Here is a 57,531-nt window from a genome sequence, read left to right as displayed (position 1 = left end):
GGATCACAGGAACCAATTGTTCACTCTGCGCGAGGTTTCGCGTGTTATTCGGAACGCTCGGCGTGGCTCCAGGAACAACCGGCGTTGTGGTGCGCGGCGGTGTCGCGGTCGGTGCGGGCACCGATGTGGGCGCATCGAGCGGCGGCATCGCGCCGGCAGTCGCGGGAGTCGGCGTTCCGACGACCTCGACCGAACCATCCGGATGAACTACCAGACGTGCAGGGTCCTTGGCGGGGACCATGCCGAGAGCGCTCGCCTGATTTGCCAACTCCGGAGCCGAGTTACGCGACTGGAAGTCACGTTCGAGCGCTGCTTTCTGCTCGACCAAAGACTGGTTGTATGCACGTGCATCACTGAGTTGGTACGAATCCTCGGCAGCGCGAGTGGTCAGCAGCAGAGTCACCGCGAGACCGATGGACAGAAGTCCGATAACGGAGGCCACGAACGGTACCCGCCCCTTGAGCATCGCCCGAGGAGAGATCGACGGGCCGACAGCAGCGGCAGTTCCGGTCCGGCCTGCCGCCCGTGCGGTGCGCTTGTCGTATGCGCGTTGCGCTGCACCGGATTTGCCCTGACGACTCATGCCCGCCTCCTGGAAATGCGTTCTGCGGCACGCAAACGCACCGGAGCTGATCGTGGGTTCTCTTCGATTTCCTGCTCAGACGCACGTTCTGCGCCACGGGTGAGAATGCGGAACTCCGGCCCCATACCCGGCAACTCGACCGGTAGACCTTCAGGACTGGTGGACTTCGAGCGGGGAACCAACTCCGCCTTCACAACTCGATCCTCGAGCGACTGGTAGGACATGAACACCACTCGCCCACCGACTGCCAGTGCATCGAGCCCGGCAGGAACGGCCGCACGAAGCGAATCCAACTCGGCATTGACTTCGATCCGCAGCGCTTGGAAGGTGCGCTTGGCCGGGTGTCCACCCGTACGCCGCGTGGCCGCCGGGATTGTTCGGTACAGCAACTCGACCAGAGCTGCACTGGTGGTGAATGGTTCACGCTCACGCTGCCGAAGGATCTCGGACGCAATCTTTCCGGCGAACCGCTCTTCGCCGTACGTGCTCAGAATGCGAGCAAGGTCGCCGTGACTGTAGGTGTTCAGGACCTCTGCCGCGGTCAGCCCGACCGTCTGATCCATCCGCATGTCGAGAGGGGCGTCGATCGAGTACGCAAAACCTCGGTCGGCTTCGTCCAACTGCATCGACGACACACCCAGATCGAAGAGGATCGCGTGAACCGACTCCGTCGACGGCAGACCTGCCTGTTCGAGCGCGTCTTCGATCCCGTCATACGTGGTGTGCACGAACGTGGTTCGGTCCGCGAATGGCGCCAGACGCTCGGAAGCGATGCGGAGTGCGTTGGTGTCGCGATCGAGACCGATGAGGTGAAGGCCCGGGTACTTGCCGAGGAAGAATTCGGAGTGGCCTCCGAGCCCCAACGTCGCATCGATCATGTATGCGCCTTCGCCACCGTCACCGACGGCGGTGATGGCAGGGCCGAGAAGATCGTCGGCACGATGCAGAAGTACGGGGACGTGCGCGAAGCCATCGGCATCCGAGGGTTCGTTCACCTCGTGATCCACCATGATTGCTCCGGCTCCTACTTTCATGATTTCCGATGACTTTTCGAAAAGGTGCTGACTCTCCGAGAAGGCGATGACTGTTCGAGAAGGCGAATGCTTCGAGGTCCCTGCCCGAAGGAGAACCTGGCGCTGGGGAAGTGCGTCAGGGTCTTTCCGGGCAGAGGCCTCGCGGCATTCGCCGGGGGCTCTTCGCCTAGACGATCTCGCTGAGAGATTCGCCTGTTGCCTGCGAATAGTCCTCTTCGTTGTCTCCGAGATACCTCTCCCAGGCTGCTAGATCCCAGATCTCGAGGTAATCGACGGAGCCGGTCACTACGCATTCCTTGGACAGGTTTGCGTAACGCCGATGATCAGCCGAGAGGGTGATTCGCCCCTGGGCATCGGCGTGCTGTTCATCTGTACCGGCGGCCAGGGCACGTACATACGCCCGAGCTGCCGGATCATTGCGTGGAGCTGCCGCTGCCTTTCGAGCAAGCTTGACGAACTCGTCCCGGGGGTAGATGGCGAGGCTGTGATCTTGACTCTTGGTGATCATCAATCCTCCTGCCAGTTCGTCTCGGAACTTTGCCGGCAACGTGAGCCGACCTTTGTCGTCGAGCTTCGGCGTGAAGGTACCGAGGAACACTCGACACCTCCTGCGAGCTTGCGCTGAAACCCTCCCTATCGAGCGGATCGTGCTTCAGCTCTCCGCCCGAACCCACAGTACCCCACTTTCCCCCACAAACAAGGAGCACATGGTCCCTATTCAGCATCATTTGCTGATAAATAGCAGGTCAGCGCAGGTGGGGATACGTGGGGGAAATTTGCAACCGTGTCCCGGCCCACACCGCCGTCATATCGACCCTTCACGCCACGATTTGTCGCTCCCCCAAGCATAATCGCAGTACAAGCGCGGTTTTCGAATAGACGTGAGCGGGACGAGGTCTGGTCGTGCGTTGCAGTTCGACCAGGGTGGAGGAAAGTGGAGGGGCGAGTGGAGCGAAGTGGAGGAAGCCCGCGGGCTTGCCTAGGGGCGACCGTGGGTGGCGAGTGATTCGCTCGCGCGTCACTGATTCACTTCGATGGATTGCCGGCACACATGTACAACACCCACACCAACGACGTGTGGTCGTCCGTGCCCTACAGAGGGCGTCATGTCCGAACTGCACCACTCTCGAAGTACGCCCGAAGAAGGGCGGGAGAGCTAGTCCTGCTCGAACCTGCGTTTGAATCGATCTTCCATCCGCGACGAGAATCCGCCGCCGGACTTGCGGCCGCGTCCCCGCCCGGATCCACCGGCACTACCCCTACCCGGCGGACCGGAGGGATGATTGCCACCTTCGGAAGCGGGTTCGGCTGCTGCTGCGGACTTGCGTCCACCACCCCAGAGGAACAAGACCCCTGCGCCGAACATGAACAAGAAACCGAACAGGCTGATGATCGGAAAACCGCCCGGCTTGAGCGGGAGGGCAACCCCCGCGATCAGCAGGACCAGACCCAGCACGAATAGAGCCGCTGCTTGGAACCGCCGTCTACTCGACGGCGCCCGCATACGGCCGCCCCTCACATTGGAGGCGAACTTGGGGTCTTCGGCATAGAGAGCGCTCTCGATCTGATCGAGCATGCGCTGCTCGTGCTCGGAGAGTGGCACGGTACCTCCCCCGGCACTGGAAGTTTGGCAACCACCCCACGGTGTGGGGCGGCGGGTAATCAAGTTGGACGATTACCTGTTTTCATAATACGAGCAGTTTAGGTCTCGGACCACCAACTCCGGGTACGAGTTCCGCCACAAGCGTACGTATTCGTGCCGAAGGGCCCCGATTCGGCTCCATTTGCCTGTGCGGACCAGGAAATTCCCCGGAAACAACTGCCAACACGGACCATTTGTTCACGACGCTCGCAAATGCTCGGACGCGTCCTGACCGATGAAATCTTCGACCGCCGTGAGAAAACGACCGACCTCGGCGAAGAATGCATCGGAATCGGAGTCCGTGATCACGATCGACACACCGGTTTCCACGGCCGCACGCGCAGCGGACCACCCCGCGAAGAACTTCGACCACGCTCCGAACGCGGGCGCTGCGGCGTCCATCAGAACCCACGCGTTTCCGCTTCGCTTGCGCTTCGATCCGGCACCGGCAGGAGCGGCGGCCAACACTGCCCCGGCACCACGTAGTGCTGCCAGATAGGCACACCGGAACCGGTCGGCAGGATCTCCCGCCCCAATCGCTTCCTCGAGAAGCGCATCCGCCTTCCGGAGGAGCCCCCACGCCACACCGGACTTTCCCACTTGCGCAGTGCGGTGGCTGGCATCCGTCGCACCGAAGGACCGCCTCGCCGATATCGGCAATCGCGAGATTGCGGCATCCGACGGGCTCGACAACTCGGCCGGAAGAGTTCGTTGGCACTTCACACGATCAGGCTTTACATGCTCGGACATCGGGGCACCTCCTGCACCGTAAGGATCCAAGGCCAGGTGGGCCGGAGATGCCCGCTTCCCTTCGGGCATCTCCGGATCACCCACATCGAACATCTGTTCGACCTATTCAATATAACTGCACCCACCGACACGCCGTCAAGAGAAGAGGTGAGACCGGTCGACCCGCAGATCGCCTGGACACCACATACGGTCGACCTCGATCGTGAAGAATTCGCGAGTCGACTCCACGAGGCACTGGCCGTGTACGTCACTGCGATGGACTATCCGCGAGGAACCGAGTTCCATCGCGCACCGATGTGGCAGGAGCACGCGAACCGGCCTGGCTGGAAAGCCGTCGGCGCATTGGCGGTTCCCCAGCAACCGTCACACGAAAATCTGCCGCTGGTGGGGATCGCTTACGGGTATCGCGGGAGCCCGGACCAGTGGTGGCATCAACAGGTACTGCACGGGCTTCGGCGCTCGGGTCGCCCTCAGAGCGAGATCGACGCGATTCTGAGCGACTACTTCGAACTCACCGAACTCCACGTGCATCCGAACGGTCAAGGTCACCGATTGGGCGAATCGCTCTTGCGCCACCTCCTCGTCGATCGAACCGAACGCAGCGTTCTGTTGTCGACACCTGAGGTGTTCGACGAGGACAACCGAGCCTGGCGGCTGTACCGCCGTCTCGGCTTTTGCGACGTGCTCCGCAGATTTCGTTTTGCCGGCGACAACCGGCCATTTGCGGTCCTCGGCCGTGGACTGCCGCTGTGAGCGCATTTTTCGACGCCGTCGTCGTCGGTTCCGGACACAACGCGCTCGTTTCGGCCGCGTATCTCGCACGTGAGGGTTGGTCGGTCGAGGTTCTCGAGAAGGACACGGTTCTCGGCGGTGCCGTCTCGACCGTCGAGCGATTTCCCGGATACAAGGTGGACCGGGGGTCGTCTGCGCACCTCATGATCCGACACAGTGGCATCATCGAGGAACTCGGACTCGGCGCGCACGGCCTTCGCTACATCGACTGTGACCCGTGGGCGTTCGCTCCGCCCGCCCCTGGCACCGACGGGCCGGGCATCGTGTTTCATCGCGACCTCGATGCAACCTGCCGCTCCATCGAACGAGCTTGCGGGACAAAGGACGCCGACGCGTACCGGCAGTTCTTCGCGGTCTGGTCGGAGCGCAGCCGACACGTGATGAAGGCATTTTCCACACCGCCCACCGGATCGAACCTGATCGGTGCGTTCGGAGGACTGGCCACAGCGCGCGGCAACAGCGAACTGTCGCGGCAGTTCCTCGCGCCTGGCGACGCACTGCTGGACGAGTATTTCGACAGTGAGGCGCTCAAGGCAGCGTTGGCGTGGTTCGGCGCCCAGTCCGGGCCTCCGATGTCGGAACCGGGAACCGCTCCGATGGTCGGCTTCGCGGCCCTCATGCACGTCCTACCGCCCGGGCGAGCAGTCGGAGGGAGCGGCGCACTGAGTGCTGCGTTGGCCTCCCGGATGGCTGTCGACGGCGCCACCGTCGCGCTCGGTGACGGCGTGACGTCGATCCGCCGGAACTCGAACCACTGGACCGTCACAACCGAGAGCGGTCGAGAAGTTCACGCTCGCAAGGTAATCGCGGGTTGCCACATCCTCACGACACTCGATCTCCTGGGCACCGGAGGATTCGACCGAACCACGCTCGATCACTGGCGGCGGAAGATCAGGGTCGGCCCCGGCATCGGCGCTGTATTGCGACTGGCAACATCTGCGCTCCCGTCCTACCGCGGCGACGCCACGACACGGGAAAGTACCTCGGGATTGCAATTACTCGTTTCCGATCGCGCCCACTTGCGCACTGCACACGGCGCAGCACTGGCAGGGGAACTGCCTCCTCGCCCTGCGGTTCTCGGCATGAGTTTCAGCGGAATCGATCCCACGATCGCCCCGGCCGGGCGGCATCAGGTGACACTGTGGTCGCAGTGGCAGCCGTATCGTCTCAGCGGACATCGCGATTGGGCGTCGGTCGCCGAGGCCGAGGCCGACCGGATCGTCGGCGAGATGGAGGCTTTTGCACCCGGATTCGCCGATTCCGTCCTCGACCGCTTCATTCAGACTCCCCGCGACATCGAGTCGGAATTGGGGATGATCGGCGGAAATGTCATGCACGTCGAGATGTCACTCGATCAGATGATGTTGTGGCGACCGCTTCCGGAACTGTCCGGCCATCGCGTTCCGGGAGCAGACGGGTTGTATCTGACCGGAGCCTCGACGCATCCCGGTGGTGGTGTGTCCGGAGCCAGTGGTCGCAGTGCCGCTCGAATCGCACTGTCCGACAGCCGCCGGGGTAAAGCGAGTCAGTGGCTGCGTCGTTCGAGCAGGTCGTGAAGGTCACCCGCCGAACTTCACCCGCCGACACGCCCCCGCCTCGATGACTGGCTACGCCACGGCTGGCACGATGACCACTGTGCAACAGTCCACCGATCCCGCCGCCAAGCCGACCAGTCGGAAACGTTTCCTGACGGTTGCCGCGCTCGCCCTCATGCTTGTTCCCTTGCTTGCCGGGTGCATCCGCGTGCAGGTGTCGATGGGAGTGTCCGCGAACGATCGTGTGACCGGACAGGTGGTAGCTGCCGCTATTCCGGCGAACGAGGCGGACAAGGGTCCGCAGCTGACCCCGCCTTCCTCGCTGGAGGACAAGATACGGGTTCAGGAATACAAGAAGGACGGATACGTCGGCAGCCAGGCGTTCTTCAGCGACTTGTCCTTCGGTGACGTCGCCCAACTGGGCTCGATGTATGCCGAGGGATCCGGGTCGTTCCAGATCACCCTCAAGCGATCCGGGGACACCGTCACGCTCGACGGCAAGGCAGACCTGAAGACGGTTCCAACTCAGGGCGCCGACGTCCAGGTCAGCATCGCCTTCCCGGCACGGGTCGGCACGACCAACGGAACACGAGACGGCGATTCCCGGGTGTCGTGGACTTTGCCCGCCGGCGAGGTGTCGACAATGCGCGCCGAGGTCAACTACGCGGACCCCAGCACCCGAAGCTTCGCCGGGTGGGCAGGAATCATGGCCGGACTGGCGCTCGGTGTCGCGATTATCGTCGGTGCAATGGCCTGGATGGCGCGCAATCGAGCACCGATCAAGCGCGCGCCCGCCGCGAAAGCACCGGCCATGAAGACGCCTGTCACGAAATCACCTGTCAGCAAGCAAGCTGACAACAGGAATCCGAAAAACACCACGAAGTAGCGCCTGGCGGTTGCCCCCTCGATTGGTGTCGAGCGGGGCAACCGGGATCAGACGGCTTGTGCTGTCCCGACAGAGGTGTCGGGGGTGAGACCGAGTCGCTCGAGGACCTCACTGGTGGCGCGCGCGAAGTTCAACGTGATGAAGTGCAGGCACGGAGCGCCTTCGGCGATCAACCGCTCTCCCATCTCGGTGGCCAGATCGATGCCGAGTTCGCGGACCGCTGCACGGTTCTCTTCCGGACCGCTTCCGGCCGCGGCGTCGAATCGGCGTTCGAGAGCAGGGGGCAATGAGGAGCCCGAGAGCTCGAGCATGCGCCGCACCGAGCGCAGCGACGTCACCGGCATGATCTCCGGGATGATCGGCTTGGCGCCCTGTTCTGCGTCGTATGCACTCACCCGGTCACGGAGACGCAGGTAGTCCTCCACGTCGAAAAACATCTGCGTGATCGAGTACTCGGCGCCGGCACGCAACTTCGACACCAGGTACTTCGTGTCGTACGCCAAGTCCGGAGCGCGGTAGTGCCCCTCGGGGAACGACGCGACACCGACGTGGAAGTCGCCCAGGTCACGGACCATCCGCACGAGTTCCTCGGCGTACTCGACGCCTTCGGGATGCTTCTTCCACTCGCCGAGCGGATCGCCGGGCGGATCGCCGCGCAACACGAGGATGTTGCTGATGCCACGGTCGGCGTAGGCACCGACCATGGCGCGAAGTTCTTCGGTGCTGTGCGAAACAGCAGTCAGGTGAGCAACCGGCAGCAGGGTCGTCTCCTCGGCCAATTCGCCGGTGACGCGCACCGTACGATCGCGCGTCGAGCCACCTGCGCCGTAAGTCATCGAGACGAACGCCGGTCCGAGCCGCTCGAAGGTACGCACCGCACGCCACAGGCGCGCTTCGGCGTCAGCGTCGCGCGGCGGCGAAAACTCGACCGAGAACGGAATACGGCTACCTGTCGAGGAAGCGATCCGATCGACGATCGACGGTGTTCGGGTGGCCCACCCCTCGCTGGAGCGGCCCCTGACTGGATCGAATGTCACCGGTCAAGCATATGTTTTCCAGCTGCAAACAAGCTCATCGCCCAGGACTGCGTATCCCGAATGTCAGGATCACGCAGTTCACGGCCCGAACCCCCGTTGATTCCAACCCCCACTAAGCTGGGCCCCAAGCTCGCTTCCGTGTAACCCTCCGGCGCGAGAACATACCGATCTTGGAGGCCACCCTGTCCGCAGGAACCGCGCGCGTTGGACAGAGTTCGACCAACACCGCACCGCATCCGACCTCACTCGAACTGCCAGGCATGTTCGAAGGAGCGCTCCGCGACTTCTTCGATTCACGCCGCGAACTCGTCTCGAACATCGGCGGTGGATACGAGAAAGCCGTCAGCACCCTCGAAGCCTTCGTCCTGCGCGGAGGAAAGCGCGTCCGGCCCTCGTTCGCCTGGACGGGATGGCTCGGCGCCGGAGGCGACCCGAACGGGAGCGACGCGGAGGCGGTGATTCGTGCATGCGCGGCCCTCGAACTGGTGCAGGCCTGCGCGCTCGTCCACGACGACATCATCGACGCATCAACGACCAGGCGCGGCTTCCCGACCGTTCACGTCGAATTCGAGGACCAGCACCGAGGCGAGGAGTGGAGCGGCGACTCCGCGCACTTCGGCGAGGCCGTCGCCATTCTTCTCGGCGACCTGGCCTTGGCCTGGGCTGACGACATGATCCGAGAATCCGGGATCAGCCCCGACGCGGCCGCACGAGTGAGCCCGGTCTGGTCGGCAATGCGCACCGAGGTGCTCGGTGGCCAATTCCTCGACATCAGCAACGAAGCCCGCGGAGACGAGACCGTCGAGGCAGCCATGCGGGTCAACCGTTACAAAACCGCCGCGTACACGATCGAACGCCCACTGCACCTCGGCGCCGCATTGTTCGGTGCAGACGCCGAGTTGATCGATGCCTACCGGACGTTCGGCACCGACATCGGGATTGCCTTCCAACTTCGCGACGACCTGCTCGGTGTCTTCGGAGATCCGTCCGTCACGGGCAAACCGTCGGGCGACGATCTCATCGCCGGTAAGCGGACTGTCCTGTTCGCGATGGCGCTTGCCCGCGCCGACGCCGCAGATCCGGCGGCAGCAGAACTGCTCCGCAACGGAATCGGCACCCAGTTGACCGACAACGAAGTCGACACTCTGCGTCAGGTGATCACCGATCTTGGCGCCGTCACCGACGTCGAAACGCAGATCGACACCCTCGTCGAGGCAGCTGCGAACGCCCTCGACTCGAGCACGGCAACGGCAGAGTCCAAGGCTCGCCTGACCGATATGGCGATCGCGGCCACGAAGCGAAGCTACTGACCGTGGCAGACGTGCACCGCACTCGAACCGTCAGCTCGCCGACCGATCGAGTCGTGATCGTCGGCGCGGGACTTGCCGGACTGTCTGCGGGGTTGTATCTGCGTGGCGCCGGCCGCGACGTCACGATCCTCGAGAGCAACGGCTCGGTCGGCGGGCGAGTCGGTGTCTACCAGGGCAGTGACTACAGCATCGACAACGGCGCAACGGTGCTCACGATGCCCGAACTCGTCGAAGACGCTCTTGCGGCCGTAGGCGCCGACCCCGACTCGACAAACCCCAAATTCGTTGTGCACAAGCTCGATCCGACGTACCACGCGCGATTCGCAGACGGCACCGCTCTCGATGTTCACGCCGACCCCGAAGACATGGCTGCCGAAGTCGCCCGTGTCTGCGGGCCGGAAGAAGCGCAGCGATACCGTGCGTTGCGGCGATGGCTGAACCGCATCTTCGACGCGGAATTCGACCGCTTCATGGACGCCGACTTCGATTCTCCCCTCGGACTGGTCAATTCGCGTGAAGCAGTCAAGGATCTGAGCCGACTCGTCGCACTGGGAGGATTCGGGAAACTGGGCGGGCAGGTGGATCGCAAGATCCGCGACCCTCGCCTCCGGCGGATCTTCACTTTCCAAGCGCTGTATGCGGGAGTTGCTCCGTCTCGAGCCCTCGCGGTGTACGGGGCGATCGCTCACATGGACACCTCACTGGGCGTCTACTTTCCCGAGGGCGGGATGCGCACGATCGCCGAGTCGATGGCCGACGCTTTCACCGAAGCCGGCGGAATTCTGCATCTCGGCCGCACGGTCGAACGACTCGAGGCGAGCGACCGTCGCGTGCGTGCCGTACACACACGCGACGGTGAGAGCTACGACTGTGATGTCGCAGTCCTCACCCCCGACATGGCCGTCACGGACTCGCTCTTGCGCCCGCATACGCGATTGCGCCCGCGACCGGTGCGTACATCGCCGTCCGCGGTCGTGATTCACGGCACTGTTTCTTCAGCCGTCGCCGACGGATGGCCCGCGCAGCGACACCACATGATCGACTTCGGCGAGGCGTGGAAGCGCACCTTCGCCGAGATCACGGCACGCCGCGGCCGCGGGCAATTGATGAGTGATCCGTCACTACTCGTCACCCGACCGGCGCAGACCGACCCGAGCCTGGCCTTCTCGCGAGACGGCCGGATCCGTGAACCGCTGTCAGTCCTCGCGCCGTGCCCGAATCTGGACAGTGCGCCGCTCGACTGGGCAGTTCTCGGCCCGGCCTACGTGCGTGAAATCATCCTCACGCTGCAAGAACGTGGCTATACGGGACTGGCCGAGGGGTTCGATATCGATCACGTCGACACCCCGCAGACCTGGCTCGAGAAGGGCATGGCCGCGGGTAGCCCGTTCGCGGCGGCGCACAGCTTCACCCAGACGGGGCCGTTCCGACGCAAGAACCTCGCCCGCGGCTTCGACAACGTCGTTCTCGCCGGATCGGGAACCGTTCCGGGGGTGGGAGTACCGACCGTTCTGCTGTCCGGCCGGCTCGCCGCCGAACGTATTACCGGTACACGCGAGCGAGCCAGCGCGGTGGGCACTCGTGCGAGCAACTAAACTAGCCCCTCGTAACCGACCATTCATCCACGATTCACCGACTCGGGCGCTGCATGCGCCGATCGACACCGATCTCCTCGGGGGAGGAACCTGCACCGATGACGTCCTCTGCCGCAGCCACTGAAAGACCGTGGCACCTAAGGGCCGCCAATTTCCTTCGGACTCCCGAAGGTCACAGTGCACTGCTCGGTTTCTTCGGCGCAGTCATGATCACGTTCGGCGGATTCGGTGCCGGTAGCGTCCGGCGCCAAGATCCGCTGCTCGAGTCGATGCATCTGTCCTGGCTCCGTTTCGGACACGGATCGATTCTGTCGGCGGCCATCGTCTGGATCGGTGTCCTGTGCATGATCGCTGCCTGGGTTCGACTGGGCCGCTCGACTCTGCGCGGTGACGTCTCGTTGCGCGGCCTGCGCTACGTCGTCCCGGTCTGGACGTTTCCGCTGCTGTTCGCGGTGCCCATGTTCAGCCGTGACGCCTACTCCTACCTGGCACAGGGCGCCTTGTTACGCAACGGCTTCGACCCGTATGCCGTCGGCCCCGTCGTCAATCCGGGAATCCTGCTCGACAACGTCTCCAACGTGTGGACGACGACAACTACCCCGTACGGCCCGGTTCACCTTCTCCTTGCCGACGCCATCGTTCGGCTGACCGGCGAGAACGTCATCGCCGGCACGATGCTGTTGCGGATCACGATGCTGCCCGGACTCGCCCTGATGATGTGGGCCGTTCCCCATCTCGCGACGAAGCTCGGCGGAAACACCTCGATCGCCCTGTGGCTCGCAGTACTCAATCCCCTCGTCCTGATCCACCTGATCGGCGGCGTTCACAACGAGATGCTCATGGTCGGCCTCATGGCCGCGGGCATTGCGCTCGCTCTCGAACGCAAGCACCTGTTCGGAATTGGGCTGATCGCACTCGCCGTCGCGATCAAGGCAACCGCGGGCGTCGCACTTCCCTTCATCGTCTGGATCTGGATGATCCACGAGCGGGAGGACGCGGCCGCGGCCGGGCGAGAACCGGCGTCACCGATCCCATCGTTCGTCAAAACGGCCGGTGCAGGTTTCGCGGTATTCGTGGCGGTACTCGGATCCACCTCACTGATCGCCGGAGTCGGCCTCGGCTGGACGACCGCACTCTCGGGTTCGGCAAAGATCATCAACTGGCTCTCGCTGCCCACGATCGTGGCGCACATCGGAACCATGGCCACCTCCTGGTTCGCCGGTGACCATTTCAACGACATCCTCGAAGTCTCCCGGACCATCTCGGCGGTTGTGTTGATCGCGATCATCGCCGTCGTGTGGTGGCGCTACCGCAAGACCGAGCGCGACGCCGTCATGGGCATCGTGATCGTGATGGTCGCCATCGTCGTTCTGTCCCCCGCAGCACTCCCCTGGTACTACTCCTGGCCACTGGCAGTAGCGGCCGGTTTCGCAATGTCGCCGACGACTCTCGCCGTACTGACAGGGTTGTCCACCTGGCTGATGCTGGTGTTCCAGCCTGACGGATCGATCGGCCTCTACACCTTCCCGCATGTGGCTCTGGCCATCGTCGCTGCCGTGATCGCGGCTATGTCCTTGCAGACGGAAGATCCACTCAGACTTCGTGGACGCAAACACGAGAAACCGATCGAAATGACGTCAGCCGCCTCGGCGCCCTCGACGTCAGAATCTGCGTGATCCGCGTGTCATGAACGCATTGTCTGCGTCCTATGAATTCTGCGAGGACGTGACGAGGGAACACGGCCGAACGTACTTTCTGGCCACTCGGTTGCTGCCCGAGCCTCGACGCCGCGCAGTTCACGCTCTCTACGCATTTGCTCGCGTCGTCGACGACGTCGTGGACGAACCCTCGGGTCCGCATGAACGAGGCACGGTGCTTGCCGACGTCGAACGTGCAGCCGTCACCGCACTCGACAACCCCACTGCGACAGGTGGCTTCCCGTCGACGGTTCCCCTCGACCTCACACGGGTACTCCCTGCCTTCGCCGATGCTGTGAAGACGTTCGACATTCCGCGTGCATACTTCGACGCCTTCTTCGAGTCCATGCGGATGGACGCCCCCGACACGGCGAAGTTTCGACCCGTCTACAACACGATGGACGAACTCAGCGAGTACATGTACGGCTCCGCCGTCGTCATCGGTTTGCAGATGCTCCCGATTCTCGGAGTGAGCGTTCCGCAGCAGGAAGCTGTAGTGCCCGCGTCGAATCTCGGTGAGGCGTTTCAGCTGACCAACTTCATCCGCGACGTCGGTGAAGACCTCGACCGGGGACGTCTGTATCTCCCGGCGGGCGAGTTCGCCGCATTCGGGGTCGACATCGAGATGCTCGAGCACGGGCGCAGAACCGGAACGGTGGACGTTCGGGTCAAGCGCGCGCTGGCACACTTCATTGCCGTGACGCGGGGGCGGTATCGGTCTGCTGAATCCGGCATCCCGATGCTCGATCGGCGGGTCCAGCCGTCGATCCGCACGGCTTTCGTGTTGTACGGAGCAATTCTCGACCAGGTCGAGCGCGCCGACTTCCGGATACTGCATCGACGTGTGTCCGTTCCCGGACGCACGCGACTTCGAGTCGCTGCGCCGGGTCTGGTCCGGTCGGCAACCTACGCGGCGAAAAACCGCATGAGGTGAGTTGTCAGAAGGCCGGCATCTCAGAAAGCCATGGCCTGTGCGCGGCGGATGACCTCACGCGCGAGATCACCATGCAGTGCGTCCACCGGGCGCCCCGGCAGGGAATCGTCGGCCAGGAACAACCAGCGGAGGATTTCGATATCGGTGTAGCCGCCGTCGTGCAGCACCGCCAGCAGACCGGGCAACCACTTGACGATCTGGCCGTCCTCGCCGAAGAACACTTCGGGGACACCGAGAACGCCATGCCGCTTGACTGCGATGGTCTTGTGATCGCGAAGCAACTGGTGAACCTTGCTCACCGGCAACCCGACGTTCTTCGCCACATCCACCAGCTGGAACAGGGAAACCGAAGAATCCAGGACATCATCACAATAAGGAATCGCGCTCACCGCGAGAAGTTTATCCGGTCCGGCGAGCCCGCTGTGTACCGCCCGGTGCAGTGCTCGAAACCGCCGCTCCGCTTGGGTCACAGCGCTCTGTGACGTTCTCGAGACTTCCGCGTCGGTATCGCTGGCTACGATGGACGGGATGCGGCGTATCAGTAACCGAGATTTCGCGAACCGGGATTTCGTGAACTGGGATTTCGTGGTGACCGCGAATCGGCGCCCGTACGGCGGGGGCCACTACTTACATGCTGACAGCTACCGCCCAGAGCACAACCACACAGAGCACAACCACACAGATCGCAAGCACGGAGGAATAGTCATTACGGAGGTCGAGGGTTGATCGGCGAAATGCTCGAGCGCCGCTATCGAGTGGACGCACCGATCGCGCGCGGCGGTATGTCGACCGTGTATCGAGGCCTCGATACACGGTTGGATCGACCTGTCGCTATCAAGGTGATGGACCCGCAATTTGCCGGCGATCCAGCGTTCCTGACTCGTTTCGAGTTCGAGGCCCGGGCCGTGGCCAGACTCAAGCATCCGTCCCTTGTGGCCGTCTACGACCAGGGCAGCGATCGCAATCACGTGTTCCTCGTGATGGAACTCGTCGACGGTGGAACTTTGCGCGAACTCCTTCGTGAGCGCGGACCGATGCCGCCTCACGCCGTCGCTGCAGTCGTGGCACCTGTCCTGGACGCGTTGGCGGTGGCGCATCGAGCGGGACTGGTTCACCGTGACGTCAAACCCGAGAACATCTTGATCTCGGACACCGGCGAAGTGAAGATCGCCGACTTCGGATTGGTGCGTGCAGCCGCGGCAGCAACCACCACCTCCAACAGCGTGATCCTCGGCACCGCAGCCTATCTGTCGCCGGAACAGGTGACGTCAGGAATTGCCGACACTCGAAGCGACGTCTACTCGACCGGCGTGTTGATGTTCGAACTTCTCACCGGTACAACACCGTTCACCGGTGATACGTCACTCTCCATCGCCTACCAACGCATCCACGACGATGTCCCGCGCCCCGGTTCACGCATCCCCGGTGTACCGGCGCAGTTCGATCGCCTGGTTGCCGAAGCCACTCACCGCGAGCCGGCACATCGTTTCGCCGACGCTGGTGAGATGGCAGCTGCACTTCGCAGTGTGAGCGAGCAACTGGAACTTCCGTCATACCGCGTTCCGGCTCCGCGTCGAAGCGCCCAGCACCAGAGCGCGCAGGTTGCCCCGGCTCGGCCACAACCGGCGCCTGCGCCCCCGACGGATGTACACCCGAACTCTGCTGCGCGCCCGAACCCTGGTGCCACGACGGTATTGGCGTCCGGCGTGGCCCCGGCTGCGGCAGCCACCACGGCGCTCGGCACGGGCTCTCCTCCCCCCGGCGGCATTCAGCACACTCGCGCGGTCACCGCACAAACTGCTCGTCCGGCGACGGTCGACGGCGACTCGGATTTCGACGACGGTTCCGATTTCGGCGACGACCAACTGGGACCTGACGATCCGCACGCTCATTTTGTCGAAGCACGACGCAAGTCTCGACGAGCCACCCTGATCTGGCTGCTCGTCATCGCGGTCCTCGCGCTTGCGTTGGGCTTCGGCGGATGGTGGATGGGCTCGGGCCGCTATACAGCTGTTCCCTCGATCGACGGGCTGACCAAGGACACTGCGGTCACCGCCCTGCAGGACGCCGGGCTCTCCCCCGACGTCCAGGGTCAGTACTCCGATGCCCAACCCATCGACACGGTGATCGGGACAGACCCGGCCTCCGGCTCCCGGGTTACCAAAGGCTCGACCGTCGCGCTGCTGACTTCGCTCGGGCGTCCGACTGTCCCGCCCATTCCGGCCGGCGGCGACGTCTCGGCCCTGGGCGCACAACTCGCCGACCGTACTCTCGTCGCGGTCGACGGCGGGGACACATTCAGCTCCAAGATCCCGATCGGCGGCGTGGCGGCGCTCGACCCGGCGCCGGGAACCGAGGTTGCCGTGGGCTCCTCGGTCAAGGTCATCACGTCCAAAGGGTCACCGCCCGTTGACATTCCCGATGTGAAGGGCATGTCCGAGAACGCTGCGCGCGCCGCCCTCGACAAGGTAGGTATCTCCGTCAGCACCACCAGAACAACGTTCGACGACGCCGTCGAGGGCGGTAGCGTGATCGGCACAGATCCCGCAGTCGGGTCCTCCGTCAACGCCGGCACCTCCGTTGTTCTCCTCATCTCCGACTCCGTCAAGGTTCCCTCGCTGATCGGCCGCTCCGTCTCCTCAGCACGCGAAGAACTCGGCCGCCTCGGCCTCGAGATCACCGTGCGTCAGCTCACCCAGAACGACAGCTCGGTCATCATCAGCCAGAGCGTCAAGAACGACCTCGTTGCCAAGGGCACCGACATCAGCGTCGTCGCAATTCCCTGACAGTCCGCTTCGGCCTAGTCTGAATTCATGGCCACGTGGGAACCCGAGAGCATAGGGATACTCGACTTGCCGTCGGGGAGATCGATTCGGGGTCGAGGACTCCGAAATCCACTTCCTTCCGGACCTCTCCCCACCTTCGGTGTCTACCTGACCGGTAAAGAACCTCCCGCCACCGAGTGGGATTCGGTGTGGGTCCGCTGGCGAGATTTCTGGTTGCCGAGCGATCCCGACGCGCTGCGCAGCGCCTTGCACGAAGTGTGGGTGCGTTCGGAAACCGAAAGAGTCGAGATCGCGTGCGGTGGCGGATTCGGCCGCACCGGAACAGCTTTGGCCGCTCTTGCCATTATGGACGGAGTGCCGAGTAAGGACGCCACCGCGTACGTTCGCGCACGCTACTCACCTCGCGCCGTCGAAATGCCCTGGCAGCGCCGATTCGTCACACGATTCACGAAATAGCGAACGCCCCCACCGGCGCGAGCGGGTGAGGGCGTTTGCCGAAAATCAGTGCCGGTGCGAATCAGCGTCGGCGAAGCAGGGTTTCAGCCTCGCAGCATCTCGGCCACGAGGAACGCGAGCTCCAACGACTGTTGGGTGTTCAATCGGGGGTCGCACGCCGTCTCGTAGCGACCACCGAGATCGAGATCGGAGATGTCCTGCGCGCCGCCGAGGCACTCGGTGACGTTCTCACCGGTCAGCTCGACATGGATTCCACCCGGATGCGTGCCGAGGCCGTTGTGGACCTCGAAGAAGCCCTGAACCTCGTCGACGATGCGATCGAAGTGGCGTGTCTTGTACCCGGTGGAGGCTTCGTGGGTGTTGCCGTGCATCGGATCGCACTGCCAGATGACCTGGTGGCCGGTGGCCTGGACCTTCTCGATGATCGCCGGCAGCAGGTCGCGGACCTTGCCGTTGCCCATGCGCGAGATCAGAGTCAGTCGACCCGGCTTGTTGGTGGGGTCGAGACGCTCGACATATTCCACCGCCATTTCCGGCGTGGTGCTCGGACCGATCTTGAGGCCGATCGGGTTGGAGACCAACTCGGCGAAGGCGATGTGCGCGCCGTCGAGCTGACGGGTGCGGTCACCGATCCAGAGGAAGTGGGCCGACAGGTCGTAGAGCTTGGGGTGGTCGCTGTCGTTGTCGAGACGCAGCATCGCGCGCTCGTAGTCCAGAACCAGGGCCTCGTGGCTGGCAAAGATCTGTGCCTGGTGCAGGCTCGGATCGGTGACGCCACACGCGTTCATGAACTGCAGGCCGCGGTCGATCTCGGCTGCCAGTTGCTCGTAACGTGCGCCCGCGGGCGAAGCTGCGACGAACTCGCGGTTCCAGTCGTGCACCTTGTGCAAATCGGCCATACCGGCGCCGGTGAGCGCGCGAACCAGGTTCATCGCGGCGCTGGCGTTGGCGTATGCGCGCACCAGACGCGAAGGATCGTGCGCACGGACTGCCTCGTCGGCGACGAGCGAATTGATCATGTCGCCGCGGTACGACTTGAGCCCCAGCGAGTCGATGTCGGCAGAACGCGGCTTGGCGTACTGGCCGGCGATGCGAGCAACCTTGACGACCGGCATCGAGGAACCGTAGGTGAGCACGACGGCCATCTGCAGCAACGTGCGGATGTTTCCCTTGATGTGCGGCTCGGTGTTGTCCGCAAATGTCTCGGCGCAGTCACCGCCCTGGAGCAGGAATGCTTCACCACGCGCGACCTGCGCGAGACGCTCTTGTAGCGCCTCGACCTCGCTGGCCACCGTGATGGGAGGCACGCTCTCGAGCACAGTCCGCATGGCGGCCGCCTGGTCAGCGGGCCACGAGGGCTGCTGAGCAGCGGGCTTCGCGAGCGCCTCGTCGAGCTGCTTACGCAGTCCGGCAGGCAGCGGCGGGAGTTCGGGCAAGCGGTCGATCGGCACGTCGACAGTCCAGTTCACCTCTACAGGATATTCGCTCGCCCGTCGGCGCGTCACACAGGCTCTCGATCGCAGCCCAATCGGGACACTTCTCGCGCACCGAAACCTGAGTCAGCGAAGTGAACGTGCTGCCGAAATCGCGTCGAACTTCACGAGGTTGTGCCTGGCGTCGGCAAGTGCGTCGTGTGCGTCGGCGGGCGCTGACGGGAGGGCAGGACTGCCGTTGTCTTCCCAGAACTGTCGGAGTTCGCGGGTGTACCGCGGCATCGACTGCGGTAGTTCGGTCATATCGCCCCACAACTGGCACAGCGCGACGTGATCGTATGCGGCTACCCACGCCCAGAGCTCCGGAACGACCATCGGCCGCGGAACGAAGAATTTCAGAAGATCGTCGCGGATCTTCTCGCGTGATTTCCACAGCGGCGACGAAGGCTGCGGCAACTTCGGCAGCACGTTCTTGCGCACCCAACTACCGGCACGGGCGCGATCGAACTCCGTCGAGACCGCGTAATACTCTCGGCCGTCCTCGCAGACAACGCCGATGGACACGAGATCGATGGTTCGACCGTCTTCGATGAATTCACAGTCGTAGAAGTAGCGCACGTCCGAAAACTATGCCGCACGCGCAGGCTCTGGAGCCAATGCGCGTGCGGCAGGTGTGGGAAATCTCTAGCTGGCCTGTGCGTCGGGGAGCGAATCCTTGTCGGTCTTCGCGGACTCCTTCGACTCGGCCGAGGCCACGAGATCGACAACCGACTCGCCGCCTTCCGCCGGAACATCGACGGCAGCTTCGGGTTTCGTGGGCGCCTGGTTCTTGAGGCTCGCCGCGTAGATGTCCACGTACTCCTGGCCGGAGAGTTTCATCAGCTTGTACATCACTTCGTCGGTCACAGCCCGCTCGACGAAGCGGTTTCCGCCCATGCCTTCGAAGCGGGAGAAATCGATGGGTTCGCCGACGATCACGGTGACCTTGGCTGGGCGCCACATCCGTGAGCCGATCGGATTCATCTTGTCGGTGCCGACCATCGCAACCGGGATCACCTTGACGCCCGATTCGAGCGCGAGGCGCGCCATTCCGGTCTTGCCCTTGTAGAGGCGACCGTCAGGCGAACGCGTTCCTTCGGGGTAGATACCCAGCAGACTGCCCGAACCGAGAACCTTGAGACCGGCGTTGAGCGCATCCTGCGCCGCATCCGCGCCGGTTCGGTCGATGGGGACCTGTCCGACCGCGGTGAAGAACCACTTCTGGAAAGCGCCCTTCAGGCCGGAACCGGTGAAGTACTCGCTCTTGGCAAGGAAGGTGATACGGCGGTTGACGCGAAGCGGAAGGTAGAACGAGTCCAGAACCGCCTGGTGATTGCTGGCCAGAATGGCCGCTCCGTCAGTCGGAATATTCTCGTGACCTTTGACCGTCGGACGCCCGAGCAGCCAGAGAATCGGCCCCAGCAACACATACTTGAAGAGCCAATACCACACGGCGTCCCTCCCATTCACAGCTGAATTTCGCTGAGTACGACCTTACTGCCGACCGGTAACCCCCGCTACACACGCCCCTGGAGGATCGACCCGATCACAGTCCGGCAGACGTGGTTCCAGCGCCGTCGACCCCACCGAGATCCTGAGGCACTACCGAACGCGCCAATGCGGCGGCGCCCACCATGCCCGCAGCTTCGCCGAGTTGAGCCGAACGGATTCGTGCCAGCGGGCGGTGCTTCGCGCCGGTCAACAATGTCGCGTACTGCTCACGGGCGTCGTCGAGAAACAGTGGGGCAGAACTCGCGACGCCGCCTGCGATCACGACCAGATCGGGATCGTAGACGTCCCCGACCATCGCCAATCCGACGGCCAGCCAACGGGTGAACTCGGCAATGGTTGCCAGAGCGAGTGGGTCACCGTCCTGCGCGGCGTTGGCGATCCGGCGACCGGTGAGGGAACCCGGATCCACCGCTACTTCGCGCGCCAGAACCGTCGACGCAGCCGGGTCGGCGGCCAGCAGTTCGATTGCCGTGTCCACGAGCGCCGTTCCGCTGCAATAGCGCTCCCAACACCCACGCTTGCCACACGCACACTGACGCCCGCCTGGCACGACCTGGATGTGGCCGAGTTCGGGGGCGACGCCGTGACTGCCCCGGTACAGCTCACCGTTGATCAGCAGCGCGCCGCCGATTCCGGTCCCAATTGCCACCATCACGACATTGCGGCCACCTGCGGCCGCGCCGAATCGGTGCTCCGCGAACGCCGCTGCATTAGCGTCGTGCTCGAGAACGACGGGCAATCCGAGCCGCTTGCTCAAGTCACTTCCCACCGGCGCGTCCACCCAGGGCAAGTGCGGCGCGAACCGAACCGAGCTTCGATCGGAGGTGATGAAGCCGGCGACCGCCAACCCCACGGCAGATACCTCGTGCCGGGTGACCAGTTCGCGTACGACGCGATCGAGGCCGTCTTCGAGAGCGCGTGCGGACTGCGGGGTCGGGGCTTGAATCATCTCGAGCACTTGTCCGTCGACGTCCACGACGGAGGCCCTGATGCTCGTTCCGCCGACGTCGATGCCGACCGTCAAGATGTCGTCCATGGTGGAGTCGGAGACCGCTTTCAAGCGGCGCGCGCTCATCGCGCCAATTCCCGCGCGAGCGGCGCCCGCTGGAGTGCGCACCCTGTATCGGTGCCTCGTGCGTCGGTGACCATTGTGTCGATTGTGCTCATCTCGGGCCGTTAGCTCTACCCGGGGTACTAAGTCAGTCCTTGACCGTCACGTTGATCGGGACAAATGCCGCCGTTCGAGTTCGCTCGGCACCTGGCGTCGTCGCTCCGCTGTCCGGTCCGCGATCCGGGCCGGACGGCCCCCCGAGAAACTCGTCGAGAATCTCGCGAAGCAATGCGAGGAACGCGGCTGCGTGACCCGCGAGAAACGCCAGTAGTTCGTGGTGCTCACCGCGAACCAGTGCAGCGAGAGCGCACACCGGGCACCAACTGCAGCCGGTGAACACCGGCTGCGTGTCCGCTGACGCCGAGTCACCCGCAACGTCGGCCGTCGCTGCTGCAGCCTTTTGCAAGACCGGTTCCAGGCGCGTCAGAACGGTATCCGCCAGCGCGCGAAATTCCGCGACAAGGCGCTCGTGCTCTTCGCTCATACTGGCCACACCGCGGGATCCGGGCTGAACCGGATGATCAGGTAACTGCCGTCCAACTCCGCCCCGTTCACGACACAACGACGCAGCACCGACGCCAAACGAACTCTGCGTCGTACGCCGTCTGCTCCCACCAGCACATCGTCCTCCACCCGGCCCAACGACAACGACGACGGATCCACGAGCGGAAGGTACATCCGCATCACGTACACCGAATCGACTCCGGCCCCCGACTCCAACGACACCACGATGTTGTCCGCGGTGTCGACAGCGTCGATTGTGTCGACGGTGTCCGAATCCGTGCCCGTTCCACCCTCGAACGTGGCCGCGATCTCGCCCAGAGCCGCCAACCCTACCGGTTCGGCGCAGGCGCGCTCGACCGTTGTGACGGACATTCCATCAGTCGATCCACGCAATTCGTCGACGACGAGTGCCTGTGACGCCCTGATCGAAGCGAGCCATTGTGCCGCCGGCGAATCGTCGACACCCTTCCCGGCCGACGAGTTGAACTGCGGGACAATGTTGTTGACCATAATCCCGTCGACTCGCAATCCGGCCAGAGCCAGACCGGACAGCGTCCGGCGAGTCGCCGCGGCCGACACGCCATCGGCCGACGTCACAACGCGCACGCTGGTGTTCTCCCGATCCGAGAGGTGAACGGCGATTCGATCCACCGACGCGAGCACGCGTTCGATGACGGACACGAGTAGCAACACTCGCATGTCCGAGCCCGTCACGGCGACCATCCGCCTGTGCCGCGGCCACAATCGCTCGAGATACTCCGACACCATCGACGGCGACCCGAGGATCCGCAGCGCTTCGGCTGCGGCCGGACAGTCCACGATCACGAGGTCGTAGTCACCGCTGCTCGAGATATCGACGATCTCGGAGAGTCCGAGTACGTCTTGGATCCCCAGGGATCCCGTCAACTCTTCCGGTTCCAACCCTTCGAACGACGAACCGTGTTCGTGATCTCCCGCTCCGAAATTTCCTGCAGCAGCGATCAATCCCGACAGTCCTCGGAACTTTTCCTCGAGGAGTTCGGAAGTGTCGAGTTGCCGGACGTCGAGGCGCTCGGTGAGAGGTGTAGTCGTTCGCAGCGCCGGCACGCCCACGACATCCGCGAGAGAACCTGCCTGATCGATCGACACCAAAAGCACTCGTGCCCCGTCGGACGCAGCCGACACAGCCGTCGCCGAGGCAAGCGTCGTCGTGCCTGCTCCGCCTTTACCGACGAACAGTTGGACGCGAGATCGTTGCTCCGGCACTCAGCCCTCGACTCGCTTCTTCAGTTCTTTCAGAGCTGTGTCGGTAATGATCTTCTCGGCCTTGCGCTTGAAGAGACCGATCATCGGGATCGTCAGGTCGACCGTCAACTCGTAGGTGACAGAGGTGGTGCCGTTCGGGCCGGGCTCGAGTGTGTACGAACCGAATTGGGACTTCTGGATCTCACCCGAGATCAGCTCCCAGCTCACCGCCATACCGTCCGGCGCCCACGAATACTGCAGTTCGTAGGTGTCCTTCACCATCCCCGCGTCGAGGACAAAACGCACTCGGTCCGCGCGGCCGCCCTGCCCCGGCGCCGTCACCTCGACGGACTTCGCCGCGGCCACCCATTCGGGGTACTGCGCGAAATCGGCGATGACGTCCATCACGGCGTCGGCAGGGGCGTCGATGCTGATCAACCCCTTGGTCTTCTCGGCCATACGACTGCGCTACCTTCCTTCGTCAAAAGTCCAGAACCTGCACAACGAGCACTACTTCGATTATCAGTCCGGTGCTACCCCGGCGGCACGTCCTGCTTCGAGTTCGCGCTTGAGCTGGAAGGACATGACCTTGCCGTCGACCCGACGCTCTCGGTTCATCCCGGCGAGGTCGAGGTTCGCCAGATCCGACGGTGATACGCCGACCGGTTCACAGTGCAGGAAGTAGTGCGCGATCGTCCCGTCCATGACCGGTTCGAGCCACACCTCCATGGTGCCGACCAGCTGACCGGACACTCCCCAACGGAATCCTGCGGGACCGCGATCTTCCCGGACTTCGAGCGCAAGATCACTGAACCAGCGACGCCACCGCGCGCGCGAGGACAACAGTTCGGCGACCCGCTCGGGCGGGGCGGCGATGAAAGTCTGGTCTGCGACCTGAATGCTGCTCACCGAAGTAGCTTCACATATCGCGTCGGCGAAGCGTCGGGGGGTGTCGCACCACTACATACCGGACAGACTGTAAGCCTGGCCACAACTGCGTCGGACATGCGACTACAGTAGGAGACGAAAACCCTACTCGTCAGTATTTCGCAGTGTCGGAGGTATTTCGTGCCTGAGTTCAGCGCACCCCAGACGTTCACCATTCCCGAGGATGCCTCCGCGGTCGACTCGGTCTTCGCCTTCGCGAAGACGAAGCCGGCGGCGGTTGTCTACAAGCGCAAAGTCGGAAATGCATGGGTCGATGTCACTGCAGGCGATTTCGCCGCCCAGGTGACTGCAGTCGCCAAGGGCCTCATCGCGATCGGCGTCAAGCAGGGCGACCGCGTCGGCCTCATGTCGGCGACGCGTTTCGAATGGCCGCTCGTCGACTACGCCATCTGGGCAGCCGGTGGCGTGACGGTTCCGATCTACGAAACCTCCGCAGCCGAGCAGGTTCGTTGGATTCTCGAGGACTCAGAAGCAATCGACCTCATCGTCGAGAACGACACTCACGCCGCGACCGTGAAGGACGTCGCTGCAGCCGCACCCGCGCTGCGCACGGTCTACCAGATCGATGCCGCGGCGGGCGGTAAGGGTGTCGTCGAGGAATTGACCGCACTGGGCGCCGACATCTCCGACGCGGACGTCCACGCCCGCGTCGCTGCACTGAAGGCCTCCGATCCCGCGACCCTGATCTACACCTCGGGCACCACTGGCCGACCCAAGGGCTGCCAGCTGACGCACTCCAACCTCATTGCGGAGTCGAAGGGCATCCTCGACTCCAACCTCGGGACGCTGCTCAAGACTCCCGGCGTTCGCACCCTGATGTTCTTGCCGCTCGCGCACGTTCTCGCTCGCGCAGTCAGCATCGCGTCGTTCGATGCCGGTGCAGCGCTTGGACACACGAGCGACATCCCGAACCTCGTTCCGACGTTCGGCGAGTTCAAGCCCGACTTCATCCTCTCGGTGCCGCGCGTATTCGAGAAGGTCTACAACAGCGCACGCGCCAAGGCGCACGGTGACGGCAAGGGCAAGATCTTCGACGCGGCCGCAGACACCGCGGTCGCGTGGAGCGAGGCTCAGGACAAGGGGGGCGCGGGCATCGTTCTCAAGGCCAAGCACGCCCTCTTCGACAAGCTCGTGTACTCGAAGCTGCGCGCTGCACTCGGTGGACAATGCCAGCTGGCCATTTCCGGTGGTGCACCCCTGGGCGCTCGACTCGGCCACTTCTTCCGCGGTATCGGCGTCACGATCTACGAGGGCTACGGACTGACCGAGACCACCGCAGCGTTCGCCGTCAACACCATCGGCGCACAGAAGGTCGGCTCTGTCGGAAAGCCGTTGGCCGGCAACTCCGTTCGCATTGCCGAAGACGGCGAAATCCTCCTCTCGGGACCGGTGGTCTTCACCGGCTACTGGCGCAACGAGAAGGCGACCGCCGAGTCGATCGAGAACGGCTGGTTCCACACCGGAGACCTGGGCACCGTCGACAAGGACGGCTACATCACGATCACCGGTCGCAAGAAGGAAATCATCGTCACGGCAGGCGGCAAGAACGTCTCCCCCGCTCAGCTCGAAGATTCCCTTCGCGCACACCCCCTGATCAGCCAGGCCATCGTGGTCGGCGACCAGAAGCCTTTCATCGGCGCTCTCATCACCATCGACGCCGAGGCACTTCCCGCCTGGAACGAGCGCAACAACAAGGCCGCGGGAACCACAGCTGCCGACCTGGTTTCGGACGGCGAACTGGTCGGTGAAATCCAGGACGCCATCGACGAGGCCAACAAGCTCGTCTCACACGCCGAGGCGATCAAGAAGTTCCGCATTCTTCCGGTCGACTTCTCCGAGGACACAGGCGAACTCACGCCCACGATGAAGCTCAAGCGCAACGTCGTGCACGAGAGCTTTGCCGCCGACATCGAAAAGATCTACGCCAAGTAGGTTTTCGGCAAGCAGCTTCTCGCAGCCGCAACGAACGGCCCGCACCGAATTCGGTGCGGGCCGTTTGCGTTCGAGTCCCGGTGGCTCAGCCGAGCAGATTACGCAGCTTCGAAGCGAGCGTGTCCCACTTCCAGTCTTCGGCAACCCACGCCCGGCCGGCTGCTCCCATCGCGGCCGCTCGATCACGATCGGACAGCACCTCGATCACGGATTCGGCGACGTCACGAACAGAGGTGCCGTCGACCACGAGCCCGGTCTTGTTCTGCTGCACGGTTTCCGGAGCGCCACCACTGCGGCCGGCGATGACCGGAACGCCGGTCGCCGAGGCCTCGAGGTAGACGATTCCCAGTCCTTCGACATCCAATCCCGCGCCTCGCGTGCGACACGGCATGGCAAACACGTCGGCAATCGTGTGGTGAGCCGCCAACTCTGCGGCGGGCACCGTGCCGGTGAAGACGACGTGATCGTCCATCCCGGTCTTACGTGTCAATTGACGGAGGTGGTCCTCGTACGGTCCACCGCCGACTATCACCAGTACCGCCCCGTCGACGCTCTTGCGAATGGTCGGCAGCGCCTTGATGAGCATGTCCTGCCCCTTGCGTGGCACGAGCCGCGACAGGCACAGGATCGTGGGCCGCTCCCCCAGCCCGTATCGCTTGCGCAGTTCTGCGCGGGCGACCGAGTCCGGGTGGAACACCGACGTGTCCACTCCGGACGGAAGGTGCTCGAGCGCCGCTTGCGGGCCGAAAGCCGCCGAGAACCGTCCACGGGTGTATTTGCTGACAAACGTCACCGCATCCGTGTGATCGCCGATCACACGCAACGACTGCCGCGCACCGGGAATCATCGACCACCCGACCTCGTGGCCGTGAGTACTCGCGATCACTCGGCTCGCTCCGGCGCGTCGAACAACCGGCGCCAACAGCGCCAAGGGCGCTGCCGCACCGAACCACACCGACTCACAGTCGTGCTTCCTGACCAGCTTCGCGGCCCGACGAGCGACAAAGGGCGACGGCAGCATCAGTGTCGTCGGGTGCCGAACGACCTCGAAAGGCTGTGCCGCATCGAACTTCTTGTGCGAGTCGCCCCGCCACCGCGGTGCGTACACCACCAACTTGTCCGCCGGCAGGTGCCCGGCAAACGTGTGGAGATAGGACTGGATACCTCCGGGGCGAGGAGGAAAATCGTTGGTCACCAAGAGGGTCCGGCGCATCCGTCCACCGTAGGGCACGCTGTGCTTCGAGTCGTGACAAGGGCACGCAGTGCTTGGAGACTTGCGAAGCTCACCTCGCCGCTGCAATTGACCCAGCCGCGAACTGCTCAGCCCAGATGGCTGTTGGTCCAGTCGACCCATCCGACTCGCAGTTCCTCGGTTCCGACGCCGAGGACCGCTCGGATCCGCGAGTCGAGGTCTTCGGCCGTCATCTTTCCGGAGGCGAGGGCGCGAAAGAGGTCGGTCAGCTTCGCCTCGCCGAATCGATCAGCGATATACGCGTTGATAGACCACGCCGATTCGTACGCCAGTGAACTCACGACCGGGACACCGCCGAACTGTGTGTCGTCCGGAAACTCTGTCGGAGTATCGCCGGAGCGGACCGCTGCTGCCAGAGTCGGCGCGATCTCACCCCAGGCCCGCGAGGATCCACGATTTCCCGCGTATTCGGCGAACCCTTCCAACACCCACATCGGCGACCCGTCACGGGTTTTCGATCGGGCGGCTATGTGCATGAGCTCGTGGCGCAACACCGTTCGCCTGGTGATGTCGGTCAGCCTCGAAGCCGCGGCAGGTGAGAAGACCACCCGCTGGCCGCTCACGTCGGAAGACCCGTCCGCCGTTGCATCCGCGACCGACACTGCGGCAATCGAAGCGCCGTCGTGATGGGAGCCGACCAGTGCGGTGAACTCCTCCGCGGACCCCGCCACCATGAGCACCGCGCGCTCGGACCACCACGGCCCCCACAACTGCGTCGTGTTCTCGATGGCTGAGTCCACATCGGCCGCCAAAGCGTCGACGAACGCCTGCTGACCCGGGTGACCGATCACGAGTGCATTGCCCGCGGTATTTTCGGCGACGGCCAGCGGCCCGAAGTCCCAAGGGCCGTTCCAGGATTCGCCCGCCGTTCGGGCTCCGTCCAGTCCGACGATCGACCCGTCCGCAAGAACCGACCACTGATCGCCGCGTTTCGCGAGCGTCATGGACACTGCCTTGCGAGTGGGCAATGCGTCAACGCCGTCGAGGGCGTATCGCAACAGGACCTGCGCATTCCAGACCTCGACGTCTCCGTCCGGTGCACCGGTTCGCGGCGCCGGTGTCAGGCCGCCGCTGGGAATCTCGTATCCCCAGTCGGCAAAGTCGAGCGCTCCCGCAGCGGTGGCTCGTCGAACTTCCGCTTCGAGCACACCGGGTGCCGCAGCACTGTCGACGAACTTCGCCAGCCCCGACGGATCGTCGGACATCTGCGCCGCAGCCCATGCATCGAGAAATGCTTGTACCTGCGCGGTGCGTTCGGCGTCCTGCTCACTGGCCACATTTTCGTCGGAATCGGACCTGTTCGTCAGGAAGATCGTCAAACCGAGCACGAGCACCACGGCAACGCCGAGCGCCACGAGGGCTGGATACTCCCAACGGCGTGGTCGATCTGCGCCGACGTCGGGCGTCGTCATCGGTTCAGTCGGCACGGTGCCGAGTGTAGGAGAACTCGACTCGACGCTTCACGGCGGCTGGCCACACGCCGCTCGGGCGCAGCAAGCCGTCAGTAACGACGCGCAGTGGAGAACTCCATGCCTGCCATCGACTGAACCTTCACCGGTACGCCGAACGTCGACGCATGCAGAATGTTTCCGTCGCCGGCGTAGATACCGACATGCGAGTTGTCGCTGTAGAAAGTCACGACGTCACCGGGCTGTAGTTGGTCCCTCGACACCGGTACGCCGCCCTGCGCCTGCGCCTGGCTCGAACGCGGCAGAGTCTTCCCGATTTGCTTGTAGGCCCATACGACCAGACCTGAGCAGTCGAACTCGTTCGGGCCGGTCGCGCCCCAGACATACGGGTCACCGATCCGCGTGAGGCCTGCCTGCAGAGCAGCAGCACCCGAACCAGGCGTCAAGTTAGCTAGAATTTTGCTGAGATCGACGTCCGGCGGGAATGGCGTACCGCTCAGTTGGTTACGCTCGTCGTCGGTGAGGCTCTGGAAAGCTTTGGTCACGTCGGCGATCTGCGTCTGCAGTTCACTCTGCTTGCGCTGCAAATCGTCACTGAGTGCGCGGGCTTGATCGGCGGCGGTCCGCGCTTCTTCGGCCGAACGCTTCGATGCTTCCGAGGCGGCACGCGCTTCGGCAGTGGCTTGGTTGAACTGTGAGACCTGCACTGCCGCGTCGTTGGAAATCACGTCCAGCGCGGACATCTGATCGAGCAACTGCTGCGGCGAGTCGCTCACCATCAACGCAAAGAGGCGATTGGTCCGCGCACCCTGGTAATTCGCTGTGGCAATACGGTTTACCGCCGGAGCGAACTCGGCGACACGTGCCGAAGCCGCGTCGAGAAGACCCTGATCGGCTGCCGAACGCGCGTCCGCATCATTCGCGACCGCCAGCTTCGCGTCGAGGTCGATCTGTGCGTTGTGCAGCGCTTCGTTGGTCTGCTCGGATACCCGGGAGAGTTCACCGAGCTTGTCGAGCGCCTCGGTGGGGTTGGTGATGACGGGGTCGGCACCGGCCTGCATCGAAGGCCCTGCGACGAGTCCGAACGCCAGCACTCCCACTGTCAATGCGGCGCGTACTCGACTGTTGTTTTTCGATGAAACCACGGAATGCAACTCTCCGTCTCGGTGAAGCGACGTCGACCGGGACCGGTCGACGATCTGTTAGCTGGCTGTCAACTATCCACAGTACCTGTCTCGGCCGCGCAATGTCTCGATAAGGTTACGGAACGGCATACGTTTGTGTCTACTCGCCGGTAGGCGTGTCGGGGTGAAGTACCGGGCGAATTGTCGCGAAACGAAAATGTGGGCCTCGAATCAAAGATTCGAGGCCCACATTCGAAGATCCGGAGCTCCCCCGAGCTCCGCCGCCTTGCAGCGGCGGATCGTTCCGACCGTCTACCGGAGACAGCCGTCGAGCGTGTTCAGAAATCAGTAACGGCGAGCACCGTCGTACGGCATCGAGGACACCGGTGCGAGCTTCACGGGCTGACCAGCGGTCGACGCGTGGATGACATTGCCGTTGCCGGCGTAGATGCCCGAGTGCGATCCGCCGTAGAAGGAGATCACGTCGCCGACCTGAAGATCGGACTGTGAAACGGCAACGCCGGCTGCGGCCTGGTCGTAGCTCGTGCGAGGCAGGTTCAGACCAGCCTGCTTGTATGCCCACTGGACCAGACCGGAGCAGTCGAATGCGTCCGGGCCCGATGCGCCGTACACGTACGGGGAGCCCAGCTTGCTCTCTGCGGCGCGAACTGCCTGCTCACCAACACTGGAGATGGGAGCGGCCGGAGCGGCCGGTGCGATGTCGGTGATGCCCGGGATGACCGGCAACTGAGGAATAGAAACGCCCGGAACCTCGAAGGTGCCGACGCCGGGGATGGTGATGGGGTCTGCCGAGGCAGGTGCAGCGGTTGCAGCAAATGCTCCGACTGCGAGCGCGCCGGCTACTGCCAACTGCGCTGAACGCTTGAAACTCTGTGACGCCACTTAAGGGGTGCTCCATTTCTTCCATTCATCCGCCGACCGAGTTAGCTGACGGGTTCGGGCTGGGAAGATCAGCCCTACCCGCGTGGTCCGCAGCGATCATGCGTGCTGCACCCCAGGCGGGATTCACCCCAGTGGAAACTTGGGTTCCCGGTTCGGGTTCCTCGCGGAGATCCCGATTAGGCGGTTCCTGACGATGCCGGTCCTGTTTGGTCCGGCAAGACTTCGTTAGGTCTCAGGAAGGTTACGAAATGATCGCGACGATGTCGACCGCTTCGTGACAATCGCGCCCGATTCGCCGGAAATCATGCTGCCGCGCCCGCGATACGCCGGACGGGTCACGAAGAGATAACAACAGGTCTGTTCGGCGAGGCTCACCTGGCCCGCAAACCTGCGCTTGCTACCCACTGGCAAGGGTCACCAAACCCGACAATCCGATCTTCCATGCAGTTCAACGCCGATTACTTGAAACTAGAACCCGTTTCGATCAATCAGGCGGTTTCGGCGACTGATCGCCGTAGCAACACCCTCACGAATCGCCCTACCGGTAAGTAGGTAGGAGTCCGCATTCGCGAGTTCCCACCGCAAGTGTGATCCTCGTCTCTCGTACTTTTGTCGGGGGTCAATCCGTTGCTTTCCCAATGGAAGTCGGAGTGAGCCGGGTTCCGCGTATGCACTCTCGAATTCGTGTCGGGGGGTCCTTCTACTGTCTGCGGTGTGAGTCCCGCCTCGGCCCGAGAATTTCCGTCTCCGTCCCCGTTCTCCGACGGGGAGAAGTTCGACGTCGGGCGGCAACTGAGCTTCGACGAGCTGGACACACCGCTGAGCGAAACGACGTTCGTCGTCGTCGACCTCGAGACCACAGGTGGAAGCGCCGACCAGGACTCCATCACCGAGATCGGCGCCGTCAAGATCCGCGGTGGCGAAGTGCTCGGTGAAATGGCAACACTCGTCGACCCCGGCCGATCGATTCCGCCGTACATCGTCGAACTGACCGGAATCACCACCGCCATGCTGATCGGCGCACCTCCCATCGAACGTGTCCTACCCGCTTTTCTCGAATTCGCCGAGGGTGCGGTGCTGGTGGCACACAACGCGCCCTTCGACATCGGCTTCCTCAAAGCAGCGGCGTCACGCAGCGCACGCCCGTGGCCGTCGTTCCGTGTGCTGTGCACTGTGAAGCTCGCCAGACGCGTGCTCACCCGCGACGAGGCGCCTTCGGTCAAACTCTCCGCACTCGCCCATCTCTTCCAGGTGACCACCCAACCGACGCACCGCGCGCTCGACGACGCGCGTGCGACCGTCGACGTCCTACACGGGTTGATCGACAGAGTCGGGAACCAAGGCGTCCACAGTTACAGCGAACTCGTCGACTACCTGCCCAACATTTCCTCACATCAGCGGGCAAAACGGTCCTTCGCCGCAAACCTGCCGCGAAGCCCGGGTGTCTACCTTTTCCGAGGCCCTTCGGACGAAGCCCTCTATATAGGAACTGCTACCGACCTTCGACGCCGCGTCCGCAACTACTTCACCGGTTCGGAGACCCGCGGCCGGATGAAGGAAATGGTCGCGCTCGCCACCCGTGTGGACCACGTCGAGTGCGCCCATGCGCTCGAGGCAGGGGTGCGTGAACTACGCCTACTGAGCGCGCATGCACCCCCGTACAACCGTCGCTCCAAATTCCCCAAAAGAGGATGGTGGATCACTCTCACCGACGAGGCGTTTCCCAGACTGTCCGTGGTTCGCACGCCTACGGCCGATTCGATCGGCCCGTTCACCTCTCGCGGCGACGCAGTCGAAGTCGCCGACACCGTCGCAGAGTTCAGCCGCCTACGCACGTGCACCAAACGGCTCGGGCGCGGCGCCGTTCACGGCCCTGACTGCCCCGCTCGCGAACTGGGGGCGTGTCCCGCCTCCTGGGCACCGGAACTCACTGCGGAGGACTACGCGGCCGCCCCTGAGACTGTGCGTGGATTCTTCCGGGGAACCAACGACGCTCCCCTCCAACAAATGCAGGCGCGAATAGACGAGCTGTCCGCACACGCGTTGTTCGAGAATGCTGCTCGTCTGCGTGACCGAACGGTCGCAGTCTCTACCGCAGTGCGGCGCACTCAGCGACTCGCAGCAGTCGCGGCGATCGAACAACTAATTCTCGCCCGTCCCACCGGGGACGGCGGCTGGGAGCTGTCGGTGATCCGTTCCGGACGTCTCGCGTCCGCCGGGCTCGCCAGACGTGGAACTCACCCGATGCCCGTCGTCGACGCCATCACCGCGGCCGCCGAAACCGTCCTACCGGACGACGCACCGTTCCGCGGCGCGTCACCCGAAGAACTGGGCCTGATCGCACGGTGGCTCGCATCGGACGGTGTCCGAATCGTGTCGGCGACATCCGGCTACGTCGAACCTGCGGGCGGCGCCGGCAAGTGGGAAGCCTGGTGCCGACTCGCGCGGGCCGGTACCGAATCCGAACATCGATGACGTAACGACGGAGCGGCACCCCTAAGCTCGATCGAAACCACCGGGTCATCACAACCCACCGGGAAATCGAGGAGAGAAATGATCAACGCCATCGTCATGATTCACGCCGAGTCCGCTCGGATCCCGGAAACCGCGCAGGCCGTCGCCGACCTGTCCGGAGTGACGGAGGTCTACTCGTGCGCAGGTGACGTCGACTTGATCGCCATCGTGAAGGTACGTGACCACGCCCAGATCGCCGACGTGGTCACCGGAGGAATCAACAAGGTGCCCGGCGTTCTCCGAACCGCCACACACATCGCCTTCCAGTCATTCTCCAGCGCAGACGTCGAGGCCGGTTTCTCGCTGGGCGAGTAGCTCGTCGATCAGGCTTGGTCGGCCAGTTCGGCGGTGAGTGCCGCCCACTTGTGAAGCAGTTCAGCGCCGGCGCCGCTGTCGATCGCGGCAGCGGCTGCAGTCATCCCGGCGGAGATCGCACCCTCGAGATCGTCACCGACACCGTTGAACGCCGCGATGGCCGCTCCCGCGTTCAGCAAGACCGCGTCCCGGACCGGCCCCTTCTGTCCGGAAAGCAGCGTTCGGGCGACGGTGGCGTTGAATTCGGCGTCTCCTCCGCGCAACTCTTCGAGAGGAACGCGGTCGATTCCGAGGTCGCGCGGATCCAGCGTGACAGTTCGCACACTTCCACCGCCGACGATGTGAACCGTCGAAGTCGTCGATGTGGTCAGTTCGTCGAGTCCGTCGTCTCCGCGCACCACCAACGCCGAATTACCGCGCTGCGCAAGGACTCCCGCGACGACCGAGATCAGCTTCGGAAATGCGCACCCGATCAGCCCGGCACGCGGACGAGCCGGATTGGTCAGTGGACCGAGCACGTTGAATGCCGTCGGGATGCCGATTTCCTTGCGAGGCACCGCCGCAAAGCGCAGTGCGGGATGGAAGACCGGCGCGAAACAAAAGCCGATGCCGACCTCTTCGACGCACCTCGCAACCTGCTCCGGGCCGAGGTTGATGCGAACGCCGAGCGCCTCGAGTACATCGGCGCCACCACTCTTGGACGAAGCAGCGCGGTTGCCGTGCTTGACAACTCGCACACCGGACGCGGCAACCACGATCGAGGCCATCGTCGAGATGTTGACCGTGTTGGAGCGGTCGCCACCCGTGCCGACGATGTCGACCACGTCGGAATCGACCGGCACGCGCCGGGAGTGTTCGAGCATCGCGCCGGCGAGCCCTTCCAACTCCGCGGGGGTTTCGCCCTTCATCTTCAGCCCGACGCCGAAAGCGGCGATCTGAGCGGAAGTGGCATTGTCCGACATGATCTCGCCCATCGCCCACCGACTGTCGGCTTCCGACAGATCACTGCCGTCCGTGAGCAGACCGAGAATCATCGGCCACGACCGCACCACTGCACTCGAATCGACGTTCACGGCGTTGGATGCGTCGGTGCCGGCCATAGTGCCTTGGTCCCCTGTCGTTCATGTGGGCTGGATTTCGAACTGTCGTTTCGTGCTGTCGTTTCGTGCTGCCATTTCGTGCTGCCATTTTGTGCTGCCGATGACCCTCGCAGCCTAGTCAGTGAGGTAGCAAGGAAACCGAATAGGGCCGCTCAGGTCTTTCGGCGACCGCGTTTGGGCGTCGCCTCCGCAAGAATCGGGGGCTGGAGCGCGTCCCACCCGGCGACGGAACCACCGAGTCGCTGCGCCAGACCGGCCATTCGTGATCGCTCCTGGGAGCAATGCAGGGCGTCGAGGATTTGGACACGCTCGAAGATGACGCGAACCGAATTCTCGACCGCCTGAGTCACGTCCTCGGGCCGACTCGCGCCTCGCACATATCCGTCCTGAGCGACGATGTTCTCGGCATCGGCAACCGAGTCCTCCGGCAGGTCGAGATGGTGCCGCAGAACCACTTCGGACTCCGCCCGAAACTCCGGCTCGGTGGAGCCGGCACGTTCGAGAGCGGTCGAACTCGCCTCGGCGTCGTCGAAGCCCTCGGCAACGACGACCAGATCCGACCGCGCCGCGTCGAGCGGCGTCGGAATCTTCGTGCCGAAAATTCTCAGGAACCACGGTCTACTCTTGTGTGTAGCTGCCATCGCGCCAGCATATTCCGACCACGCCACCAGCGCGTTCGCCGCCCGATCCCGCGAACTCGAGCCGAGCGACGCGCCGATGGTGGACCCGAGTGGTCGTCTCTTACGACGAAGCGTCATACTTCTGTCTGTGACGAGCGCAGTAGGGACTTCAGGATCGGCAATCACCCAACGCGTGCACTCGCTGAACCGGCCGAATATGGTCAGCGTTGGCACCATCGTGTGGTTGTCAAGTGAGCTCATGTTCTTCGCAGGGCTCTTTGCCATGTACTTCGTGGCACGAGCTCAGGCGAACGGAAATTGGCCGCCGGAGCCAACCGAATTGAACCTGTATCTGGCCGTGCCGGTGACCTTGGTGCTTATCGCATCTTCGTTCACCTGCCAGATGGGTGTCTTCGCGGCTGAGCGTGGCGACGTCTTCGGACTTCGTCGCTGGTACACCATCACCTTGATCATGGGGGCGTTCTTCGTCTCCGGCCAGGGTTACGAGTACTACCACCTTGTGCACGAGGGCACCACGATTTCGAGCAGCGTGTACGGCTCGGTGTTCTACATGACCACCGGCTTCCACGGTCTGCACGTCATCGGCGGTCTCATCGCCTTCGTCTTCTTGATCGCACGTACCCGGGTCAGCAAGTTCACGCCCGCCCAGGCCACCGCCGCGATCGTTGTTTCGTACTACTGGCACTTTGTCGACATCGTGTGGATCGCGCTGTTTGCCACGATTTATTTCATCCGTTAATCAGCTGTACGCCCCAGGCAGCCCCTGACGTCCAGTTCCGTCCCGACATACCAAAGGGATACAGATGAGTTCATCCCCCCCTCCCGCATCCGATAACTCAGCGAATGCCGCGAAGTCGCGTCGCCAGCGGAAAATCCGCCGGCGCGTTACCGGCGCGCTCGTATTGATGATGGGATTGATCAGCGCAGGTTTCCTCGCTTCGGCGTTGACACCAGCTCCGCAGGTTGCGACCGCCAGCGACGATTCAGCAGCCCTGATTCGTGAAGGCAAGCAGCTCTACGACACGTCATGCATCACGTGCCACGGCGCGAACTTGCAGGGCGTGCAGGACCGCGGTCCCAGCCTCATCGGCGTCGGCGAAGCAGCCGTGTACTTCCAGGTCTCCTCTGGTCGTATGCCCGCAGCTCGCAACGAGGCCCAGGCTGCACGCAAGGACCCCAAGTTCGATGCTGCGCAGACCGACGCCCTCGGCGCTTTCATCCAGGCCAACGGCGGCGGCCCGACGCTCATCCGCGACGAGAACGGCGAAATCGCCCAGTCCTCGCTGCGCGGTGGCGACATCGGACGCGGCAGTGAGCTCTTCCGGCTCAACTGCGCGTCGTGCCACAACTTCACCGGCCGCGGTGGCGCACTGTCCTCGGGCAAGTACGCCCCGGTCCTGGATCCGGCCAGCGAGCAGCAGATCTACGCTGCCATGGTTACCGGCCCCCAGAACATGCCGAAGTTCTCGGATCGTCAGCTGACGATCGAGGAGAAGAAGGACATCATCGCCTACGTCAAGTCGTCGGGCGAGTCGAAGGACCCCGGTGGGTACGGGCTCGGTGGCCTCGGTCCGGCCTCTGAGGGTCTCGCCATGTGGGCCGTCGGAATCATCGCTGTCGTCGGTGCAGCATTGTGGATCGGAGCAAGGTCATGAGCGACGCTGGCCAGCATGGCGGCGATACGCCTAAGAAGTACACAGATGAAGAGCTCGACGCGATGTCACGCGACGACCTGGTCAAGCTGGGTACCAATCTCGATGGCGTCGATGTCGTCTACCGCCGTGATCGTTGGTCGGTAAAGGGCACCAGGGCGGAAAAGCGCGCCGAGCGCAACGTCGCCTTCTGGTTCGGCCTCGCCGGCGTTTCGGCGATCGCATTCATCGCGATCTACCTGTTCTGGCCCTGGGAGTATGCAGGTGCCGGTGACGAGAACTACGGCAAGTACAGCCTGTACACCCCGCTGATCGGCTTGACCATGGGTCTGGCGATCCTCGGCGTCGGCATCGGTGCCGTTCAGTTCACCAAGAAGTTCATCCCCGAAGAGGTCTCGATCCAGGACCGCCACGACGGTGGATCCACCGAGGTCGATCGTCGCACGATCGTCGCCGAGCTCGGCGACACCCTCGATACGTCCACCCTCCCCCGCCGCAAGGCCATCAAGCGCAGCTTGATGTTCGGCGGTGGCGCTCTCGGCGTCATGATGGTCATGCCTCTCGGTGGACTCATCAAGAACCCGTGGGCCAAGGGCGACGACTCACCCCTGTGGGTGTCCGGCTGGACCCCGAACTACCCGGGCGAGACCATCTACCTGCGTCGTGACACCGGCCGTCCCGAGGACATCGTCCTCGTTCGCCCGGAAGATCTCGATGCCGGTTCGATGGAAACGGTCTTCCCGTTCCGCGAGTCCGACCGTGGCGACGAGCACGCTCTGCTCGCAGCACTGCGCGGCATTCGTAACTCGGTGATGCTCATCCGCCTCCGCACGGAAGACACCGCGCGTGTCACCAAGCGCAAGGGCCAGGAGAGCTTCAACTACGGCGATTACTTCGCGTACTCGAAGATCTGCACCCACCTGGGTTGCCCCACCTCGCTCTACGAACAGCAGAGCAACCGTATTCTGTGCCCCTGCCACCAGTCGCAGTTCGACGCACTGACCTACGGCAAGCCGATCTTCGGTCCCGCTGCTCGCGCACTTCCGCAGTTGCCTATTACAGTGAACGAAGAGGGCTTCCTGGTCGCCGACGGTGACTTCATCGAAGCACTCGGCCCGGCATTTTGGGAGCGTCGACCGTGACCACAACAACAACCAAACCGTCCAAGATCAGCGCGGCAGCGGCTGGACAAGCGGAGGCTATGGACTCCCGCTACCACCTCGCCGCAGGCATGCGCCGGCAAATCAACAAGGTCTTCCCGACGCACTGGTCCTTCATGCTCGGCGAGATCGCGCTCTACAGCTTCGTGATCCTGCTGATCTCCGGTGTGTTCCTGACACTGTTCTTCGATCCGTCGATGGCACACGTCGTCTACCAGGGCGCGTACCAGCCGCTTCGCGGTGTCACGATGTCTCGCGCCTACGAGACGACCCTGAACATCTCCTTCGAGGTGCGCGGCGGTCTCTTCGTTCGCCAGATTCACCACTGGGCTGCACTGATGTTCGCGGCGTCGATCATCGTTCACCTCGCTCGCATCTTCTTCACCGGCGCATTCCGTCGTCCGCGTGAAGCGAACTGGGTCATCGGCTGCCTGCTGCTCATCCTGGCGATGTTCGAAGGCTTCTTCGGTTACACCATCCCCGACGACCTGCTCTCGGGCACCGGCCTCCGCGCCGCCTTCGGTGGTATCACGATGAGTATCCCGATCGTCGGTACCTGGATGCACTGGCTGATCTTCGACGGCGACTTCCCCGGCGACCTCATCATCCCGCGTCTCTACGTCGCTCACGTGCTGCTGTTCCCGGGCATCATCCTGGCTCTGATCGCCGGCCACCTCGCGTTGGTCTGGTACCAGAAGCACACGCAGTTCCCCGGCCCCGGCCGTACGGAACAGAACGTAGTCGGCGTCCGCATCCTCCCGGTCTTCGCAATGAAGGGTGGCGCGTTCTTCGCCATGACCTTCGGCGTGCTCGCACTGCTCGGTGGTCTGTTCCAGATCAACCCCGTCTGGAACATCGGTCCGTACAACCCGTCACAGGTCTCGGCAGGTTCCCAGCCCGATATCTACATGATGTGGACGGACGGCCTTGCTCGACTGTGGCCGGCGTGGGAGATCTACCTGTTCGGCCGCTACACGATCCCCGCTGTGTTTGCCGTCGCCCTGATCATGGGCCTCGTCTTCGCACTGTTGATCGCGTACCCGTGGATCGAGAAGCGTCTCACCGGAGACGACGCTCACCACAACATCCTGCAGCGCCCGCGCGACGTGCCGGTCCGTACCGCTATCGGTGCGATGTCCATCGCGTTCTACCTGGTGCTCACGATCTCCTGCATCAACGACATCATCGCGTACCACCTGCACATCTCGCTGAACGCAATGACGTGGATCGGCCGTATCGGCATGGTCATCCTTCCGCCCATCGCGTACTTCGTGACGTACCGGTTCTGCATCGGCCTGCAGCGCAGTGACCGTGCAGTCCTCGAACACGGCATCGAGACCGGCATCATCAAGCGGATGCCGAACGGCCAGTACATCGAGATCCACCAGCCGCTCGGCCCCGTCGACGAGCACGGACACCCGATCCCGCTCGAGTACCAGGGTGCTGCTGTCCCGAAGAAGATGAACAAGCTCGGCCTCGCCGGCAAGCCCGGTAGCGGTAGCCTGATCACCGCTGACCCAGTCGAGGAGAGCGAGGCTCTCGAAGCCGCTCATCACGAAGCTGAGCACGAGCAGCTTCAGATCCTTCTGGACTACCAGAACCGAACCAACGGCAAGTCCGATGGTTCGAGTGGAGAACTCCACTAAGAACGACAGTTGACCAGTGAGGCCCCGAACCGGATTCCGGTTCGGGGCCTCACTCGTTCTCTGAGCGATTCAATATGTACAAACCTCTAGTGAGTTCACCACTCCCCCGGTTCGACGTCTGAGCGCCGACAACAGCGGGCACGACGCCTTGCTAAACCTCGAGCACAGTTGAATAGTGCTCCACCGTCGGGAACGGCTCGTAGAAGTGGTGGAGAAGTTCTCGCCACTTCTCGTATCCCGTGGACTGACGGAACCCGATGGTGTGGGACTCCACGTCTTCCCACTCGACGAGCAGGAGATATCGCTCCGGCGATTCCAGGCAGTGCGAGAGTCGCAGCCTGATGAATCCGGGGACCTCGGAGATGATGGTTCGGGCCACATCGAACGCGGCCTCGAATCGCGCTGACTGCGACGGATCGACCTGCAGGACGGCATGTTCGAGGATCATCTACGGAGTGTTGCACGTTCTCGGGAGTCCCCTCGAGGCGTTGCCGCCTGGTGAGATACTCGGACCATGACATCCCATGCACGCGGCACCTTCGAGATCGATCTCCGCCCCGCCGATCCTGAGCTCTCCGGACGCGTCGGGCGCTTCGAGTTCGACAAGACGTTCATCGGCGGCGTCGAAGGAACATCGACCGGACTCATGCTGTCCGCGGGCGATCCGACAACCGGTGAAGCGGGCTACGTCGCTTTGGAGTTTGTCACCGGGCAGGTCGACGAAGCTGTGGGATCGTTCGCCCTGCAGCAGTTCGGTCAGATGATCAACGGAACGCAGAAGCTGCTGTACGAGATCGTGCCGGGGTCCGGAACCGGCGAGCTGAAGGGCATCTCGGGCACTCTTGAGCTAGAGATCGTCGACGGTCTGCACCGCTACGACCTCGAATACTCGCTCCACGATTGACAAAGAGCGGTTGGGTAATCGGCACCCTCGTACCGCAACTCGCAGATACGACAACAGAGGCGCCGTACCCGGGTGGGTGCGGCGCCTCTGTTGGAGTGCGGGTGAAACTAGTGCTTCTCGGGTCCGGTGTAGTACTCGAACACCAGGCCTGCGGCTGCGGCGAGCACACAGACAACTGCGACTGCGATGAGCCACGGCTGGAAGTACGCCAGCGACACTGCCGCGAGTGCAGCGGCGGCGGCAAGCAGGATCGGCCAGAAGCTACCCGGGCTGAAGAAGCCCAGTTCTCCTGCACCATCCGAGATTTCTGCGTCGTCGTAGTCCTCGGGACGGGTGTCCAGACGACGGGCAACGAAGCGGAAGTAGGTACCCACGATGAGCGTCAGACCTGCAGACAGGACGATGGCCGTCAGTCCGGCCCACTCGATACCTGTGCGTGACAGAGCGGTGAACACTCCGTAGATGATCGCGACGAGAATGAAGAACATCGTCAGGATCTCGAAGAGCTTGGCTTCGATCTTCATATCAGCACTTGTCCTTGTTCAGTGAAGAGGCTGGCCGGCTCAGTTGCCTGCAGTGGCGACGGTTGCCTGACGGTACTCGCGGTCGGTGTTGAACGGCGTGGTCGACGTAGCCACCGGCGACTGACCGATTGCCTGCAGGGCCTCGGCGGTCGTCAGACCACCCTTGCCCTCCGCGTCACCCTTGCGCAGTTCGATGTACTTGGCGAAGTCCTCGGGCGAAACCGCACGAACCTCGAAGTTCATCATCGCGTGGAACGTGCCACACATTTCTGCACAACGCCCGACGAACGCGCCTTCCTTCTCGATCTCACTGATCTGGAAGATGTTGTCCGAGTGGTTCTCCTTGGGGTTCGGGAGAACGTCGCGCTTGAACAGGAACTCAGGCACCCAGAAAGCGTGGATGACGTCCGAGGAAGCGAGTTCGAACTGGATCCGCTTGCCGGTGGGCAGAACGAGGATCGGGATCTCCTGGCTGGAGCCGACAGTCTCGATCTTGTCGTAGTGCAGGTAGCTCAGGTCCTCGGTGCTGTTGCCGTGGATCGGGCCGGGAACTTCTTCGCCGTGATCGTTGACAGTGGAGCCCTCGGCCTTGGCAGCCTCTTCGGCTTCGACGTCGATGCCGTTGTACTTGGCACTGCCGTCACCAAACTCGATGGAGCGGTAGCCGAACTTCCAGTTCCACTGGAATGCCGTGACGTCTACGACGACGTCAGGGTTGTCCGTCTTGTCCAGAACATGGTTCTGGACGATGACGGTGAAGTAGAAGAGAACCGCGATGATGACGAAGGGAACTGCCGTGTAACCGAGTTCGAGAGGCACGTTGTATGCCGTCTGACGCGGGAATTCCGGCGAGTCCTTCTTCTTGCGGTGGAAGATGACGGCCCAGAAGACCAGCCCCCACACCAGCACACCCATGACGAGGGCGGCTACAACCGACCACGTCCACAGCTCACGCATGCGCGTCGCCTCCGGGGTGATGCCCGAAGGCCACCCGAAACGAAGCACTTCGTTGTCGATGGAGCAACCCGACAGCAGCAAGGCAGCAATGCCCAGAGATACTGCCAGCCCCGCTCGCCGAAGGATCCGACCTTGCGCCACGTTCACGCCTTCCTGATCGCCACAAAATTCAACTAGGGCATGCCCGGAGGGAAGGCCCAATTACTACGCAGCGTAGACCAAAGCCGGGCGCTATCCATCCTCGGGTCCTCGCCCGTGTCGCGGTGGACGTCACACAGCTCTCTCAGGTGCTGCTCAGGAACGGCTCAGGTCGTTTCGGCGACGCACATCACGTCGATTCGTTCCGCCGCGATCGGCAGGGACGTCGATCTGCGGCATACTTTCGACAAGAGTTCGTTGACCTCTCCCCGACACTCGTGTCCGGGAGCCTTCTCTACAAAAATTCTGAATCGAGGAACCGGACGCTGTGTGTGGACTGCTCGGGCTACTGACATCTGGCGGAACCAGCGAGGCCGCCGTCTCGCGGGTCGACCAGGCGATGCATTGCCTTCGTCACCGCGGGCCGGACGAACACGGGACGTGGAACGACGACCACCTCGTCTTCGGGTTCAACCGCCTGGCGATCATCGACATCGCTCATTCCCACCAGCCGCTGCGTTGGGGCCCGCCGGAGAACCCGGAGCGTTATGCGCTCACGTTCAACGGCGAGATCTACAACTACCTGGAGATCCGCGCCGAACTGGTCAAGGACCACGACGCCAAGTTCTTCACCGAGGGCGACTCCGAGGCCATCGTCGCTGCATTCCACTACTGGGGTGAGGATGCGGTCCGGCGCCTACGCGGAATGTTCGCGTTCGCGATCTGGGACACCGACACACGCGAGCTGTTCATCGCGCGCGATCCGTTCGGGATCAAGCCGCTGTTCATTGCTACCGGCGCCGGCGGCACCGCGTTCGGCAGTGAGAAGAAGAGCCTGCTCGAACTCACCGATCTGATCGGCATCGGTACCGAGCTGGATCCGCGCGCCATCGAGCACTACACCGTTCTGCAGTACGTACCGGAGCCGGAAACACTGCACAAGGAGATCCGACGCCTGGAGTCGGGCAGCTTCGCTCGGGTCCGTCCGGGCGAGGAACCCACGTTCACGCGGTACTTCACGCCGAAGTTCCCGGCCAAGCCTTTTGCACCTGGCACCGAGAAGGCGCGCTACCAGGAAATCGCCGAGGCACTCGAGGATTCGGTCGCCAAGCACATGCGCGCCGACGTCACCGTCGGTTCATTCCTGTCCGGTGGTATCGACTCCACGGCGATCGCGGCGCTGGCGATGCGCCACAACCCCAACCTGATCACCTTCACGACCGGTTTCGAACGTGAGGGCTATTCCGAGGTCGACGTCGCTGCAGAATCTGCCGCGGCGATCGGCGCGAAGCACGTCGTCAAGGTGGTCTCCCCCGCCGAGTTCGCCGCTGCCATTCCCGAGATCGTCTGGTACCTCGACGACCCGGTAGCCGATCCGGCATTGATTCCGCTGTGGTTCATCGCCAAGGAAGCCCGCAAGCACGTCAAGGTCGTGCTGTCCGGCGAGGGTGCCGACGAGCTGTTCGGCGGTTACACGATTTACCGTGAACCGTTGTCGCTCAAGCCTTTCGAGTACCTCCCAAAGGGATTGCGTCGGGCTGCGGGCAAGTTGTCCGAACGCATCCCGGACGGTACTCGCGGCAAGAGTCTGCTCAATCGCGGTTCGTTGACCCTCGAGGAGCGCTACTACGGCAATGCTCGTAGCTTCAACGACGCTCAACTCCGCGCCGTCCTTCGCGATTTCCGCCCCGAGTGGACTCACCAGGACGTCACCGCGCCGATCTACGCGCAGTCACGGGACTGGGATCCGGTTGCCCGGATGCAGCATCTCGACCTGTTCACCTGGCTGCGCGGCGACATCCTCGTCAAGGCCGACAAGATGACGATGGCCAACTCGCTGGAACTGCGTGTGCCGTTCCTCGATCCCGAGGTCTTCGACGTAGCGTCACGCGTGCCGCTCGATCAGAAGATCACGAAGGACACAACCAAGTATGCACTGCGTCAGGCCCTGGAAGGCATTGTGCCGCACCATGTTCTGCACCGTGCGAAGCTCGGGTTCCCGGTTCCCCTGCGCCATTGGCTGCGCGGCACCGAACTCTTCGACTGGGCACATCTGCAGATCGAGGAGTCGGGTACCGACCACATCTTCGACAAGCAGGCCGTCGTGAAGATGCTCAACGATCACCGTGAGGGCGTTTCCGACCACAGTCGACGCCTGTGGACCGTGCTGACGTTCATGGTCTGGCACGGGATCTTCGTGGAGAAGCGCATCGTGCCGCAGATCCAGGAACCGGTGTACCCGGTCAACATCTAGGCCTTCGGCCCCGTGAGTGGTCAGGGAGTCTCCGAACTCCTCAACCACTCACGGGGCGGAGTCCTACTTCGGCAGGATCGTCGCGATCTCGTCCGCAGCCGCACTGCCGTATGCGTCGGTAAGGCGCTTGAGGGCCTCGTCGCGATTGAACACCCACTCCTGTGTTCCCACGGTCTCGAGGATCAGCACAGCGACCAAAGATCCCAGCTGTGCGGCGCGCTCGAAGCTCAGGCCAGCGCCGTGTGCGAGCAGGAACCCGGCGCGGAAGCCGTCGCCAACGCCCGTCGGATCCACCTTGCCGGTCTCGGGCACTACGTCGACGCGCACCCAATTACCTTCGGCGTCAACAATTTCCACACCCTTGGAGCCGAGGGTGGTGACACGGATGCCGACCTGCGCGCGGATCTCTTCCTCGCTCAGACCAGTCTTCTGCTGAAGCAGACCCCACTCGTACTCGTTGGTGAACAAGTACTTCGCACCGTGAATGAGCGCCTTGGCCTCGTCACCGGACAGGCGAGCAAGCTGCTGCGACGGATCCGCTGCGAACGGGATTCCGAGCAGACGGCATTCGTCGGTATGGCGAACCATCGCCTCGGGGTCGTTGGCGCCGATCAGCACCAACTCGACTGCGCCCGCAGTCTTGGCCACTGCCGCGAGTTCGATCTCGCGGGCCTCGCTCATCGCACCGGGGTAGAACGACGCGATCTGCGCCATGTCCTCGTCGGTGGTGCACACGAAACGCGCCGTATGCGCCTTGTCCGAGATACGGACCGCGCTGCAGTCGACGCCGTTGTCCTCCAGCCACGTGCGGTACTCGGCGAAGTCGGCACCGACTGCGCCGACGAGTAGCGGGGACCCACCGAGCACGCCCATGGCGTAAGCGATGTTGCCGCCGACACCACCGCGGCGAATCACGAGATCGTCCACCAGGAAACTCAGCGAAACGTGGGCGAGCTGATCGGCGAGGAGCTGATCGGCGAAGCGGCCGGGGAAGCGCATCAAGTGGTCGGTGGCGATGGAACCGGTTACCGCAATAGTCACGGATCGTGGCCTTTCAGCGAAGTGAGTACAAGAATGAAAGAGGAGCAAAAGTTCACGTTACCGCCCGTAGCGCCGTCATCGGCGCCCGAGCCGTCAGATCGGAACGGTCTACGTACGAGTCACCACAGACAACTGACGCGAAACCGAATGTCGGTTCCGCGTCAGTTGTTTGTGAATTGAGTTGTGATCGACAGACTCAGTTGAACGAGTCACCGCAGGCGCAGGAGCCTGTTGCATTGGGGTTGTCGATCGAGAAGCCCTGCTGCTCGATGGTGTCGAGGAAGTCGATGGACGCACCTTCGACGTACGGCGCGCTCATCCGGTCGACAACCAGGTTGACGCCGTTGAAGTCGACGGTGAGGTCACCGTCGAGCGTGCGGTCGTCGAAGAACAGCTGGTACTTCAGTCCGGCACAGCCGCCGGGCTGCACTGCGATACGCAGCGCGAGGTCGTCGCGACCCTCCTGATCGAAGAGTGCCTTCGCCTTGGCGGATGCGGCCTCGGTCATCTTGACGCCGTGGGTGGCGGTCTCGTTCTGCACAGTCATGGGCTCTCCCTAATGTTCGTACCAACCCGTGAACGCTTCAACGGTACGCCGCTGCCGACTTATTCCCGCCAGTCCTTACCGGGTGCGATTCGTCTTCATCCTATCCGGTCTTCCCGACACGGCAACGGCGCGTCGACGCTTGTTGATCCTCACCTCCGGGCGCCGCGCCAGATGTTCCACTCCCGTGCCGTGTGTTCGGCGAGTCCCTCGAGACACGCCGACGCTTCCTCCATCGCACGTTCCACCGACCCGGCGAACTCCGTCACCGATTTCGTCGCGACTATCGAGGTCGACGCAAAGTCCGCCGCGTCGAGCGTCACCTGACCGGCAAAGACGAGCGTCGGAACTCCGTGCGCCGCCCCGGCCGAAGCAAGCGTCGTGACGAGTTTGCCGCGCAGAGATTGGTGGTCGAACTTGCCTTCACCCGTGATCACCAGGTCAGCGGAAGCCAATAGCGCCGCCTGGCCGGTGCGATCGGCGACGACGTCGGCCCCGGATCTCCGCTGCGCACCGAGAGCGAACAGCGCAGCACCGATACCACCTGCGGCGCCGGCACCCGGAAGATCCGACACTCGTTTTCCGGTTGCGGACTCCAACTGTTCGGCCCATCTCGCGTTCCTCGCTTCGAGGACAGAGACGGCATCGGGGTCGGCGCCCTTTTGCGGGCCGAACACCGCTGCCGCACCGTGCTCGCCAAGAAGTGCGTGTTCGACGTCGGTGGCCGCGACCAACGCAATGCCCGCCGTAGCCGCCGTTGCGGCCTCCAGACCGCCCAGCGCCTCCACCAGTCCACGTCCCCCGTCGGTGCAGCAACTCCCACCGAGTCCGACGACAATCGTCTTCACGCCTGCCTCGAGCGCGACAGCGATCAGTTCTCCGACACCGCGACTGTGCGCGGCGAGTGCGCTGTCCCGTGTCGGCGGACCTCCGAGGAGACCGAGCCCGACAGCCTCGGCGGACTCGATGTACGCCGTGTCCGAATCCAACAGCCACGCGGCGTCGACGCCCGCGGTCAGTGGCCCAGGAACCCGTGTGGTCCGGAGGTCGCCCCCAGCCGTGGCCAAGACGTCGACGAAACCCGGCCCACCGTCGGATTGTGGCGCGGTGACGACGTCGTCTTCGGGTCGGCCACGTCGCCAACCGGCAGAAATGGACTCAGCCGCCTCGACGGCCGTCAACGTCTCACCAAACGAATCTGGAGCAACTATTACCCGCATAGCGGAAGTCTAAGAGTCCCGAATGACCCCGATGTTTCACGATCTCGCGCGTTTCAGTGCCTCGGGCGATCGAGTTTTTCAGAAAGACCGAGGTCGGTTTCCCAGACCGTGCACTTATCCAATAGCCTGGAGGTGTGAAATTGCTACGCCGCGGTGACTCAGACAACTCCGACAAACGTGACGTCGAGGGCACTGAGGCATCCTCGGCCTCCGAAGAGGCGCCCATCGAGCAGGTGGGCAAGGGCCGCCCCACACCCAAGCGTCGTGACGCCGAGGCGAAGAGGCGTGGCCCCGTTGCCCCTGCCCCGCTGACCGCGAAGGAAGCCCGCGCCCGCCGTAAGGCGACCCGCGGCTCCAAGGAGGACCGCAAGGCCGAAGCCGCCGAGCGTCGCGCATCGTCGGCAGACCGCCGCGCCCGCATGCTCGCCGGCGAGGACAAGTACCTGCTCCCCCGCGACAAGGGACCGGTTCGCGCCTACGTCCGTGATTTCATCGACGCTCGCCGCAACCTTGTCGGGCTGTTCATGCCGCTCGCATTGATCCTCATCATGACGATGTTCGTCACGCCCGCGCTCCAGCAGATCGTCACGCTGGCAATGCTCGTGATGATGCTCTTCATGGTCGGTGAAGGCATCTGGCTCGGTCGAATGATCAACAACCGCGTCGCCGAGCGCTTCCCCGACAGCACCGACGGCGGGTTCAAGCTCGGCTGGTACGCGTTCGTTCGCGCGTCGCAGATCCGTAAGCTGCGCGCACCTAAGCCTCGTGTGGGGCCGGGCGACGCAATCTGAGCGTGACGAACACGTATAGAACTTTGGTCCTCGGCGGCGCGCGGTCTGGTAAGTCCGCGCACGCCGAGGATTTGGTTTGTGCAGGCCACTTACCCGAAAGTTCGGCACCGATCCGGTACCTGGCGACAGCCAGACGTGATGTCACCGACGCAGACTGGGAAAGCCGGATCGACCAGCACCGCAACAGACGGCCTTCTCATTGGTCGACTGTCGAAACCGCAGCTGCCGGTGACCTCACGGCGCAGCTCGAAAGCGATTCACACACAGCGACGTTGGTCGACGATCTGGGAACGTGGCTGACCACTGAACTCGATCGGCAAGGCGCCTGGGACGCTCCGCGCGGCACCATCACTCCCGCTGCGGACAGCCTGGTCGCCAGTGTCGAGAACTACCGCGGACACCTGGTGCTGGTCAGCCCCGAAGTGGGTTTGGCCGTCATCCCCGAGACACGGTCGGGACGATTGTTCCGCGACGAGATCGGCACTCTCAACGCTCGTATCGCCGCGGTGTGCGATCGTGTCGTACTAGTGGTTGCAGGGTTACCGCTCATCTTGAAAGATACTGCTGCACAACCGGAAGGCACGATGTGAGTACCGACGCCAATTCAGGGGCCACTCCAGGGGCGAATCCAGTTGCCAACCCAGAATCCAACCCTGACGTCGCGCCAGTCAGTAGCGCCGACTTCGAACCCGTCACCCCGCCCGACCGCGAGGTGCGGGCACAGGCCGACGCGCGTCAGCGTGATCTGACCAAGCCGGCCGGTTCGCTGGGCCGGCTGGAGGCTCTCGCCGGCTGGGCATCAGCCTGCCAAGGAGTTTGTCCCCCACACGCTTTCGCTCGGCCTCGCGTCGTCGTCTTCGCGGGTGATCACGGAATCGCCCGCAACGGCGTCTCCGCCTATCCGCCGGAAGTGACCGCACAGATGGTCGCCAACTTCCTCGGGGGCGGCGCGGCAGTCAACGTCCTCGCCGAGGTTGCCGGCGCCACGGTACGCGTCGTCGACATCGCAGTGGACGGCGATACCGATCCGTCCGTCGCGAACTACAAGGTGCGCAGGTCTTCCGGGTCCATCGACCGCGAAGACGCCATGTCGAACGAGGAAACCCTTCAGGCCATCGCCGCCGGCCGAGCGATCGCGGACGAGGAAATCGACGGGGGCGCAGATCTTCTCATCGCCGGTGACATGGGCATCGGCAACACGACACCCGCAACTGTTCTCATCGCAGCCCTGACGGACAGTGAACCCGTCGCGGTCGTGGGTCGAGGTACCGGTATCGACGACGCCGGGTGGATCCGCAAGACCGCAGCGATTCGCGACGCTCTCCGTCGCGCCCGTCCGCACGTTCGCGACACAGTCGCGCTGCTACGCACGTCTTCGGGTGCCGACCTCGCCGCGATGGCCGGCTTTCTGGCCCAGGCAGCTTCGCGTCGTACGCCGGTGATCCTCGACGGCGTAGTGGTCACCGCAGCCGCCATGGTTGCCGACGAACTGGCTTTCGGCGCACGTGAATGGTGGGTCGCCGGACACCGCTCCACCGAACCCGCCCACACCATCGCATTGACCCGAATGGGTCTCGACCCGATCGTCGAGTTCGACATGCGTCTCGGTGAAGGTTCAGGTGCAGTCACAGCGCTCCCGATTCTTCAGGGCGCAGTGGCAATCCTGGGCAAGATGGCGACATTCTCCGAAGCCGGTGTCAGCACTCAGGGCAGCGCACCTGCCGACGAACCGGAGTCGATCGACCTGACCAAGACCGATACGGCGGAGTGAGCATGGCGGGCCCGCTGTCCGGAGTGCCTCTGGCCTTCTCGTGGCTGACGGTCCTTCCGGTTCGTGGTCCCTCCGACATCGACCGAACTGCCGGTCGTCGCGCCATCGCGGCAGCTCCGCTCACCGGGATCGCACTCGGCATTGCCGCGACGTTTCTGCTTTGGGGCACAACCAGTATCGGCCTGAATCCCTATCTCGCAGGCTTGCTGACGGTCGGTGCGCTCGCTCTCGGGACACGCGGGATGCACGTGGACGGACTGGCAGACTCCGTCGACGGACTGGGTTGTTACGGTCCACCGGAGCGCGCCCGCGAGGTCATGCACAGCGGCGGTGCCGGACCGTTCGGGGTCGCGGCACTGTTCATCTTCCTTGGGCTGCAATCGGTCTCCTTCGGCGTCCTCGCTGTTGCCGACTCCCCCACGCAGTGGATCGCCGTTCTCGTATCTGTCGCTGCGGGTCGTGTGGCCGTCGTTTTTGCCTGCCGCCGAGGTATTCTCGCGTCTGGCCCGAACGGATTCGGTGCGCTCGTCGCCGATTCACAACCGCTCTGGGCCGCAATCGTATGGTCGGTTCCGCTGATCGCCACTTCCGCCTTTGCCACCGACCGGTGGTGGCTCGGCCCTCTCGTGACCGTGTCGGCGCTGGTGATCAGTGTGCTGTGCGTGCGTCACTGCGTCCGTAGATTCGGTGGACTCAACGGAGACGTTCTCGGATTCGCGCTCGAACTCACTGTGACGCTTACGGCCGTCGGCCTCACTCTCGGACTGTGATCCGACGTCGTGCGAGTAGGTGTCCTTGCGTACGAAGGTTGCCTGGCGGCCGAGATCTTCGTTTTCACCGACCTCCTCCTGATCGCGAATCGGGTCGCTGATGGAGCGTCCGCTGACCCCTTCGAGGTATCGGTCATCGCAGCGTCGGGCACGCCCGTAGTTGCGGCAGGTGGATTTTCGCTCGGGGTGCAGGAGGGGCATCACGACATCGATCACCTGGTTGTGCCGGGGTTCGACCTCGTGCCGTCCGAAGACCCTACGACGCGTTTGTCGCTGTGGGACAGAGAAATCGAGTTCATCCGTGCGTGCGAGGCGCGCGGCGTTCGGGTGTCGTCGGTCTGCGTCGGCGCGTATCTGCTGGGCGAGGCGGGACTGCTCGACGGACGCCGATGTACGACGTCGTGGCTGTACGGTGCGGACCTCGCGAGTCGTTACCCCGGTGCGACGGTTCGAACCGACTCATTGATCGTCCAGGACGACGGCGTCACCACCACTGCGGCGTTCACTGCCGCGCTCGACCTCGCAACAGCACTCGTGCGCGAGCATCTCGGCGACAAGATTGCGCGAACGACTGCGAGAATTACTCTGGCGCCGGAAAACCGAACCAGTCAATCTCCGTACATCGTCGACTCGATACTGCCCGTCAATCACACACAGTTCGCCGACGACGTCGGAAGTTGGCTGGTCGAACGGATGGCGGAGCCATACGACTTGGATCTGCTGTCGGATGCTTTTCACCTCAGCACCCGAACCATGCTTCGGAAGTTCAAGGACGAGACCGGGGAATCGCCGCGCAGTTATCTGCAGCGTGCACGGATCCGAAAAGCGAAACGGTTGTTGGAATCGACCGACTGGTCTCTCGGAAAGATCCTGGGGCACATCGGCTATCAGGATCCTGGAACCTTCCGTCGCCTGTTCACCGACCGCGTCGGCATCAGCCCGGCCGACTATCGAAAGCGATTCCGCAACGGCGGCGCCGGATAGGCCGTGCGTGGCGAGCCCGCCCGAAAACGTGGCGAACCGCCCTCTTCTGTAGTTGATCCCGCACCGAAAGACTGTGCAGAGGAATTACTTCGACTACTTGGGAGGGCTCATCGTGCCGAACCGAAGTATGACAAAAGATGATCCACTCGAAGACTTCGACCGTCGAACGATCACGATCGGCGCAGTGTCGAAGTCCGTGTACGTGGCCGGCACCGGTCCCGCAGTAATCGTCATGCCGGAAATGCCAGGCATCAGCCCCCATGTAGCGCGATTCGCCCGCTGGGTGCGCGACGCCGGTTTCACTGTCTTCGTTCCGTCACTGTTCGGGCGCGACGGAGCGGTCCCCACAGTGGACGAGGGGCTGACGGTGTTCAAGAGAGCCTGCGTCAGTGCGGAGTTCCGCGCCCTCGCTGTCGACGAACCGAGTCCGGCGGTCCGTTGGCTGCGTTCACTCGCCGCTTCGGCGCATGAGGAGTGCGGCGGTCCTGGCGTTGGCGTGATCGGGATGTGCTTCACCGGCAACTTCGCGTTGTCGATGATGCTCGAACCCTCGGTCATCGCGCCGGTTCTCGCCCAACCGTCGTTACCGCTCGATCGACCGGACGAAACCGACAGCGGGCCCGAAGAACTCGAAGCCGTGCGCTCGAGACTCGAGGCCGAAGACCTCACGGTGCTTGCATACCGGTTTCAAGGTGACCCGTTCTGCCGCGCACAGCGATTCGCGGCCTACTCGAAGGCCATGGGCGAGCGCTTCGTCGGAAAGGTACTGCCTGACGAAGCGGCCAACGCGACAACGTCACCGTTCTTCGAACACGTCATTGCCAATCCACACAGCGTGGTGACGGCTCATCTCGTCGACGAGGCGGGATCGCCCACCACCGTCGCTCGAGACGAGATTCTGCAGTTCTTCCGCGAGCGGTTGCTCGCGGAACGAACCAGCGATCAGTGAAGCTTGGTCATCCAGCCGTGGGTGTCGGCGAAGGTGCCGCGCTGAATGCCCGTGAGGGTGTCGCGCAGTGCCATCGTCACTTCACCCGGCTCGCCGTCGGCGATGGTGAACTCGCCCTCGGCGGACTTGACGCGTCCGACGGGGGTGATGACTGCTGCTGTGCCGCAAGCGAAGACCTCGGTGATTTCACCGCTCTTGCACTTGGTGCGCCATTCGTCGGTGCTGATCTTGCGCTCCTCGACGGCGAAACCGGAATCAGCGGCAAGGGCGAGCAACGAGTTGCGCGTGATGCCTGGCAGCAACGAACCGGACAGCGACGGCGTCACGAGGCGAGCGTCAGGGCCGGAGCCGAAGACGAAGAACAGGTTCATTCCACCCATTTCCTCGACGTACGTGCGCTCGATGGCGTCGAGCCAGACCACCTGGTCGCAACCCTCGTCGGCGGCTTGCGCCTGGGCGAGGAGCGAAGCGGCGTAGTTGCCGGCGAACTTGGCCGCGCCGGTACCGCCGGGGGCCGCGCGAACGTATTCGGTGGACAGCCACACACTGACCGGCTTGACGCCGCGCGGGAAGTACGCACCGGCGGGTGAGGCGATCAGCAGGTAGCGGTACTCGTCGGCGGGACGGACACCGAGTCCGGCTTCGGTGGAGAACATGAATGGACGGAGGTAGAGCGCGTCCTCGCCACCGGCTGCGGGAACCCAGTCGAGATCGACGTCGATCAGTTCGGTGATGGAATCGATGAACATCTGCGACGGGAGCTCCGGCATGGCCAGACGGCGCGCAGATGCTGCGAAACGCTCGGCGTTGGCCTCGACGCGGAACGAGCTGATCTCGCCACCCGGCTGACGGTATGCCTTGAGGCCCTCGAAGATGGCCTGTCCGTAGTGCAAAACCATTGCGGCCGGATCGAGCTCGATGTTTCCGTACGGCAACACCTGGGCGTCGTGCCAGCCCTTGCCCGCGGTGTAGTCGATCGAGACCATGTGGTCGGTGAAGTGCCGCCCGAAGCCGGGCGCCGCCAAAATGTCACGGCGCTCGGCGTCGGACTTCGGGGACGAGCTCTGAACACGAACGAAATCGGCGGCACCTGTCATGGGCGCAATCCTATCGAACGTGAAAAAGCTCTCTACTTGGTGTTGGTCTCCACGAACGGAGGAGACACCACGACGCACCGAAGAGCACGACCACGGACGTCGACTTCGATCTCGTCGCCGGCCGAGACATTGGCACCGGAATCGAGGAGCGCCAACGCAATTCCCACTTTGAGCGAAGGCGAAAACGTCCCCGAGGTGGTCTCGCCGATTGCCTCGCCGTCACGCAGAACACCTAGGCCGGCACGAAGCACGCCGCGATCGAGAGCCTTGATCCCCCAGAGTTTGCGAGCCGGGCCGGCAGCCTTCTCGTCGGTCAAGGTCTCTTTGCCCCAGAATGTCGGCTTCTTCCAACCGATCGCCCATCCGCAGCGCGCTTCGAGCGGAGAAATCTCGAGCGAAAGCTCATGCCCGTGCAGCGGATAACCCATCTCGGTACGAAGAGTGTCACGAGCGCCGAGTCCGGCGGCCTGCCCACCCTCGGCGCGCACTGCCTCGAGAAGCGCACGGAACAACGGTTCGCTGTCCTCCCACCGCGGCAGGAGTTCGTAGCCGACCTCACCGGTGTAACCGCTGCGGCACACACGAACAGGCACGCCGTTCCATTCCGCATCTTCGTACGCCATGTACTCGATCTCGGTGGGAAGTCCCAGCGCCGTCAGAACCGCCACCGATTTCGGACCCTGCACAGCCAGCACACCGTAGGCACGATGCTGATCCTCGACGGTGATTCCGTCCGGTGCGAGGGCGACCAGAGCCGCAACGACGTCCGCGGTATTGGCCGCGTTCGGGACGAGGAAGATCTCGTCGTCGCTGACGTAGTACGCGATGAGGTCGTCGATGACACCACCGGACTCGTTGCAGCACAACGTGTACTGAGCCTTACCCGGCCCGATCTTGTTCAGATCGTTGGTCAGTGCGGAGTTCACGAATTCCGCGGCGCCCGCGCCACGCACGACGGCCTTGCCGAGGTGACTGACGTCGAAGAGTCCGACATTCTCACGCACAGAGGTGTGTTCGGCCACGACGCCGGCGTACGAAACCGGCATCTGCCATCCCCCGAACGGCGCGAACGTCGCGCCGAGTTCGACGTGGACGGGGTGGATCGGGCCCTGCAACAGTTGTTCGTCGGTCATGGCCCACAACCTATCGGACTTCGCCGATCGAAACATGTCCGCAGCGAGAGCTCACCCGGCCGCGACGATCGCTCCGTCCGCAAACGGCAAAGGGCCTAACATCGACTCAGGCATCCGCCAGAACCGGACGCATCGCACACTCACCTCACAGGAGACACCTTGAGCACTCGCACAGCCCGATCGTTGGGACCCGACCTCGTTCTCGCCGGCACAGTCGCCAAGCGCGCAGAGATATTGGTCGTCGGTCTGACGTCGGGTCCGGACGGCCCCGAGATCGCACTCAGCGAAGGCATCGTCGCCGAAGACGTGCTCGCCGAGATCCTCGACAGCCTCATCGCCGTCGGCGCCACCGGCAAGCCCGAGCAGCTCACCCGCGTCCCGGCACCGAGCGCGCTGTCGGTCACCAGCGTCCTCGCCGTCGGACTCGGCTCCGCCGACAAGCTCGACAGTGAGCAGATCCGCAAGTCCGCGGGCGCTGCAGCGCGCTCACTGTCCGGCATCGACACCGTCGCAACCACGCTCTCGATCCTCGATCTCGGCGCAGCCGCCGAGGGATTTGCGTTGGGCGCGTACAGCTTCACCGAATTCAAGTCGTCCATGACGGCTCCCGGTCCTGATTCGCAGCCACTGGCCCGCGTCGAACTTCTGGTGCCATCGCCGCGCACCAAGGAGACCAAGGCAACGCTGGCACGGTCGGCAGCGATCGCCGAGGCCGTCGCCACCGCACGCGAGTTCGTCAACACTCCCCCGAGCCACCTCTACCCCGCCGAGTTCGCCGCGCGCGCCAAGGCACTGGGCGTCGAGGCCGGGCTCACCGTCCAGGTGCTCGACGAGAAGGCACTCGAGAAGGGTGGCTACGGCGGAATCATCGGCGTCGGCAAGGGCTCGTCACGCCAGCCGCGTCTCGTCCGCCTCGAATACGCGTCGAAGAAGCGTGGAGCCCGCAAGGTCGCACTGGTGGGCAAGGGCATCACCTTCGACACCGGCGGAATCTCCATCAAACCTGCCGCCGGGATGGAGAACATGACCTCGGACATGGGCGGCGCCGCAGCCGTCATCTCCACCGTCGTGCTCGCCGCCAAGCTCGGTCTGCCCGTCAACGTCGTCGCATACGTCCCGATGGCCGAGAACATGCCGTCCGCAACCGCGCAGCGTCCCGGCGACGTGCTGACCCAGTACGGCGGAATCACCATCGAGGTCGTCAACACCGACGCCGAGGGCCGTTTGATCCTGGCCGACGCGATGGTTCGCGCGGGTGAGGACAACCCCGACTACATGATCGACACCGCAACCCTCACCGGTGCGCAGATGGTGGCGCTCGGCAACCGCACCCCCGGCGTCATGGGCACGGACGAGTTCCGTGACCGCGTCGCCTCCATCTCGCAGAGCGTCGGCGAGAACGGTTGGGCCATGCCGCTGCCCGAGGAACTGCGCGGAGATCTCGACTCCAAGGTCGCCGACATGGCCAATGTCACCCCGCACCGCTGGGGCGGCATGCTGGTCGCCGCTCACTACCTCAAGGAATTCGTTCCCGAGGGTGTCCAGTGGGCGCACATCGACGTCGCGGGTCCGGCGTACAACACGTCAGGGCCGTGGGGTTACACCGGCAAGGGCGGCACCGGCGTTCCGGTTCGCACGATGATCTCGGTCCTGGAGGACATCGCGGTAAACGGCTGACCACTTGCTGTGCGCCTTTATTAACCGCGGGAGGTTAATAAAGGCGCACAGCAAATCAGGCGCCGTCGCGCAATTCCTGCTCTCGGGCCCGCTTGCGTTCGATTCGCTTACGCTCGTCGTGATCGCGCATACGCTGCGGATATCCCGTTTTTCGGACGTCGTAGACCGGAATCTTCAGGTCTTGTCCCAATTTGCGGGCACCACGTTCGCCGCCGACACGACGACGAGCCCACTCCCCGTCCTTCGCGACGAGGACAACGGTCACCTCGGTCACCGTCGTCTGCGGTTCCACATATGCCTCGACGCCTTCGTGCGAGTGCGCCCAATTCGCCAGATGATCCGCATCACTCTGCGCTGCGGCCTGAGCCGCACTCGGCGGACGCTTGAAACGATCGAACAGTCCCACGGTCGTACCCTCCTCGGTACCGACGCCGCGGATACACCCCGGCGATATGTCAAGTTTGCCAGGCGATGTCCGTTATGCCTGCGCACGACATACCGTTTGGTCCGCTTACGACGTTACAGCCGGACCCCCAACGCATACCTACTCGCCAGTAGCCGACACACCCGAAACGGACGGCATCCCCCTCATCGGACACGCCCGGCGTATCAATGGAAAGATGAACGACGGTGACGCCGCGCCCGCGCGTCGACATCGGCAAAATAGCTACAAGTAGCCGCACGTCGCGCGCCACTCGAGCACAATGCATTACGACCACAAGTCGACAAAATTCAACAACCCGAACACAACTGTCGAGGAGTCAAAAGACATGGCCTTCTCCGTCCAGATGCCAGCCCTAGGTGAGAGCGTCACCGAGGGAACTGTCACACGGTGGCTCAAGCAGGAAGGAGACACGGTCGAAGTCGACGAACCCTTGCTCGAAGTCTCCACGGACAAGGTCGACACCGAGATTCCGTCTCCCGTCGCCGGCGTCCTGACCAAGATCGTCGCGCAGGAAGACGACACCGTGGAAATCGGTGGCGAGCTCGCCCAGATCGGTGAAGCCGGCGAAGCCGCAGCACCCGAGGCAGAGGCACCCGCCCCCGCCGCAGAGGAAGCTCCCGCCGAGGAAGCCCCGGCTGCCGAAGCTCCCGCCGAAGAAGCTCCCGCCGCCGAGGCTCCCGCCGCCGAGGCACCCGCTGCTTCCGGCGGTTCCGCTGAAGGCACCGCCGTGACGATGCCCGCCCTCGGCGAGTCCGTCACCGAAGGCACCGTCACCCGCTGGCTCAAGGCCGTCGGCGACGAGGTTGCCGTCGACGAGGCGCTGCTCGAAGTCTCGACCGACAAGGTCGACACCGAAATCCCGTCCCCCGTCGCCGG

Annotated in this window: 56 protein-coding genes and 1 riboswitch (2 of these 57 only partly in view); of the genes, 26 read left to right on the top strand and 30 right to left on the bottom strand. The window is 63.6% G+C overall.

Features of this window, described 5'->3' with window-relative positions; translation table 11 throughout:
• The 5 genes from B0E55_RS17505 to B0E55_RS17485 form a co-directional block, all read right to left on the bottom strand.
• Positions 1-583: the 5' portion of a hypothetical protein gene (locus tag B0E55_RS17505; protein ID WP_020969859.1), read on the bottom strand. Its footprint begins 62 nt before the window's first position; only the first 583 of its 645 coding nucleotides appear in the window; the start codon lies at positions 581-583; the stop codon falls past the left edge of the window.
• The gene (rsmH, locus tag B0E55_RS17500) at positions 580-1,593 is read right to left on the bottom strand and encodes a 16S rRNA (cytosine(1402)-N(4))-methyltransferase RsmH (protein ID WP_020969860.1); all 1,014 of its coding nucleotides are present in this window, start codon (positions 1,591-1,593) and stop codon (positions 580-582) included. Before rsmH ends, B0E55_RS17505 begins: the two co-directional genes overlap by 4 nt.
• Positions 1,594-1,783: 190 nt before the next feature.
• Positions 1,784-2,215 (bottom strand): division/cell wall cluster transcriptional repressor MraZ, encoded by a 432-nt coding sequence (gene mraZ, locus B0E55_RS17495; protein ID WP_003941779.1) that lies wholly within the window; start codon positions 2,213-2,215, stop codon positions 1,784-1,786.
• Between the two features lie 558 nt (positions 2,216-2,773).
• Complete coding sequence (locus B0E55_RS17490; RefSeq protein WP_019748880.1) at positions 2,774-3,220, bottom strand: DUF3040 domain-containing protein; 447 nt, start codon at positions 3,218-3,220, stop codon at positions 2,774-2,776.
• Positions 3,221-3,457: 237 nt separating this feature from the next.
• A complete protein-coding gene (locus B0E55_RS17485) occupies positions 3,458-4,009 on the bottom strand; it encodes an SAV_6107 family HEPN domain-containing protein (RefSeq protein WP_020908080.1) in 552 nt (183 codons plus the stop codon).
• Positions 4,010-4,156: 147 nt separating this feature from the next.
• Here B0E55_RS17485 and B0E55_RS17480 point away from each other — a divergent pair, with 147 nt between their 5' ends.
• The 3 genes from B0E55_RS17480 to B0E55_RS17470 all read left to right on the top strand — a co-directional run bounded on the left by B0E55_RS17480 (position 4,157) and on the right by B0E55_RS17470 (position 7,222).
• A complete protein-coding gene (locus B0E55_RS17480) occupies positions 4,157-4,762 on the top strand; it encodes a GNAT family N-acetyltransferase (RefSeq protein ID WP_019748882.1) in 606 nt (201 codons plus the stop codon).
• Positions 4,759-6,357 carry a phytoene desaturase family protein gene (locus B0E55_RS17475; RefSeq protein ID WP_080910107.1) on the top strand — a complete coding sequence of 533 codons (1,599 nt, stop codon included), beginning with the start codon at positions 4,759-4,761 and terminating at the stop codon, positions 6,355-6,357. The genes B0E55_RS17480 and B0E55_RS17475 overlap by 4 nt, the downstream gene beginning before the upstream one ends.
• 70 nt (positions 6,358-6,427) lie before the next feature.
• Positions 6,428-7,222 (top strand): LppM family (lipo)protein, encoded by a 795-nt coding sequence (locus B0E55_RS17470; RefSeq protein WP_202022304.1) that lies wholly within the window; start codon positions 6,428-6,430, stop codon positions 7,220-7,222.
• Between the two features lie 47 nt (positions 7,223-7,269).
• On the opposite strand, the gene B0E55_RS17465 is transcribed toward B0E55_RS17470, so the two are convergent.
• On the bottom strand, positions 7,270-8,259 hold the full coding sequence (locus B0E55_RS17465) for a methylenetetrahydrofolate reductase (RefSeq protein ID WP_020908084.1): 990 nt from the start codon (positions 8,257-8,259) through the stop codon (positions 7,270-7,272).
• Positions 8,260-8,429: 170 nt separating this feature from the next.
• Between B0E55_RS17465 and B0E55_RS17460 the strand changes: the two genes are divergently transcribed.
• From B0E55_RS17460 to B0E55_RS17445, 4 genes are all read left to right on the top strand, one after another.
• Positions 8,430-9,569, top strand: coding sequence for a polyprenyl synthetase family protein (locus tag B0E55_RS17460; RefSeq protein WP_021344573.1), 1,140 nt, complete (start codon positions 8,430-8,432; stop codon positions 9,567-9,569).
• Positions 9,570-9,571: 2 nt separating this feature from the next.
• Positions 9,572-11,164 carry a phytoene desaturase family protein gene (gene crtI, locus B0E55_RS17455; RefSeq protein WP_080910106.1) on the top strand — a complete coding sequence of 531 codons (1,593 nt, stop codon included), beginning with the start codon at positions 9,572-9,574 and terminating at the stop codon, positions 11,162-11,164.
• 98 nt (positions 11,165-11,262) lie between these two features.
• A complete protein-coding gene (locus B0E55_RS17450) occupies positions 11,263-12,840 on the top strand; it encodes an alpha-(1->6)-mannopyranosyltransferase A (RefSeq protein WP_108912715.1) in 1,578 nt (525 codons plus the stop codon).
• Positions 12,841-12,850: 10 nt separating this feature from the next.
• Positions 12,851-13,795, top strand: a complete 945-nt coding sequence (locus B0E55_RS17445; RefSeq protein WP_020908087.1) for a phytoene/squalene synthase family protein — start codon at positions 12,851-12,853, stop codon at positions 13,793-13,795.
• Positions 13,796-13,815: 20 nt separating this feature from the next.
• Here B0E55_RS17445 and B0E55_RS17440 read toward each other — a convergent pair whose 3' ends face one another.
• The gene (locus B0E55_RS17440) at positions 13,816-14,184 is read right to left on the bottom strand and encodes an Rv2175c family DNA-binding protein (RefSeq protein ID WP_080910126.1); all 369 of its coding nucleotides are present in this window, start codon (positions 14,182-14,184) and stop codon (positions 13,816-13,818) included.
• Between the two features lie 333 nt (positions 14,185-14,517).
• On the opposite strand from B0E55_RS17440, the gene pknB reads away from it, so the two are divergent.
• Together pknB and B0E55_RS17425 are read left to right on the top strand one after the other, a co-directional pair.
• Complete coding sequence (gene pknB, locus B0E55_RS17430) at positions 14,518-16,581, top strand: Stk1 family PASTA domain-containing Ser/Thr kinase (RefSeq protein ID WP_019748891.1); 2,064 nt, start codon at positions 14,518-14,520, stop codon at positions 16,579-16,581.
• Positions 16,582-16,608: 27 nt separating this feature from the next.
• Positions 16,609-17,037, top strand: a complete 429-nt coding sequence (locus B0E55_RS17425; RefSeq protein WP_070386501.1) for a protein-tyrosine phosphatase family protein — start codon at positions 16,609-16,611, stop codon at positions 17,035-17,037.
• An 83-nt stretch (positions 17,038-17,120) separates the two neighbouring features.
• On the opposite strand, the gene B0E55_RS17420 is transcribed toward B0E55_RS17425, so the two are convergent.
• The 8 genes from B0E55_RS17420 to B0E55_RS17385 all read right to left on the bottom strand — a co-directional run bounded on the left by B0E55_RS17420 (position 17,121) and on the right by B0E55_RS17385 (position 23,769).
• Entirely contained in the window at positions 17,121-18,506 is a 1,386-nt protein-coding gene (locus B0E55_RS17420; protein WP_007730070.1) for a class II 3-deoxy-7-phosphoheptulonate synthase, read from the bottom strand.
• 90 nt (positions 18,507-18,596) lie between these two features.
• Positions 18,597-19,088: a polyadenylate-specific 3'-exoribonuclease AS gene (locus B0E55_RS17415; protein WP_019748893.1), complete on the bottom strand. Its 492-nt coding sequence runs from the start codon at positions 19,086-19,088 to the stop codon at positions 18,597-18,599.
• A 66-nt stretch (positions 19,089-19,154) separates the two neighbouring features.
• Entirely contained in the window at positions 19,155-19,961 is an 807-nt protein-coding gene (locus B0E55_RS17410; protein WP_029538272.1) for a lysophospholipid acyltransferase family protein, read from the bottom strand.
• 94 nt (positions 19,962-20,055) lie between these two features.
• Positions 20,056-21,096, bottom strand: a complete 1,041-nt coding sequence (locus B0E55_RS17405; protein WP_020969875.1) for an ROK family protein — start codon at positions 21,094-21,096, stop codon at positions 20,056-20,058.
• 124 nt (positions 21,097-21,220) lie between these two features.
• The gene (locus B0E55_RS17400) at positions 21,221-21,616 is read right to left on the bottom strand and encodes a hypothetical protein (RefSeq protein ID WP_019748896.1); all 396 of its coding nucleotides are present in this window, start codon (positions 21,614-21,616) and stop codon (positions 21,221-21,223) included.
• Complete coding sequence (locus B0E55_RS17395; protein WP_080910104.1) at positions 21,613-22,881, bottom strand: ArsA family ATPase; 1,269 nt, start codon at positions 22,879-22,881, stop codon at positions 21,613-21,615. The genes B0E55_RS17400 and B0E55_RS17395 overlap by 4 nt, the downstream gene beginning before the upstream one ends.
• Entirely contained in the window at positions 22,882-23,319 is a 438-nt protein-coding gene (locus tag B0E55_RS17390) for an SRPBCC family protein (protein ID WP_019748898.1), read from the bottom strand. It lies immediately after the preceding gene.
• Between the two features lie 63 nt (positions 23,320-23,382).
• Entirely contained in the window at positions 23,383-23,769 is a 387-nt protein-coding gene (locus B0E55_RS17385) for a polyketide cyclase / dehydrase and lipid transport (protein ID WP_047888000.1), read from the bottom strand.
• A 159-nt stretch (positions 23,770-23,928) separates the two neighbouring features.
• Here B0E55_RS17385 and B0E55_RS17380 point away from each other — a divergent pair, with 159 nt between their 5' ends.
• Positions 23,929-25,740 (top strand): AMP-dependent synthetase/ligase, encoded by a 1,812-nt coding sequence (locus B0E55_RS17380; RefSeq protein WP_080910103.1) that lies wholly within the window; start codon positions 23,929-23,931, stop codon positions 25,738-25,740.
• An 85-nt stretch (positions 25,741-25,825) separates the two neighbouring features.
• Here the strand turns inward: B0E55_RS17380 and B0E55_RS17375 are convergent, their stop codons facing one another.
• The 4 genes from B0E55_RS17375 to B0E55_RS17360 all read right to left on the bottom strand — a co-directional run bounded on the left by B0E55_RS17375 (position 25,826) and on the right by B0E55_RS17360 (position 30,428).
• Entirely contained in the window at positions 25,826-26,953 is a 1,128-nt protein-coding gene (locus B0E55_RS17375; protein WP_080910102.1) for a glycosyltransferase family 4 protein, read from the bottom strand.
• A gap of 107 nt (positions 26,954-27,060) precedes the next feature.
• Positions 27,061-28,419 carry a hypothetical protein gene (locus tag B0E55_RS17370; protein ID WP_223257793.1) on the bottom strand — a complete coding sequence of 453 codons (1,359 nt, stop codon included), beginning with the start codon at positions 28,417-28,419 and terminating at the stop codon, positions 27,061-27,063.
• Positions 28,420-28,493: 74 nt separating this feature from the next.
• Positions 28,494-29,546 carry a C40 family peptidase gene (locus B0E55_RS17365; protein WP_020969878.1) on the bottom strand — a complete coding sequence of 351 codons (1,053 nt, stop codon included), beginning with the start codon at positions 29,544-29,546 and terminating at the stop codon, positions 28,494-28,496.
• 324 nt (positions 29,547-29,870) lie between these two features.
• Positions 29,871-30,428 (bottom strand): C40 family peptidase, encoded by a 558-nt coding sequence (locus tag B0E55_RS17360; RefSeq protein WP_019748904.1) that lies wholly within the window; start codon positions 30,426-30,428, stop codon positions 29,871-29,873.
• Positions 30,429-30,442: 14 nt separating this feature from the next.
• Positions 30,443-30,621: riboswitch (cyclic di-AMP (ydaO/yuaA leader) on the bottom strand.
• A gap of 521 nt (positions 30,622-31,142) precedes the next feature.
• On the opposite strand from B0E55_RS17360, the gene B0E55_RS17355 reads away from it, so the two are divergent.
• Both B0E55_RS17355 and B0E55_RS17350 read left to right on the top strand, forming a co-directional pair.
• Entirely contained in the window at positions 31,143-32,903 is a 1,761-nt protein-coding gene (locus tag B0E55_RS17355) for a DEDD exonuclease domain-containing protein (RefSeq protein WP_189637300.1), read from the top strand.
• Positions 32,904-32,981: 78 nt separating this feature from the next.
• Complete coding sequence (locus B0E55_RS17350) at positions 32,982-33,257, top strand: Lrp/AsnC family transcriptional regulator (RefSeq protein WP_003941677.1); 276 nt, start codon at positions 32,982-32,984, stop codon at positions 33,255-33,257.
• 8 nt (positions 33,258-33,265) lie between these two features.
• Here the strand turns inward: B0E55_RS17350 and trpD are convergent, their stop codons facing one another.
• Entirely contained in the window at positions 33,266-34,357 is a 1,092-nt protein-coding gene (gene trpD, locus B0E55_RS17345; protein WP_020908099.1) for an anthranilate phosphoribosyltransferase, read from the bottom strand.
• Positions 34,358-34,509: 152 nt separating this feature from the next.
• The gene (locus tag B0E55_RS17340; protein ID WP_037120408.1) at positions 34,510-34,998 is read right to left on the bottom strand and encodes a hypothetical protein; all 489 of its coding nucleotides are present in this window, start codon (positions 34,996-34,998) and stop codon (positions 34,510-34,512) included.
• Between the two features lie 127 nt (positions 34,999-35,125).
• On the opposite strand from B0E55_RS17340, the gene ctaE reads away from it, so the two are divergent.
• The 4 genes from ctaE to qcrB all read left to right on the top strand — a co-directional run bounded on the left by ctaE (position 35,126) and on the right by qcrB (position 39,456).
• Positions 35,126-35,737, top strand: a complete 612-nt coding sequence (ctaE, locus tag B0E55_RS17335) for an aa3-type cytochrome oxidase subunit III (protein ID WP_020908101.1) — start codon at positions 35,126-35,128, stop codon at positions 35,735-35,737.
• A 64-nt stretch (positions 35,738-35,801) separates the two neighbouring features.
• Entirely contained in the window at positions 35,802-36,653 is an 852-nt protein-coding gene (qcrC, locus tag B0E55_RS17330) for a cytochrome bc1 complex diheme cytochrome c subunit (protein WP_020908102.1), read from the top strand.
• Positions 36,650-37,792: a cytochrome bc1 complex Rieske iron-sulfur subunit gene (qcrA, locus tag B0E55_RS17325; RefSeq protein WP_020908103.1), complete on the top strand. Its 1,143-nt coding sequence runs from the start codon at positions 36,650-36,652 to the stop codon at positions 37,790-37,792. The genes qcrC and qcrA overlap by 4 nt, the downstream gene beginning before the upstream one ends.
• Before the next feature lie 59 nt (positions 37,793-37,851).
• A complete protein-coding gene (qcrB, locus tag B0E55_RS17320; RefSeq protein WP_044480654.1) occupies positions 37,852-39,456 on the top strand; it encodes a cytochrome bc1 complex cytochrome b subunit in 1,605 nt (534 codons plus the stop codon).
• A 151-nt stretch (positions 39,457-39,607) separates the two neighbouring features.
• Here the strand turns inward: qcrB and B0E55_RS17315 are convergent, their stop codons facing one another.
• Positions 39,608-39,904 carry an antibiotic biosynthesis monooxygenase family protein gene (locus B0E55_RS17315; protein ID WP_020908105.1) on the bottom strand — a complete coding sequence of 99 codons (297 nt, stop codon included), beginning with the start codon at positions 39,902-39,904 and terminating at the stop codon, positions 39,608-39,610.
• Between the two features lie 66 nt (positions 39,905-39,970).
• Between B0E55_RS17315 and B0E55_RS17310 the strand changes: the two genes are divergently transcribed.
• The gene (locus B0E55_RS17310; protein WP_020908106.1) at positions 39,971-40,360 is read left to right on the top strand and encodes a DUF3224 domain-containing protein; all 390 of its coding nucleotides are present in this window, start codon (positions 39,971-39,973) and stop codon (positions 40,358-40,360) included.
• Between the two features lie 107 nt (positions 40,361-40,467).
• Here the strand turns inward: B0E55_RS17310 and B0E55_RS17305 are convergent, their stop codons facing one another.
• Together B0E55_RS17305 and ctaC are read right to left on the bottom strand one after the other, a co-directional pair.
• Complete coding sequence (locus tag B0E55_RS17305) at positions 40,468-40,884, bottom strand: cytochrome c oxidase subunit 4 (protein ID WP_003941723.1); 417 nt, start codon at positions 40,882-40,884, stop codon at positions 40,468-40,470.
• A gap of 39 nt (positions 40,885-40,923) precedes the next feature.
• Complete coding sequence (gene ctaC / locus B0E55_RS17300) at positions 40,924-41,988, bottom strand: aa3-type cytochrome oxidase subunit II (protein ID WP_019748910.1); 1,065 nt, start codon at positions 41,986-41,988, stop codon at positions 40,924-40,926.
• A gap of 319 nt (positions 41,989-42,307) precedes the next feature.
• Here ctaC and asnB point away from each other — a divergent pair, with 319 nt between their 5' ends.
• Positions 42,308-44,233 (top strand): asparagine synthase (glutamine-hydrolyzing), encoded by a 1,926-nt coding sequence (asnB, locus tag B0E55_RS17295; protein WP_070796867.1) that lies wholly within the window; start codon positions 42,308-42,310, stop codon positions 44,231-44,233.
• Between the two features lie 63 nt (positions 44,234-44,296).
• Here the strand turns inward: asnB and B0E55_RS17290 are convergent, their stop codons facing one another.
• The 3 genes from B0E55_RS17290 to B0E55_RS17280 all read right to left on the bottom strand — a co-directional run bounded on the left by B0E55_RS17290 (position 44,297) and on the right by B0E55_RS17280 (position 47,038).
• Positions 44,297-45,274: a carbohydrate kinase family protein gene (locus tag B0E55_RS17290; protein ID WP_003941700.1), complete on the bottom strand. Its 978-nt coding sequence runs from the start codon at positions 45,272-45,274 to the stop codon at positions 44,297-44,299.
• Positions 45,275-45,470: 196 nt separating this feature from the next.
• The gene (locus B0E55_RS17285; protein ID WP_007730053.1) at positions 45,471-45,821 is read right to left on the bottom strand and encodes a HesB/IscA family protein; all 351 of its coding nucleotides are present in this window, start codon (positions 45,819-45,821) and stop codon (positions 45,471-45,473) included.
• Between the two features lie 149 nt (positions 45,822-45,970).
• Positions 45,971-47,038, bottom strand: coding sequence for a glycerate kinase family protein (locus tag B0E55_RS17280; RefSeq protein WP_080910100.1), 1,068 nt, complete (start codon positions 47,036-47,038; stop codon positions 45,971-45,973).
• 134 nt (positions 47,039-47,172) lie between these two features.
• Here B0E55_RS17280 and B0E55_RS17275 point away from each other — a divergent pair, with 134 nt between their 5' ends.
• The 6 genes from B0E55_RS17275 (at position 47,173) to B0E55_RS17250 (ending at position 52,303) form a co-directional block, all read left to right on the top strand.
• Positions 47,173-47,829 (top strand): DUF3043 domain-containing protein, encoded by a 657-nt coding sequence (locus tag B0E55_RS17275; RefSeq protein WP_007730051.1) that lies wholly within the window; start codon positions 47,173-47,175, stop codon positions 47,827-47,829.
• A 2-nt stretch (positions 47,830-47,831) separates the two neighbouring features.
• Positions 47,832-48,419 carry a bifunctional adenosylcobinamide kinase/adenosylcobinamide-phosphate guanylyltransferase gene (cobU, locus tag B0E55_RS17270; RefSeq protein WP_241896080.1) on the top strand — a complete coding sequence of 196 codons (588 nt, stop codon included), beginning with the start codon at positions 47,832-47,834 and terminating at the stop codon, positions 48,417-48,419.
• 122 nt (positions 48,420-48,541) lie between these two features.
• The gene (gene cobT, locus B0E55_RS17265; RefSeq protein WP_211917824.1) at positions 48,542-49,600 is read left to right on the top strand and encodes a nicotinate-nucleotide--dimethylbenzimidazole phosphoribosyltransferase; all 1,059 of its coding nucleotides are present in this window, start codon (positions 48,542-48,544) and stop codon (positions 49,598-49,600) included.
• Between the two features lie 2 nt (positions 49,601-49,602).
• Positions 49,603-50,370, top strand: coding sequence for an adenosylcobinamide-GDP ribazoletransferase (locus B0E55_RS17260; protein ID WP_080910098.1), 768 nt, complete (start codon positions 49,603-49,605; stop codon positions 50,368-50,370).
• Between the two features lie 9 nt (positions 50,371-50,379).
• On the top strand, positions 50,380-51,354 hold the full coding sequence (locus B0E55_RS17255; RefSeq protein WP_080910097.1) for a GlxA family transcriptional regulator: 975 nt from the start codon (positions 50,380-50,382) through the stop codon (positions 51,352-51,354).
• A 127-nt stretch (positions 51,355-51,481) separates the two neighbouring features.
• Positions 51,482-52,303 carry a dienelactone hydrolase family protein gene (locus tag B0E55_RS17250; RefSeq protein ID WP_080910096.1) on the top strand — a complete coding sequence of 274 codons (822 nt, stop codon included), beginning with the start codon at positions 51,482-51,484 and terminating at the stop codon, positions 52,301-52,303.
• Here the strand turns inward: B0E55_RS17250 and B0E55_RS17245 are convergent.
• Positions 52,297-53,400, bottom strand: coding sequence for a branched-chain amino acid aminotransferase (locus B0E55_RS17245; RefSeq protein WP_003941766.1), 1,104 nt, complete (start codon positions 53,398-53,400; stop codon positions 52,297-52,299). The genes B0E55_RS17250 and B0E55_RS17245 overlap by 7 nt on opposite strands.
• Positions 53,401-53,432: 32 nt before the next feature.
• Positions 53,433-54,533, bottom strand: a complete 1,101-nt coding sequence (gcvT, locus tag B0E55_RS17240) for a glycine cleavage system aminomethyltransferase GcvT (protein ID WP_003941726.1) — start codon at positions 54,531-54,533, stop codon at positions 53,433-53,435.
• 159 nt (positions 54,534-54,692) lie between these two features.
• Here gcvT and B0E55_RS17235 point away from each other — a divergent pair, with 159 nt between their 5' ends.
• Positions 54,693-56,210, top strand: coding sequence for a leucyl aminopeptidase (locus B0E55_RS17235; protein WP_020908114.1), 1,518 nt, complete (start codon positions 54,693-54,695; stop codon positions 56,208-56,210).
• Positions 56,211-56,265: 55 nt separating this feature from the next.
• Here B0E55_RS17235 and B0E55_RS17230 read toward each other — a convergent pair whose 3' ends face one another.
• Entirely contained in the window at positions 56,266-56,616 is a 351-nt protein-coding gene (locus B0E55_RS17230; protein WP_080910095.1) for an oxidoreductase, read from the bottom strand.
• A gap of 364 nt (positions 56,617-56,980) precedes the next feature.
• Between B0E55_RS17230 and sucB the strand changes: the two genes are divergently transcribed.
• Positions 56,981-57,531, top strand: the 5' end (the start) of a protein-coding gene (sucB, locus tag B0E55_RS17225) for a 2-oxoglutarate dehydrogenase, E2 component, dihydrolipoamide succinyltransferase (protein ID WP_080910124.1). Its footprint extends 1,228 nt past the window's final position; 551 of the gene's 1,779 nt are visible here — the first part of the coding sequence; its start codon is at positions 56,981-56,983; its stop codon lies off the right edge, out of view.

It is taken from the genome of Rhodococcus sp. 66b (assembly GCF_002076325.1).
In the GTDB taxonomy this organism is placed as follows: domain Bacteria; phylum Actinomycetota; class Actinomycetes; order Mycobacteriales; family Mycobacteriaceae; genus Rhodococcus_F; species Rhodococcus_F erythropolis.
Note: the sequence above shows the minus strand (reverse complement) of the source record. Positions and strands in the feature narration are given on the sequence as shown.

Excerpts from the sequence above, each read along its gene's own strand:
- B0E55_RS17350 (WP_003941677.1), top strand. The coding sequence starts at position 32,982 with ATGATCAACGCCATCGTCATGATTCACGCCGAGTCCGCTCGGATCCCG.
- B0E55_RS17250 (WP_080910096.1), top strand. The coding sequence starts at position 51,482 with ATGACAAAAGATGATCCACTCGAAGACTTCGACCGTCGAACGATCACG.
- trpD (WP_020908099.1), bottom strand. The coding sequence starts at position 34,357 with ATGGCCGGCACCGACGCATCCAACGCCGTGAACGTCGATTCGAGTGCA.
- B0E55_RS17450 (WP_108912715.1), top strand. The coding sequence starts at position 11,263 with ATGACGTCCTCTGCCGCAGCCACTGAAAGACCGTGGCACCTAAGGGCC.
- B0E55_RS17305 (WP_003941723.1), bottom strand. The coding sequence starts at position 40,884 with ATGAAGATCGAAGCCAAGCTCTTCGAGATCCTGACGATGTTCTTCATT.
- B0E55_RS17425 (WP_070386501.1), top strand. The coding sequence starts at position 16,609 with ATGGCCACGTGGGAACCCGAGAGCATAGGGATACTCGACTTGCCGTCG.
- B0E55_RS17285 (WP_007730053.1), bottom strand. The coding sequence starts at position 45,821 with ATGACTGTGCAGAACGAGACCGCCACCCACGGCGTCAAGATGACCGAG.
- B0E55_RS17375 (WP_080910102.1), bottom strand. The coding sequence starts at position 26,953 with ATGCGCCGGACCCTCTTGGTGACCAACGATTTTCCTCCTCGCCCCGGA.
- B0E55_RS17260 (WP_080910098.1), top strand. The coding sequence starts at position 49,603 with ATGGCGGGCCCGCTGTCCGGAGTGCCTCTGGCCTTCTCGTGGCTGACG.
- B0E55_RS17310 (WP_020908106.1), top strand. The coding sequence starts at position 39,971 with ATGACATCCCATGCACGCGGCACCTTCGAGATCGATCTCCGCCCCGCC.
- B0E55_RS17405 (WP_020969875.1), bottom strand. The coding sequence starts at position 21,096 with ATGAGCGCGCGCCGCTTGAAAGCGGTCTCCGACTCCACCATGGACGAC.
- rsmH (WP_020969860.1), bottom strand. The coding sequence starts at position 1,593 with ATGGTGGATCACGAGGTGAACGAACCCTCGGATGCCGATGGCTTCGCG.
- B0E55_RS17315 (WP_020908105.1), bottom strand. The coding sequence starts at position 39,904 with ATGATCCTCGAACATGCCGTCCTGCAGGTCGATCCGTCGCAGTCAGCG.
- B0E55_RS17280 (WP_080910100.1), bottom strand. The coding sequence starts at position 47,038 with ATGCGGGTAATAGTTGCTCCAGATTCGTTTGGTGAGACGTTGACGGCC.
- B0E55_RS17390 (WP_019748898.1), bottom strand. The coding sequence starts at position 23,319 with ATGGCCGAGAAGACCAAGGGGTTGATCAGCATCGACGCCCCTGCCGAC.
- B0E55_RS17400 (WP_019748896.1), bottom strand. The coding sequence starts at position 21,616 with ATGAGCGAAGAGCACGAGCGCCTTGTCGCGGAATTTCGCGCGCTGGCG.
- B0E55_RS17340 (WP_037120408.1), bottom strand. The coding sequence starts at position 34,998 with ATGGCAGCTACACACAAGAGTAGACCGTGGTTCCTGAGAATTTTCGGC.
- qcrC (WP_020908102.1), top strand. The coding sequence starts at position 35,802 with ATGAGTTCATCCCCCCCTCCCGCATCCGATAACTCAGCGAATGCCGCG.
- qcrA (WP_020908103.1), top strand. The coding sequence starts at position 36,650 with ATGAGCGACGCTGGCCAGCATGGCGGCGATACGCCTAAGAAGTACACA.
- B0E55_RS17445 (WP_020908087.1), top strand. The coding sequence starts at position 12,851 with ATGAACGCATTGTCTGCGTCCTATGAATTCTGCGAGGACGTGACGAGG.
- qcrB (WP_044480654.1), top strand. The coding sequence starts at position 37,852 with ATGGACTCCCGCTACCACCTCGCCGCAGGCATGCGCCGGCAAATCAAC.
- gcvT (WP_003941726.1), bottom strand. The coding sequence starts at position 54,533 with ATGACCGACGAACAACTGTTGCAGGGCCCGATCCACCCCGTCCACGTC.
- B0E55_RS17470 (WP_202022304.1), top strand. The coding sequence starts at position 6,428 with ATGACCACTGTGCAACAGTCCACCGATCCCGCCGCCAAGCCGACCAGT.
- B0E55_RS17245 (WP_003941766.1), bottom strand. The coding sequence starts at position 53,400 with ATGACAGGTGCCGCCGATTTCGTTCGTGTTCAGAGCTCGTCCCCGAAG.
- B0E55_RS17485 (WP_020908080.1), bottom strand. The coding sequence starts at position 4,009 with ATGTCCGAGCATGTAAAGCCTGATCGTGTGAAGTGCCAACGAACTCTT.